Origin of the sequence: Streptococcus cristatus ATCC 51100 (assembly GCF_011612585.1) — a bacterium.
GTDB lineage: Bacteria > Bacillota > Bacilli > Lactobacillales > Streptococcaceae > Streptococcus > Streptococcus cristatus_H.
Window position 1 is genome coordinate 1,964,590 of record NZ_CP050133.1, and the last position, 57,671, is coordinate 2,022,260.

Below are 57,671 nucleotides of genomic sequence, written 5' to 3' on the forward strand. Positions count from 1 at the left end.
CGGAACTGTGAAGTTGACCTTATCCCCTGCTGTGATTTCTCCCGTTTTCACTAACTGAGCATAGGCATAGACATAGTAAACAATCTGAGGCACCAAACGGCCGATATTCATAGAGTTAGCTGATGAAAACTGCAGTTTATGCTCCAAGAGACGAGCCCGCAAGTCTGTGTCGTTGAACATCCGCTTGACATTGGTCTGGGCATCGTCAAAGTTGCCATCAATGGCCACCACATGCGTATTGGCACCTGTCTGCGTCGTCATTTGCAGCTCTTGGACCTTGCTAACACCGTCTTTGGGATAAAAGACGATAATCTCAGTCCCCGGAACGTCCGCAAAACCTGCCATAGCCGCCTTACCTGTATCGCCAGAGGTCGCCGTCAAAATGACAATTTTGTTTTCCAAGCCATGCTTTTTAGCTGCGGTTGTCATCAGGTGAGGCAGGATGGACAAAGCCATGTCCTTGAAGGCAATAGTCGCTCCGTGGAAAAGTTCTAGATTGTACTGACCATCCAGCTTGACCAAGGGAGCAATCGCCGCATCATCAAACTTGCTATCATAGGCATTATTGATACAGTGGTCCAGCTCTGCTTCAGAAAAATCATCCAAAAATGCAGACAAAACCAGCTTGGCTACTTCCTGATAAGAAGCGTCTTTGAGCTTGGCAAAGTCCAAATCGACCTGTGGATAAGTAATGGGCGTAAAAAGACCACCATCTGTAGCCAAACCTTGCAGAATCGCTTGGCTGGCTGTTACTCTATTCTTTTCGTCACGCGTTGATTGATAAACTAAAGTCATTCTCTCTCATCCTTTATCTGTAGTTCGTTTTATTATATCAAAATTTATCAGAAAATTCTCCATTTTTATCAAAATTAAAAAACAAAAAGAGAGTGGGACAGAAATCGGTAATTCGTTAGAATTCGATTTCGTCGTCCCACCTCCGCACAGTTGAGTAGGGCTGTAAAAGCTGATGAAATCAGCGTAGTAGAGCCCACTCAACCACTGCGTCTTGCTCGACAATCCAAAGACAATTGAGAGGCTAGGACTTTTGTCCCAGACTCAATCAAATGTTAAAACTCAGACAAGGCTTTTATTTGCTGGCCCTTTTCATCGAAATTGTCTGGGCTCAGCCATTGCTCCAGACGAGTCTTGACGGCTGGCCAATCGCTGTCAATCATGGAGAGCCAGTCGGTGTCTCGGTTGCGCCCCTTATAGACGACCGCCTGACGAAACCTGCCTTCATAGGTGAAACCAAGCCGCTCTGCTGCCCGTCTTGACGGCTGATTGAGTGCATCGCATTTCCATTCGTAGCGGCGATACTCCAGCTCTTCAAAGACATAGCGTGCCAGTAAGTACTGGGCTTCTGTAGCCAGTCTGGTGCGCTTCAGCTGCGGTGAATAGGTCACAGCGCCTACTTCAATCACACGATTGCCTCGGTCAATTCTCATTAAAGCGAAGGTTCCCAGCGCCTTGCCACTCTCCTTGTCCACAATGGCATAGTGAAAACGGTCCTGTGCTGCCAGCATCCGATCTAGCTTCTGGGACCATTCTGCCTGATTTTGGGCAGGATTTTGAAAGAGATAGGTCCACATATCCGCAGGAGAATCTGGGCCATACACTTCATACAAATCCGCTCCATGCTTGTCTTTGGACAACCGCTCAATGACAACATACTGGCCTTCTATTCGCTCTAGCTTAGGTAAATCCCCCGGCTCAAAATCTGGCAACCCCTCCCCAATAGGCTGGCCTAGTTCATTGATTCGCATATAAAACCTCACAATCTAGCTCTACTGATTTCCAAAAGCTGGATAAAAATGCTTGAAATGATTAGAAGCTACACTTGCCATCAGCTCCTATCTCCCTTGCTTCAGATCCAAACTTGGAACATTACTTGTGTAAATTATATCACTTTTTCTTTCATTCGACGCAAACTTTAGGAAGTACCTCTTCAGAAAAAGGCGGTCATAATATCTGTAAATGTTGAGATTACAGTCTACTCATACTTTAATGGAAAGCCAGATATGACAATTATTGGTTTTGTAAACGCTTTATTTTGGCTAAACTATGTTATAATGAAAATACGTTTTTATTATTTTGACCAAAGAAAGTGACCCATCATGAGACACCAGCAAAATATCTTGGCCATCATCGAAAGCTGTTACGACACTATGACCGATGTCGAAAAGCGGATTGCCGACTATTTTTTGAATCCGACCGATATAGAAGGGGATCTGTCCTCCCTCGAAGTAGCGCAAACCTTGCACATCTCACAGGCGGCCTTGACCCGTTTTGCTAAAAAATGTGGCTTTAAGGGCTATCGGGAGTTCAACTTCCAATATCTCCAACAGCTGAAAATCAGCAAAACGGAGCATACAAATCTGAAAAATGATTCGTCCCGCCAAGTACTACGCAACTATATTCAAATTCGACAACAAACCGAGGACTTGATTGACGAAAAAAGATTGGAGCGCGTAGCCCAGCTGATTGAAAAAGCGGATCGTGTCTATTTTTTTGGCACGGGAAGCTCGGGGCTCGTTGCTCGCGATATGAAACTGCGCTTCATGCGCTTAGGGGTTATTTGTGAAGCCCTGACAGATGCGGATGGCTTTGCTTGGACAACGAGCATTTTAGACAAAAACTGCCTAGTTATCGGCTTTTCTCTTTCAGGTCAAACCCCATCCATTATTGACAGCCTGATTGATGCTAAGGGCATGGGGGCTAAGACCGTATTAATCACTGGCCAGCCTGATTTGATTAAAGAAGACTTTTCAGAAATCATCCCAGTTGCAATGCAAAGTAAACCCCAGTTTATCCAACGCATCTCAGCTCAGTTCCCAATGTTGCTGATGATTGACATACTTTATGCCTTTTTCCTAGAAATCGACCGAGAGAGAAAGGAAAAAATCTTCAATAGTTACTGGGAAAATCACAAACTTAACGGCTATTACCGTAGGCATCAATAAAAGGCTAGGACAAAAATCCTGGCCTTATTTTTAACTCCTTGATGGGTTACTGACTGCTCAACCTCAAAGGGCTGGTACTTCTTAAAAGTCTTGGGCAACCTTTTAAATCTACTCCTAAAGACAAGTAAGCAAAGTTAAATTTTTGAAAATTTAGCTCTATCCACCGAATTTTTCCTGTCATGTCAATTTCTTCTAAAATATCGTCCAGCCATCTACAGAAGCAGTTTTCTAAAAGCAAGAAACCTGAGGGGCCTCAGGTTTACTTGGATTACTGATGTTTATTTTTAAAGTGGTAGTAGGCCCCAAACATGCCCGCCGTATTTTGGTGATAGGCAAAGGCTAGTTTGGTCTTCTCAGCTATGCTGGGCACCAGAGCATCCTTGAGAGCCGCTTGAATACGCGGTCGAAGAATGGCCTCTTGTCCCATGATACCACCGCCCAAGACGACGATTTCCGGATTGACGACATAGCAGATATTGGCAATTCCCTGCCCCAGATAGCCTACCATGCGATCGATGCCCTCAATACAGAGTTTATTGCCTTCGGTCGCTTCTTTGAAAATCCTGCGACCATTCCAGAGAGAGGGATCTTCTCCGTGCAATTCAGCGACATATTGAACCAAGGCTGTGGTCGAAGCTACATCCTGAAAGGCTCCGTCCGGCAGGTGCAGATAGCCTACTTCGCAGGCTGAGTTGCTAAAGCCGTGAAAAACTTGCCCATCCGCTACTAGACAGCCACCAATCCCTGTCCCAATCGTTAGACAGACCGCAATTTTTGCTCCCTTACCATGGCCAGACATGACCTCAGCCAGACCGGCACAATTGACATCATTCTCAATCTCGCAAGGAATGGAAAACTCCTCCTCCAAGACCTTCTTAAATTGCGTCCCAGCATAATTAGGAATCTGAGGACCAGCATAAAAGATCTCTCCCTTGTCTGGATCGACCATACCAGCTGAGGAGATACAAATCCCCTCAATCGAACCAGCCTGCGCATAGTCCGCAACTATCTTTTGAACCTTACGCATAATTTCCGGACCGCCCTTATGGGCTTCCGTTGGTATTTCATGGGCTTCTACTAGCGTTTCTTGGTCGTCTATCAGGCCGTATTTGATATTGGTACCGCCAATGTCAATCGTAACATAATTTCCCATAAGCATCCTTCTTTCTTTTTAGAGGAAGCGCTCCTTAGTTTCTTGGATCAAGGCCGCTGCTGCTTCTACGACTGGACGGTCTGCTTCTACGACTGGTGTCAAAGGAGCACGAACAGAGCCGATAGTCAGGCCTTCGTTAAGCTTGAGAACCTCTTTGATAACAGCATACATATTGCCATGAGCACTGGTTAGCTTGCCGATAATGTCGTTAATGGCAAACTGCAACTCTTTGGCTCTTTCTAGTTCCTTGTCTGCAATCAGTTGATTGAGTTTGAGGAAGAGCTCTGGCATAGCTCCGTATGTACCACCGATACCGGCTGCAGCACCCATAAGACGGCCACCTAAGAATTGCTCATCTGGACCGTTAAAGACCAAATGGTCACTGCCACCAAGTGCTGCAAATGTCTGGATGTCCTGAACTGGCATGGAGGAATTTTTCACCCCAATCACGCGCTCATTTTTCAGCATTTCCTTATAAAGACTCGGAGTCAGGGCTGCGCCAGCCAATTGCGGAATATTATAAATCACAAAATCAGTATGTGGGGCAGCCGCACTGATATCATTCCAGTACTGAGCGACAGAATATTCTGGCAGTCGAAAATAAATTGGCGGAATAGCCGCAATGGCATCAACTCCTAGAGCCTCCGCATGTTTTGCCAACTCGATACTGTCTTTAGTGTTATTGCAGGCCACGTGAGCAATAATAGTCAGTTTGCCCTTAGCAACTTTCATTACTTCTTCTAAAATTACTTTTCTGTCGGCCACGCTCTGGTAGATACATTCGCCTGATGAGCCGTTGACATAGAGACCTTGCACGCCCTTGTCGATGAAATACTCCACCAAAGCGCGAGTCCGCTCCGGGCTGATTTCACCCTCCTCGTCATAACAAGCATAAAAAGCTGGGATGACACCGTGATATTTCTTTAAATCTTTCATTTTCAAATTTTCTCCAAATGTACTAATTCTAGATTATAGACTGCTGTATTTAGCGAAGATTTTTTCCAAAATAGGAAGCTGCAAATAAGCCAGACCTGCAAAGCCGATAAAGGCAAAGAGGGAAAATCCTAACAGCAACACAAAGCCTGAACTATAGATGATGACAAGGATCGCGGCTATAACCGCCATCATAACAAAGAACCAAGGAAAATTCAGACTTACAATCACTAGGCTGGTCTGTAAAAGGTCTCTAAAAGACATGAGAAACTTACCAGCCAAGGGATAGACGCAAAGAGAAAGCAGGATTGTAAAAATAATAATTCCAAAACAAACCGCCTTTAAAACTTGGAAAGGCAGGGCTTCCTGCGTCCGAAAAAGCAGGAGGTCAAAGAGACTGATACAGACTAAAGCCAATTCCAGCAAGCCCAGTTTGAGCCCTTGCTTCCAATTTTCTCGAAAGATTCGAGTGTAAGTTCTGATTACTTTTACCCGACGGTTTCCCTTGATTTCAAAAAGTGTTTGATAGAGGCTGATCTTGGCAATCCCAATGGTCACCAAGGGCAGACAAGACAAGAGAAAGAGAAGATTGACCGTCATCAAATCCAGGATTTTCTCACAGATTTGCATGAAAAAATTATCTGTATCAAATATAGCTCTGATGAGTCCTGTTCCCTTATCTGACATAAGTTTCTCCTTTCTCTACTAGCCTTGCAAACTCAAAAATCTCGCTCAACTAGGGCTAGTCTATTAACACTTTAAAAAGATACTTTCTGACATTTTCTTCCAGACCCGCATAGCCATTCGGCTGATGGGCTTCTCCTGGAAAGAAAATCGCAAAATTATGGTAACCCAACAAGAGAGGATAACGATTTTGACAATGAACAAAGCCGATATCTGCCTCTTCATCAAAAGCTACTGCCTCATCGACCATCTGGCTACCATAGGCCGAATACTCATGCCCTGCTACTAGCAGATGAAAATCTGCATATTTTTTATGATATTCAAATTGATCATTGGCCTCTTGATTGAGCGTGTTTTCCTGAACCAAGAGAAAGACCTTATCTCCATCCACTTCATAGCGTCCCAAGTCAAAGCTGTCTTTGCGGTGCTCATAGAGATAATCAATCGCTTTATCCAGGTTCGGATGAAGGCCCTTGTAACGAGTCACATTTTTTAAATCGTCAAAAATCATAGTTTTATTTCCTCTATTGAGCGCCTTATCCTTTGACAGCTCCCATAGTAATCCCTTGAGTAAAGGATTTTTGGAAGATGAGGAAGACTGCTACGATTGGCACCGCCGCCAAAGCAGCACCGGCCATAATCAGACCGTAGTTGGTTGCCATCTCAGCCTGCATGGTCGCAACCCCTAACGAAATCGTCAGATTGTTCCGCGAGGTCAACATTACGAGCTGCATGAAGTAGTCATTCCAAGTGTTGATAAAGGTAAAGATAGCCAGAGCAGCAAAGCCTGGTTTGACGATAGGAAAAGCTACACTCCAGAAGGTCCGGATTTCACCACAACCGTCGATCTTAGCTGATTCCAGAAGCTCTGTCGGGATATTTTCACTAAACTGCTTCATGAGGAAGACCCCGAACGGCCAGCCAACTAAAGGTAAAATAACTGCCCAAAGGGTATCGTGGATTCCCATGAAATTGACAATCCGCACTAGAGGTACTAGGACAACCTGCTTAGGCAAGGCCATAGCCGCGATAAAGATAGCAAAGAGAATCCGTTGCCCGTAAAAGCGTTTCTTAGCCAAAACGTAACCAGCTAAAGATGACGTCGCACAAACCAAGAACATGGTCGCCAGCGAAATGAAGACACTGTTCCACATCCATTGCAAAGCCGGATTTTGAACGGCTAATTGCTGGAAGTTCTCTGTTGTCGGGTTTTGTGGCCACCATTGAGGCGGAATCATAATTGTATCCGGCTGAGATTTAAAAGCTCCAGTCAGAATCCAGTAGAATGGAAAGACAAAGAGCACGGTCAAAAGTGCTAAAATAACAGATGAGAACACTTTAAATGAATTAAATTTTTTTGGTTTCATATTCCTGCTCCTTTCTTTAATATTCCACATCGTTACCGAGAATCTTGAACTGGGCGAAACTGATAATCGCAATCATAATCGCCAGAAAGACTCCCATGGTGTTTGCATAGCCATATTCAGATAGCTTGAAGGCTTTTTCATATAGATAGTACATAAGCGTACTCGTTGAATAGTTTGGCCCACCTGATGTCAACAGCTGAATCAAGGCGAAACATTGGAATGAGTTAATAGTTGTGATAATAGCGATATAAAGTGTCGTCGGCAAAAGGCTCGGCCATTTGATTTTCCAAAAGACCTGCATCTCTGTTGCCCCATCCACACGCGCAGCCTCCACTAGAGAATTATCGATATTTCCCATAGCTGCGATATAGAGAATGATGGGCTGACCGACAGATGTTGTCAGCAAAATAACAATGATAGCGGCCAATGCCCACTGTTTGTCTCCCAGCCAAGAAATGTTTTGGTTGATGATATGGCCAGATTTCAAAACAAAGTTCAAAATACCAGATAGCGGATCGTAGATCCACTTCCACACGACTGTCACGGCAACACTACCTGTAACAACCGGTAGGAAGAAGACGAAACGGTAAAAGGAGCGAGAAACAGCATTCATCTCATAGGTCTGTGAAGCCACAAACAAAGAGAAGAGCACGACTACTGGCACAGAGCCGATTACAATAATGACTGTATTAATGAGTGACTTAACAAAAACTGGATCATTGAACATCCGAATGTAGTTATCAAACCCAACGAATGTAAATGAGGTCATTGTATAATTAAAGAAACTAGTGATAAATCCCATTATCATAGGCGCCAAAACAAATACTGTAAAGAATATAAGAATTGGAGCTAAAAACGCATATGATATTAGGGTTTCTTTCATTCTGATTTTATTGACTTTCACAATGAGGTACCCCTCTTTCAAGATTTTCTAACAAAATACCCCTTTTTCTATTTTTAGAGACTGACAACAGAAAAAGGGGCGGATTTTAAACTTGCTTATTTTTTAGTAATCGTTTCGTTTGCTTTTTCAGTAAATGTCTTCAAAGCAGGTTCAACTTTTTCATCTCCATTAGATACAGATTGTAACATTGGGAACCAGAGTGTTCTCATTTCTGCAAATCCATCAATGGTGTTGTAGTATGGTGAGTAGTATTTAGTCCAGCCACTGATTGTTTCCATACGCTTGTCATCATAGAGTTTACCAAAGGATGTACGAACTGGGAAAGCACCTGTACGAACAACGTTCTTAGGTCCCCATTCTTTGTCATCAGCGATGAATTTCACAAATTTCTTGGCTGCTTCTACTTTCTTGTCGTCTTTGTTGTTAAAGACTGCAAAACCATTTACAAGATATTCAAGTGCTGGTTTACCTGAGTCTGATGGGAATGGTACTTCTACTACTTCTACTTTACTTGCTTCCAACAATTTAGCTTGGATACCATTTTGTGCTGGTGCCCAAAGAACAGTGTAAGAAGTTTGACCGTTAGCGAAGTTTTGGATGTCTGCTCCACCATCGTATTGAGAACCGTTCATCATGAGGCCATTGTTGATCCAGCTCACTGCTTTTTCAAGACCTTTGACAAATTTCGGATCATCAGTTGTATATTTAGTTACTTTTTCGTCTGTAACGGAGCCGCCATAGAGGTTAGCGATGAAGGCACGAGTTCCTTGGTCACCACCTTGACCGTTACTGAAGAGAGAGCCAGGTGTATAACCTTTGTCTTTAAGCGCTTTCAAAACTTTTTCAAAGTCATCTGTTGTCCAGCCTTCTTTAACTAGGTTGAGGACACCAGCATCTTCCAACATTTTCTTATTCATTGCCATATAGAATGGAGCAGAGCTGATTGGATACATATAAGCTTTGTCTCCAGCCTTGCTGGCTTGGATAATGTTATCGTTGTTAACATCTTTGACGAAATCATCTGTGAAGAGGTCGTTCAAGTCTGCCAACTTACCGTTTTTACCGTATTGAATAATCCGGCCTGGTGCATCGAAGAGCACGTCTGGCGCTGTTCCAGCCTCGATAGCTGTCGTAATTTTTTCTGGACCTGACTTGAAGTCGATTGTTTCCAAATTAACATGAATGTCTGGATTTGCTTTTTCAAATGCTTCAATGATGGATTTTTCATAAGTTCCCACACCATCGCTGGCATTTTCTTGAGTGAAGACCGGGAATGCCCACCAAGTAATCTCTGTCTTACCAGATTTATCACCAGAGCTAGCTGCTTTATCTGAGCTACCACCACCGCTACAAGCTGCTAACGTAAGAACTGCGGCTCCCGCTACCAATGAACAAAGCAATTTCTTCATTTTCATTTGTTTTTCTCCTTTAAAATTAAGATTCCAAGCTGACCTAAACAGCTTTTACCTGCATATTGGAGAGTGGGACGGACCTCTTTCATTAGGCGCCCCAGCCTCGTTTTTCCTGTGTTATTTCTCTGGACAAGCGTCCACCTATATTTTATTAAAATGCTAAACTTTTAAAAGTACAATCACTCCTTCTCTGTGACCTTTCTTTTATCCTAAAATAAAGTCAGTCAGTTCATTTTAGGTTGTTTTACAAAGTAATTCGTTTTTGAGTCTCACTATCAAACAGATGACTCTTAGGTAGTTTGAAGGTAAAGCGAAGCTTCGAACCTGGATCCAGATAATTAGAAGCATCTACCTTGGCTGAAAACTCTTGGCTACCCACCTTACAGTAGAGCACTGAGTCACTACCCAGTAACTCTGACACGACAACCTCCGCATCGACCACATCGCCAGGGAAAGTATCCTCTACAATCAAGTCGGCTGAGATATCCTCTGGTCGGATACCCAAAATAATTTTCTTACCTTGGTAGCCTTTTTCTGTCAAAAGCTTCTCTTGACCACCTGTCAGGGTAAGATTGAGTTGATCACCATCAGTCAGTTGATGACCAGATACCATCACTTCAAAGAAGTTCATAGCTGGACTGCCGATAAAGCCTGCAACAAACTTATTCGCTGGTTCATTGTAAAGCTCTTGCGGAGTTCCGACTTGCTCGATACGACCGATAGTTCCCGTGCCCGCTTCATTTTTCGTCGCTGACATGATAACAATGCGGTCGGCCAAGGTCATTGCCTCGGTTTGGTCGTGGGTAACGTAAATGGTTGTTGCTCCGATACGGCGGTGGATTTTGGCAATCTCAGCACGCATGGACACACGCAGTTTCGCATCCAAGTTTGACAAAGGTTCATCCATCAGGAAGACCTTGGCATCACGCACGATGGCACGACCCATAGCAACACGCTGACGTTGACCACCAGACAAGTCCGCTGGTTTGCGGTCTAGAAACTCTTTCAAACCAAGGATTTCAGCTGCTTCTTGCACCCGTTTGTCGATATCTTCCTTGCTGTACTTGCGCAATTTCAATCCGAACGCCATGTTGTCATAAACTGTCATGTGTGGATAGAGGGCATAGTTCTGGAAAACCATGGCAATATCACGATCCTTGGGAGCAATATCATTGACTAGTGTCTCATCGATATAGAGCTCGCCCTCAGTGATGTCCTCCAGTCCCGCAATCATACGAAGCGTTGTGGATTTCCCACATCCAGAAGGGCCAACAAAGACGATAAATTCTTTGTCTTTGATTTGCAAGTCGAAATTTTCTACAGAGTAGAAATCACTATTAGGATATTTTTTGTAGAGCTTATTTAACTTTAAGGTCGTCATTGCTTTACCTCACTTTATTTTACTGCTGCAACGAAACGCTCGGTGATTTCCTTTGGTCGAGTAATGGCTCCGCCTACTACAATACCGCGAACACCTAAATCATGGATTTGCTTGGCTTGATCTGGATAGTGAATCTTGCCCTCAGCAATCACATCTACTCCCGCATCACAGAGCTTCTTGACCAGTTCAAAATCTGGTCCGTCTACCTTAGGACTGTAGGAAGTGTAGCCTGATAAGGTCGTACCGACAAAGTCAACGCCAGCTGCTACAGCTGCCACGCCTTCCTCAAAGGTACTGATGTCAGCCATCAGCAGTTGCTGCGGATATTTCTCCTTGACTTGGCGGATAAAGTCCTCAACCTTCAAACCATCATAGCGTTCCCGCTGGGTGCAGTCCAGAGCGATGACCTCGATATCAAGGGCAGCCAGCTCATCCACTTCCCGCATGGTCGCAGTGATAAAAGGCTCCTGTGGTGGATAGTCCCGTTTGATAATCCCGATAATCGGGAGCTTGGTTACTTCCTTAATCTCCTTGATGTCTCGCACGCTGTTGGCTCGAATACCAACTGCCCCGCCCTCTTCAGCCGCCTTGACCAAGAGAGGAATGACACCGCCAGCCTCCGTATAGAGGGGCTCATGAGGCAGAGCTTGACAGGAAACGATAATGCCATCTTTGATTTTTGCAATTAATTGATCTTTGCTAATCTGTGACATAAATAATCTCTCCTTTTTCTATGTTTTCTCCGTTCTTTTTATAATGTCATTATATACAAAAAATAAAGCGCTTTCAATAAGTTTTGAGATTTAGATTTTAGTTTCTAAAAACCGACTTCCTTTCTTAAAAGCTGAAACTACTTTCAGGATTAGAAGTGTTTCTACAAAAAAAGTTACTATAGATTTTTGAATATTTATCATAAAAAGCCTGAGATTATGCTAACCTCAGACTTGGTTTCTTTCTTGCTACTATCTATTTTTACCAGTCTTTAAAAGCTTCCAACAAAGAAGGATGGTTAATCTTTGAGCCGCAAAGCCAGTTGAAAACTTTATCATTGACATAGACATTCATGGCTTCATGCTCGTACTCTGGCATGAGATGGTGCTCCTTAGTACACTCCAGCCGGTTGTAAATCGCAAACTGGGTAATCGGATAGCAAACATCGTCAGCAAGTCCTGTTATCATCCGCACGCTCCCTTGAATGCGGTGAGCCATATTTTTCACATCGATATAGGACAAGGTCTGAATAATCTCATCCTCCGTTTCGTGGAAAGGATCGTGGAATTTAAAATACCGAAAAAGCTCATCATAGGCCTCGCTGGTATTGCCAATCTCTAGCACTCGCCGAAAATCTGACAAGAAAGGATAGATAGCCACTGTCTGCTTAATGCGCGGATTGAGAGCCGCTGCCACTAAAGCCAAGGCTCCACCCTGAGAAGCCCCATAACTGGATAGATGCTCCTCGTCCACAAGGTCCAAACTCGCCACAATCTCAATCAAGCTGTAGATATCCAGATAGACATCCTTATAAAAGAGACGCTCTGGTCCATCCACTGCCCCACGGATAATCTGACCCTTGACCGTATTGCCCCTTACAGGCGCCCCTCCATCCAAGGAATAACCTGACTGGCCGCGTACATCCATAGATACAACACCATAGCCAGCAACCGTATAAGCTAGCATATCGGCCCAATCCCAGCCACGCCCCATATAACCGTGGAAATGAAAGATAATCGGAACTTTTTTACTCGATTTAGGAAGGACCATACGGGCATAAGTTCGCCCCTGATTCGTCCCCTCAAACACTAGCTCATAGCAGGTCACCCCAGCGATTTGAAAGTCTTTCTCAATCAGCTGATAGTCTGGCAAGCTACTCAAACTGCTAATCTGACGATCCCAAAAAGCATCAAAATCCGCTGGAACTTCATCCCTGCCTCTGTAATCCTTTGCCTCTGCTAATAAATCTGGATTGCGCATCTCATCCTCCAACACTATTGTTTTTGTAAACCCTTACAGAAATAATAGCACAGCGCCTTCCCTTTTTCAATCCTTTGCAATATTAAGAATTTAATTTCTGTTTTTGCTGTGATTCTTTTTCTTTTTGAAACTAGTTTCAAAAAAGCTTTCTGGCCTATCTTTTCCCTAGTTTTTTAAAAAGTCGTCTATTTCATACATTTTAAAGAAAGAAAAATCCCCCACTTAGTGAGGGATTGATTCTACATTATTTACGACGTCCTGGACGTTCTCCGTAACCATAGTAAGCATCTGCCATGATTTCTTCCATGTCAGCTACCATTGGTAAGCGTGGGTTTGCAGGTGAACATTGGTCTTCATAAGCAAGCAATGCGATTTCATGCAAGCTGTCTTTCCAAACTTTTTCATCGATTCCAAAGCCTTTGAAGTTCATTGTAATTCCAACCGCTTCACCAAGATCGTAAACTGCTTTGGCATAGGCTTCAACTGCTTCTTCTGGAGTTGAGTGAGGCAAGCCAAGCATTTTCGCGATGTCTTGGAATTTCTCATCAGCTTTCCAGTAGTTGTACTTCGGCCATGTAGTTGTCTTAGATGGACGAGTACCATTGTAACGGATGACGTATGGAAGCAAGATTGCGTTTGTACGTCCGTGAACAGTATGGTGAACACCACCGATCTTGTGGGCCATTGAGTGGCTCATACCAAGGAAGGCGTTGGCGAAGGCCATACCAGCCATTGTAGACGCATTATGCATTTTTTCACGTGCTTCTGGGTCAGCTGTCTTAACAGATTTTTCCAGCCATTCAAAGACAAGCTTGATAGTTTGAAGTGCAATACCGTCTGTGTAGTCGTTAGCGAAGTTTGAAGTATAGGCTTCAGTCGCGTGAGTCAAGACGTCCATACCAGTATCAGCAGCGATAAAGTCTGGAACGGACTCAACCAAAGCAGGGTCAACAATCGCAATAGTTGGTGTCAATGAGTAGTCAGCCAATGGGTATTTGCGGTTGTTTTTCTTATCAGAGATAACGGCAAATGGTGTTACTTCTGAACCTGTACCTGAAGTCGTTGGAATACCGATGTACTTCGCTTTCTTACCAAGTGATGGGAAGCGGAAGGCACGTTTACGGATATCCATGAATTTTTGAACCAAGTCACGGAAGTCGATTTCTGGTTGCTCGTAGAAGAGCCACATTACTTTCGCTGCGTCCATTGGAGAACCACCACCAAGAGCGATGATTGTGTCTGGTTCGAATGCTTTCATCACTTCAGCACCACGTTCTACAGTTGTGATGTCTGGATCTGGTTCAACATCTGAGAAGACTTGGATAGTGACACGGTTGCTACGTGCGTTCAATTGATCGATAACACGTTGAACAAAGCCAAGTTTTTCGATAGATTTGTCAGTAACGATCATAACGCGTTCAATATCTTCACATGTTTGAAGGTATTGGATAGAGTTGCGCTCGAAGTAAATTTTTGAAGGAACTTTAAACCATTGCATATTATTTCTACGTTTCCCTACTTTCTTGATGTTTAGAAGGTTAATAGCGCTCACGTTATCACCAACTGAGTTACGTCCGTATGAACCACATCCAAGTGTCAAGGATGGAATGAAGGCATTATATACGTCCCCGATACCACCGAAAGTAGATGGAGAGTTCCAGATGATCCGCATCGCTTTGATTTCAGTACCAAAGCGTTTAGCCAATTCTTCGTCTTTTGTATGGATAGCTGCTGAGTGACCAAGTCCGTTAAATTCAACCATTTGACGAGCTTTTGTAAGGCCGTCTTCTCTATCTTCAGCTTTCAAGACAGCGATAACTGGTGACAATTTTTCGCGAGTCAATGGCTCATTTGGACCTACTTCAGCACATTCTGCAGCCAAAATGTTGGTACCTTCTGGTACTTTAAAGCCTGCTTGTTCTGCAATCCATGTAGCTGGTTTACCAACGATGTTTGCATTCAGTTTAGCACCAGCACAGTTCTTGCTGTTTGCTTTAGCACCAAAGCAGAATTCTTCAAGAAGGGCTTTTTCTTTTTTGTTTACAAAGTAAGTGTGGTATGACTTGAATTCTTCTACAAATTCGTCATAAACTTCCTTGTCAATGATAACCGCTTGCTCAGATGCGCAGACCATACCATTGTCAAATGATTTAGACATCACGATATCATGAGCTGCTTGGCGAAGGTCAGCAGATTTTTCAATGTAAGCTGGTACGTTTCCGGCACCAACCCCAAGAGCTGGTTTCCCGCAAGAGTAGGCAGCCTTAACCATGGCATTACCACCTGTTGCAAGGATAGTTGCAATACCATCGTGGTTCATCAAAGCCGCTGTTGCTTCCATAGATGGCTGAGTAATCCATTGCACACAGTTTTCAGGTGCGCCAGCTGCGATTGCTGCGTCACGAACGATTTGCGCTGCGTGAGCAGAGGACTCTTGAGCAGATGGGTGGAAGGCAAAAACGATTGGGTTACGTGTCTTCAAGGCAATCAATGCTTTAAAAATTGCTGTTGATGTTGGGTTCGTTGTTGGAGTGATACCACAGATAACTCCGACAGGTTCAGCAATCTTTGTCAATCCAGTAACAGGATCATCTTCGATAACACCAACAGTCTTCACACCACGCATGTTGTTGACAACGTGTTCACAGGCAAAGAGGTTTTTCGTTGCCTTGTCTTCAAATACACCACGACCAGTTTCTTCAACCGCGTGTTGAGCAAGGATCCCGTGTGCATCAAGAGCTGCAACTGAAGCTTTTGCTACGATGTAATCTACTTGCTCTTGATTTAGTTTTCTCATTTCTTCAAGAGCTAGGAGACCTTTTTGCACAAGCTCATCAACATGTTTTTCTGCCGCTAGCACTTTATCTTCTTGTTCAACAGTTTTCTTCTTATCAGCCATTATAGTCCTCCAATGGTTTCTGCCAAAAGGTTAGATGAAGATTTTAACCTTTGTTAATTATTTCACAATATAATTATACTCTATTCCTACAAATTTGTAAACACTTTCAACAAAAGTTCACAAACTTTTTATGGATTATTTTTTAAACACTGATATCTCAGGCTTTTTTATAAAAACCTCTATTTATTCTCAAAAATTTCACATACTTTTCCTCAAAAATGTATTAGCGCTTTCTTTTTTGTTATAAAACTAGCTCGGCTAAATAACCGAGCTAGTTTTATGGCTTAACACTGCCATTTGAAGCGGCAGCCAAAGCTTCTTTTATCATGTTAGAGTAGAGTTTACCTCCCTCTGCCATAGACTCTGAATCTGCCCCATAATGGACATAGTCTGTTCCAATCCAAATCTGCGGATTGTTAATCGCTACCTGATACCAGTCTGCTACATATACAAAATCGTATTTCTTAGCAAGTTCAAGTTCGTATTGTCGCATCTTAACAGGAATACTACTTGGATCATTGGCTGTCCGGCCATCATATGGCGTGACTAAAATCAAGCGATGGCCTTTTGGCAAGAGCTCGATATACTGATCCAACAATTCTTCATAATTATCAACTGGATTGGTTCCCAATGCCAAGACGACGTTTTGAAGCAGTGTTTGGTTAGCAATATCGTTCTTGAAAAATTCCAGACCAGACACTAAATTACGACTAACCACTGCATCGACTTGAGCGTCAGGTATAGCCTCTTGGATCCATTCAGCGGAGCGCAAGGTGACCGAATCACCAATAACAGTTGTTCCCTCTGCCACGTTATAATTTGTCGCAGTTTTTTGGTCAGCGTGCTTACGGGTTGTCTGCATTTTCGTATCTGCTTGATTCAAAGCATTGACAATCAGGCTTTCCTCAAAGGCACCCACAGACGGAGCTGTGATGGTGATAATAAGCAAGATAAATGTCAGCGGAATGAAACTGTAGAAAATCGGCTTGGTGATGGATGTTACATTCATATCCTTGCCAAAAATCCGAGGCTTCCGTCCAGCTAAAGTCGGCTCTAAGATATAGAAGGAAAGAGCCGCGAAACCAAAACTCAAGATTGTAGTCAAAAGCACAGCCCAACCATTGCTCATCAACTGAGTAAAAATAATATAGAAAGGCCAATGAAAGAGGTAAACACCATAGCTAGTATCTGCAATAAAGTTGAGAGGACTAGGCTCCTTAATATTTGGCAATTTATCGTGCAAGATGCGAGTTGCTGCTATCATGACACAAGCCAGAAGTGTTGAAATCAAGAAACCAAATAAATAAGTCCACAGGCTGTCAAATTTCAAAATAAAGCTGAGCAAAAGAAGAAGAACAAAACTGCCAGCTAGAGCGATCAAGACTTGCTTGATTTCGACCTTTTCTTCCAGTTTCTTCATCTGAACGCCCACATTTCCGACTCCAGAGAAAGTCGCTAGCACTGTCCCAGCAAAGAAAGGAAAGACATGGGTCAAACTTGAGAAATAAATATTGGAGTAATTCTTGCTGAAAAAGGCTCCGATAAACATAGCCAAGAAACTGAACAGAAACAGAGCAATTGAAGTCAGAGAAATCAGCCCCCGATACTGAGCAACTGACTTGCTAATCTTGCTAATTCCCCAAGCAGCCAAGCCCCAGAGGATATAGTAATGCACTTCCAGTGCCAAACTCCAAGTGTGAATCAGCAAATGTGGCACAAACTGACTTTCATAACTACCACCCGACATCATTTCATAAAAATTGGTCACAAAGCCAAAAGCAGCTGCAATCTGCGTCCCGATACCTGCTACAAAATCCCGACGAATCAATAAAGTAAAGGGCATGATGACCAAAACCATAAAAACGAGCGGAGGAACGATCCGATAAAAGCGTCGTTTCAGAAAGCCCACAATATCAATCGTCCGACTTCTTGTAAACTCATCAATCAATAATGAAGTAATCAAAAATCCTGAAAAAGTGAAAAAGATGTCCACTCCAATAAAACCTCCAGGAAAAACTCCCTGAAAGTAATGATAGAGTAACACCAAGACCAGTCCAGTAATCCGAACCAGTGAAAACCATCTAATGCGCATTTTGATAAATTCCTTGCTTGAACGTTCCTTCATAGACGACATTACTTTCTGTCGTCAGTTTTCCTTTACCATTGGCCTGACCGTTGGCAAACTCACCTTCATATTTCCAACCATCCTTCGATGTAAAAGTACCCTTACCATCAAAAGTACCATTTTTGAAATGCCCTTTATAGCTATCCCCATTTTTAAAAGTCAGGGTACCTTCGCCGTTCATTTTTCCGTGAACTAGACTGCCCTCATATTTTATCTTACCCTGATCCAGCGTTAGCGCACCCTTACTAGGGATATTAGAGGTAAACACTAAAATTGCTGACAAGGCAATCACAGTCACAGCTAAAATTTCTAGATTCTGACGGGTCAGATAGATTTTATATTTATCGTAAAATTCTTTTATTTTATCCATTTTTCATCCATTTAAGCGTTCTAGCCACTTGTGGCAACCAGCCAAAATCAGGTCATAAGTCTCATCGAAATCACCTGTGTACCAAGGATCCGGCACACCGAGATCAGCAAACTGGTAGATTTTATCCTGAAAATCCGCTGGCGCCATTTTCTTCAAATCTCGAATATTGGCTTCATCCATGCCGATGATATAATCAAATTCTGCAAAATCTTGCGCTGAAATCTGCTGAGAAGTCTTTCCTTTGTCATAAGAAATCGCATGTTTCTTAAAAATAGCCTGAGTCCCCTGATGTATAGGGTTTCCATGCTCCCAGCTAGACGTCGCACGACTCTCAATATGTAGGTCATCGGTCAGACTTTTCATAACAAACTCTGCCATCGGACTGCGGCAGATATTTCCTAAACAAACAAATACAATTTTCTTCATAGATCTATTATACCAGAATAAAAAGAAAACTGCGGAGCTTTCTTGATTATTCTGTGACAGCGGAAGCGGGCTCTGAAAAACCGCTAATTATACCGACTTACATAAAAGTGCAGATCATTGAGGCGGTGGCCCACTCAATCTAGCTTGCACCAGATTAAACTTTACTTTTCTTCAGAAAGATATTCAAAACTTAATTGTGGCCATTTAGTCTGCCAATTTTTCTTGCGGATTCTTTCCATATAAAGCTTCTTCCGCTCCGCATCCGCCAAAAAATGTGGTGTTGGTCGAACCTGAAATGCCCGAATATCTGCCAAACCATAGGGAGCAAAGAGCTCTAGCTGATCATCTTCCAGCAATCGCAGACCGATAGCCGTGCAGCACTCAGGATACTTGCTCATGGCATCTTTCGAGCTAGTATAGGGCTGGGTGTTGGGACTATGAATGTGCATATAAACTTGATTTTTCAGCTCCCAAGAATAAGCGGGAAAAGCTTTTCTCAACTCCATCTCCATCTGCAAAGTTTCCTCATAAGACACAGTTTGATCAAAGAATATAACATCCACATCCGTTTCGGCATCAAAGCCCGGCTTGCCAGCCAAGATATTCCAGATAAAATTTCTGACACTACCCGCAGCCAGCCAAGAATCTTTCAATTCTAGACTGCGGATCATCTCCAAAATCGCTCGGATATCCTGATCCTGACTCAGCCTCTCTAAAATCTCTTGATCGGTCATCATTCCTTCATATACTCATATCCTAGATGCTCATAGGCTTTCCTTGTAGCCACGCGCCCAGTCCGTGTCCGCATGACAAAACCTTTCTGAATCAGGTAAGGCTCATACATGTCCTCTACTGTTTCGCGCTCCTCAGCAATATTGACTGAAAGTGTCCCCAGTCCGACTGGACCACCACCATAAACTTCAATCATGGTTCGTAGGATTTTCTGATCCACATAGTCCAGCCCTTCCTGGTCCACATCCAGCATGGAGAGAGCCTGGTCGGTTATCTTATCATCAATCAAGCCATTGCCCATAATCTGCGCGTAGTCCCGCACCCGCTTGAGCAGACGATTGGCAATTCGCGGCGTTCCTCGGCTACGCAGAGCCAGCTCCCGAGCAGCCTCGTGGGTAATATCCATCTCAAAAATCTCTGCCGTCCGCTCGACGATTTCGGTCAGATCGCTGGCTTCATAATACTCCATGTGACCAGTAATCCCAAAGCGAGCCCGCAGAGGATTGGACAGCATGCCCGCCCGAGTAGTCGCCCCAATTAACGTGAAAGGTGGCAATTCCAGATGGACGCTGCGACTGGTTTCACCAGTCCCAATCATAATGTCAATGTAAAAGTCCTCCATGGCGCTATACAGCACTTCCTCCACTGCCATAGGCAAACGGTGAATCTCATCGATAAAGAGGACATCACCTGGTTCCAAATCATTGAGAATGGCCACCAAATCACCAGCCTTTTCAATGACCGGACCAGAAGTCTGCTTGATATTCACACCGAGTTCGTTGGCGATGACAAAGGCCATGGTCGTCTTTCCCAGACCTGGAGGACCAAAAAGCAAAGTATGGTCCAATGCCTCATCCCGCAATTTAGCCGCTTCGATAAAAATCTTCAGCTGATCCTTGACCTTGTCCTGACCGATATATTCTCGTAAATACTGAGGACGGAGGGTACGTTCTACCAGTTCCTCATCCCCCATTAATTCATTATCTAAAATTCTACTCATAGGACTATTATAGCAAAAAATAGGGCAGAGGAAGCAATCCGACCCGCTTCTGAATACAAAAAAAGCCACCGAATTTGGTGGCTCTTATGGGAGATTATTATGAAAAAGTTTTAGGATTTCTATCAAATAAAGTTAGGAGGTCTTCATTTGATGGTATTAGTATAACGTCCTTATCTTAAAATTTGCTTAAAGAAAAAATATTTTTTAAAAATAAAATACTTTTAGATATCTTAGTAAGATGATACAAACTAATATGAATTGTTCAGTCTGATTAAAATAGCCGCTATTTCATTGACTGCCTCAGGAACTCATGATACAATGAAAAAAATCGAAAAGGAGATTTTAGATATGAACAACCTTAAAAAGAAAACTTATCGGAATACACCAGCCTTTATGTTTATGGCTTGGGGCTCATTCGCCTTCTTTGTGACACTTGTTCTCGTCGGCCTCTATACCTTGAAAGAGCCTTTGATGGTTAAAGGATACTATCTCATGGGTTCTGTCGGACTGATTTCTTCTTCATTCACTCTTGCAAAAGTTATCCGTGATAACCAAGAAGACGAAGAACGTTACAATCAATTCTTCCAACCACAAGACTTAGACAACCAATAAAATAAATAGTAAAAACGGCAGAGGGGGATTCTGCCGTTTTCTTGTATCTGAGGCTAGTATCGCCATGTGAGATACACTTCAAATGAAGCAAGTTTGCTGTTTATTTCACACCTGCAAAATAAACGGTGGTGCTGGTAAAGAGGCTTCCTGCCTTGAGAATGACCTGATCTTTCAAGTCACTATGAATCGCATCAGGCAAGGCCTGTGCTTCCAGCGCTATACCATTATGCTGAATCATTGGCTGTCCATTGATGATAACTGACTCATCTACAAAATTTGCCGAATAAGTCACGACACAAGGAGCATCTGTACGGAAAGTCAGGTAGCGACCTGATGCCGCATCATAAAGGCAACTTGCCTCTTCCTGCTCTTTATCCAGAGCAAATGGATGATCCAGCCCTGACACGAGCCGAATCTGCTCATCTGGATCAGCAAAAATTTCTTTCAGCGCCAGACCTGTTTGTAGGCCTTTGACAAAGCCACGATCTGCATCCACTTCTTTTTCTGGCACACCGTCAGGAGCAATCGGATACACCCCTTTGGTATGCAGCTGGAGGACATGCTGATCAATCGGCTGACTAAAATTACCTGACAGATTGAAATAGCTGTGGTTGGTCGGATTAACCAGACTATCCTGATCTGTCTGGACTTGATAGGAAATCTCAATCTCCCCTTTTTCCGATAAGGAATAGGAAATCCAGATTTTCAAATTTCCAGGAAAACCGCCCGTCCCATCTGGTCGCTCTGTGTAAAATGTGACGCCCTCGTTTGTGACTTCCTCTGTCTGAAAAATCACACTGTCCCAGCCAGTAGAACCACTGTGGTTACAATTCTGACCATTATTGACTTCCAGCTGGTAGGACTGCCCATTCAGCTCAAAGCTAGCATTCGCAATCCGCCCCGCAACTGGTCCCACGCTGGCTCCATACTTGGGACTATTGCCAACATAATCCTCAAAACGCTCAAAGCCTAGAATGATATTGGCAAAATCACCATTTTTATCTGGCGTCCGATATTCTAAAATCGTTGCGCCATAGTTCATGACCTTGAAGCGATAACCTAGCCCATTTTCAAAGGTATAGGTTAAGACATCCTGTCCTTTAAAAGTAGCAAAAATAGATTCTTGATAAGATTTCATACAATCTCCCTCTATCTCGAGTCTGGGACAAAAGTCCTAGTCTCTCAATTGTCTTTGGATTGTCGAGCAAGACGCAGTGGTTGAGTGGGCTCTACTATGCTGACTTCATCAGCTTTTACAGCCCTACTCAACTGTGCGGAGGTGGGACGATGAAATCGAATTCTAACGAATGACCGATTTCTGTCCCACTCTCTTTCTTGACTTAGTCAGGGGACAAGGATGGAAGGCCATCCTTTTGATCTGAAAGTCTTTTTAATAACTAGCGTTCCCATGACTAATGTTTGACTTTTCCATATTTAGCTTTCTACTGCTGGAAAGGGTGGATAATAACCCCTTGAACGACTCGATTGACCGTACCTGTCGGAGACGGTGTATCTGGTCGATTTTTCACTTTCAAAGAAGTCAAGAGAGAGAAGAGCTGAGCATAGACGATGTAAGGGAAGGCTCGATAGCTATCTTCCAAGATATCACTTTCAAGAACCACTTGCTCAACATTTTCCAAGTCTTCTCTGCGCTCTGTAAAGAAAACCACCTTGCGAGCAATCTGATCTCCTGCCACTTCACGCACCAAATCCAAGTCGTAACGTTTGGTGTATGCATCCCTTGAGCCAAATACCAGCACAAGCGTCTCTTCGTTAATCAGAGATTTTGGTCCATGGCGGAAGCCAACTGGGCTTTCATACATGGTCGCAACTTTCCCAGCGGTCAACTCCAAAATTTTCAGCTGTGCTTCGTGCGCTAGACCAAAGAATGGCCCTGCTCCGAGATAAATGACCCGGTTAAAGTCTAATTCTGTCAAAGCCTGAACGTCAGCTACATCTGCCAAAACCTTTTGACTCAAGGCAATCAACTCAGCTACTCTTGCTTCTTTTTGAGCCAAATCTGCTGGGTCAAAAACCAAGAGAGCTGTCAACATCATAGAGGTGAAGCTAGAAGTCATGGCAAAGCCAGCATCATTTGATGGAGCTGGTTGCAATAAGAGGAGATTCCGCTCATCGCCATGAGCCTGCTGAGCCAATTTCCCCTCTGCAGCGCAGGTGATAGTCACTTGATAAAGCTCATCAACCAACTGCTTGGCCAAGTCCACTGTCGCAACACTTTCTGGCGAATTACCACTGCGGGCAAAAGAAACGAGAACCGTTGGAATTTCCTTATGCAGATGCACCTCAGGACCCGCCACAATATCAGTCGTCGCAACCGAATTAAAATTCCATTGGCGCTCATTATAAAGCTTTCTGAAATATGGCAATAGCGTATCGCCCACATAAGCCGAAGTTCCCGCACCTGTAAAGATAACTTTTATATAATCATGCTTTTCTTCAATACCCTTTAGAAAAGCAGCGATTTGGTTAGCTTGAGCCTTGTAATGATTAAAAGCTGTCTGCCAAACATTTGGCTGTTGGTAGATTTCACGCGTGGTGATTTCCGCGCCCAATTCAACCAGTTTCTCTTTTGAATAATCTAGCATGGTAGTCCTTTCAAAAATAAACAATGATATATTAGTTATTTGCTTTTAAAAGAGGGAATGGGAAAATTCCCCACTCCCCTTCATTTCTTTTTTCCTTAGAAAACAGTCCTACTCATCCTCATCATCTGATAAGCCTGCTAAAATATCATTGACTTTAACGATATTTTCGACTGCATTTTTCGGATAGTCAACATCAGCTCCTGTCAAAGAAGCATTGAGAAACTCAATCACCATCGGCAGATTCATGCCGGCGTACAAGTCAATATCCTTACCTTCTAAAATAAGGCGGCTGACTACATTACATGGTGTGCCTCCCAAAAGATCTGCAAAGACAACATAGTCTTCAAAATCCTTGACCGTATCTAAAAACTTAGCTGTGAAATCATCTGGTCCCTCCTCTGGCAACAAGGCAACGGCATGAATATCCGCTTGAGGACCCATAATCATCTCAGTGGTTGTTTTCAGCTCTTCACAAAAGCGGCCATGACTAATCAAAATTAATTGTTTGCTCATAATTTACACCATTATGCCATTCCAAAGAAGAAGTGACCAAACGCTGAGAACGCAATCGCTGCAAGAATGATGAGCAAGATAGCTTTTGTAGAGTTCATACCCTTACGTCCAAGCAACCAGAAGATTACACCTGTGATGATAGCTGGTACCAAACGTGGGAAGATGAGGTTAAGCATATCTTGAATTTCAATTGCTTTGTCCCCGATGTGTGGAGCCCAAGAAACTTCAACACCAATCATGCTGGCAATCAGGGCACCAACCATGAAGACACCAAGTACGGATGCAGCATCAATCAAAGCTGTCAAAGTACTTTGCATATTGTTGACGAGGTTAACCCCTTCTTTATAGGCAAATTCCAATTGTTTCCAACGGAAAATATCGTAAGCAACCGCAACAGCGATCCATAGGAAGATACCGGCTGGGTTTCCCGCAACAGCCAAAGTTGCTGCGATTGAACCCATAATAGCTGGTACCAATGATCCAAAGATTGAGTCTCCAAGAGGAGCGAATGGCCCCATGAGACCTGTCTTGATACCATTGACCGCATCTTTTGATTTCACACCATCTTTTTCTTCCAAAGCAAGGTCAAAACCAGTAATAATGGTGTGGAAGAATGGTGAAGTATTGAAGAATTGCGTATGCAATTTCATCATTTCTTTCAGTTCAGGTGTACCGTCTCCATACATTTTGCGCAATTGTGGCAAAATCATGTAAAGGTAACCAGAAGCCTGCATACGCTCATAGTTCCAACCCAATTGGAAGGTAAACAAGCTACGTTTGTTAATCTGTTTAAAATCTTCTTTTGTTAGTTTGTAATTAGAATTCGTCATCTTCAATTTCCCCGCTTTCTGATTCAGTTACTGGAGCAGCTACGACTGTACGTTGGCTGTTTTTGAAGTGTTGTACTGCAAGGAAGACACCGATGATGGCGATACCAATCATAGATACACTCTTGAAGTTGTTAACAAAAGTAATAGCTTGTTCTTTTGGAAGTTTAGAGAACACTTCAGAACCAACAATGCTAGACACTGCAGCACCAAGGCTTTGAACATTACTGTAAAGCACTGTCAACATAGCTGTCAAGCCAAATCCAAGTGCCAAGTAGTGAAGGTTGCGTTTAACTGGGAGATAACGAAGCAAGATTGCAAATCCAAGACCTGGAAGCATTTGACCTGCAAGTTTCAAACCGTTTGCCAACCATTGTACATTACCGAGACCTGTAACAACAGTTTCTACAAAAGCTCCACCAAAGGCAAGGGCAAAGAAGACTGGGAGGGCACGAGAAAGAGCCCAAGGAATCGCACCAAGGAGGTAGTTGCGTTCGATGCCTTTGTAGTCAAAGCGTTCAATCGCAGCATCCACACGGTGAGCGAAGTAAGTTGTCGTCATACGACCAAGAATATCAAAGTATGTTAACAAAGTTGCTACCGGCACAGCGATTGTAGCAATAGCAAGCTCAGGATCAAGCCCTTGTGCTACTGAGAAAGCAGTCGCAAGAACCGCACCAGAGGTAGCATCAATACGAGAAGCACCACCGAAGGTACCAACACCAAGTACCACCAATTGAAGGTTGGCACCAATCAATAAACCTGTAGGTAAATCTCCCATGATGAGACCCGTGATAAATCCAGCAAATACAGGTGAACCCGCTGAAGAAACGATCGTCAACTCATCGCAGATTTGATAAGCTGAGTACAGAGTGAGTAGTAAAATTTGCCACCATTGTATCATGACAATGACCTCCTAAAAATTTTTCCTTATTTTAACAAATTCATAAAATCCGCGACCGGATCATTTGGAACCATCTGAGCTGTCAGCTTCACTCCTTTTTCATGCAGCTTGTGGAAAGCTTCCACATCTGCATCTACCACATTGATAGAGCGAGTGATGGGACGAGTTTCGTCTGACTGAGACATATTGCCGACGTTCAGTGTTTCCAGTGGAACACCAGCCTCTACCAAACGAAGGAAACGGTCTGGTTTACGAGCAACGATAAAGAGTCGTTGTGAGTCATATTTACCAGCCAAGATGTTTTCTGCTGCTTTAGCAATTGGCAAAATGCTGAGCTTCACTCCTGGCGGCGTTGCCAACTTGAGTCCGCTCTTTTCGATAGCATTTTCAGCTACCTCATCGTCAATCACCATAATGCGTGAAATATTGAGCTTGGTAGTCCAGAGATTGGCTACCTGTCCATGGATCAAACGTCCATCGATACGTGCACCTACGATTGTCATAAATTTTCCCCCTTTATTGTTTTAAATGTAGGTTGGTTAACTAAGTTAATTGATTCTTCATATTCCCCTTCCGTTTCAAAAATGATGATACGGTTATGTCCTTCTTTCAGAAGGCTATGCGGAATATAGAGCGATAAGGTTGGTCCGATATTCCAGAAACGACCGATGTTGACGCCATTTACAAAGGCAAGGCCCTTTCCAAAACCAGACAAGTCTAAATAAGTATCTTTAAGCGCTTTCATTTCAAAGTCAAAAGCGTAGAAAGCTGGTTGCTCTGGCTGCCATCCTTTTGAAAAATCGATGTTTTCTGTGTTTTCAAAAGAAAGTGGATACTGCTGCCAATTCAGCAAGAAGTGCAAATCCTTACAAACGCCCGTCCGAATACCTTTTCGCTGGGTATCTGCCAAGAATTTATGCCCGTAGTTGACCCGCCCCATGTTTTCCATCAGGATGTCAATACGGTGGGTGGCTTTCTTTTCTCCAGCAACAAAGATATCTTGACCAATCTCTGCTTGATACTGGGTTGCCATAAGCTTGCCGTCCACAAAGAGCTGCATCCGGTCGCGCCCGTCAATCACCCGAATTTTTTCCTCATCCGCATCCCAGCTAGCTTCGGTACGGTAAAGCAAGTAGCCATAGCTCTGCCCCAAATCCTCCATTTTGACAGGATAGAGACTCTCTACTGGCTGGGCCAAATCAGCTAATGTCTCAAACAAACTCACCTTCTCACTCAGAGCAATGTCTCTCAATTCAAAAGATTCTTTTGTGAGCGGTTTCATTTGTGGGTACTCAGGATAGTAGGTCTCCATCATTTTTTGCACTGCAAAATATTTCGGAGTTGGATTTCCCTGTTCATCGAGCAGGGCATCATAATCATATGAAGTCACCTGTGGTAAATCCGTCACACCTCTGGCCGAGCAGCCATTCATGAAGCCAAAATTGGTACCGCCATGAAACATATAGAGGTTGATAGAGCCTTGTTTCAGAACCTCATGGACAGCTTGAGCCAATTCCTCAGGATCCCTTTTGATAATTGGCTCTTTCCAACGATTGAACCAACCATCCCAAAACTCCATACACATGAGTGGCCATTTTTTGCCATGCTCATCAAAGAATTCCTGCATCTGAGCAAAATTATAATCTGCCTTGGAGCCGAAATTTCCTGTAACAAATAAATCTTCCTCAATCAGCGTGCCAGCTTTCAGCGTTGCCCGCCAAGGACCATCCGATGTGAAGAGCGGGCAATCAAGGCCTCGATCCAACATCATCTGCCGAATCGCTCTCAGGTAGTCTTTATCCTCCCCGTAAGAGCCATATTCATTTTCCACTTGCATCATGAGGATATTCCCACCCTTGTCCAAGAGCCTTGGAACCAAGCGAGGAAGCAACTCATCATAGTAGTCTGCAACAGCCTGAAGATAGGAAGCATCAGAAGAACGGATTCTCATATCCTCAGTTAAAAGCCAGGCTGGCATGCCGCCAAATTCCCACTCCGCACAGATAAAGGGCGAAGGGCGAACGATGGCATATAATCCTAAATCTTGAGCAATCTGAAGAAATTTCTCAATATCCAAAATCCCCTGAAAGTCAAACTGGCCTTTCTTTGGCTCGTGCATGTTCCAAGGAACATAGGTCTCAACTGTATTGAAGCCTAAGGCTTTAAGATTGTAAAGCGAGTGATACCAGTCTTCCGGCTGAATCCGAAAATAGTGAATCGCTCCTGATAAAATCTTAAACTCCTGACCATCCAAGTAGAAAGAAGAGCCTATTTCAAATCTCTTCATCTCCCCATTCCTCCTAGATTTAAAACGCTTTCATTTCTTATTAATATTAATATAATAAACTTTTGCATAAATGTCAACATTTTTTTTAAAAATATGTTAAAATCAATATAGAGAGGGATAAAAAAAGAGAGGTGAGCACAATGGCTATTCCTAAATATCAACAAATCAAAGATGATTTGAAACAACAAATCATTTCTGGTAACTTTGAAAACGGTGATAGATTCTACACAGAAGCTGAATTAATCAAGATGTTCAATGTTAGTTCCATCACCGTTGTCCGCGCTTTGAACGAACTTGCGAATGATGGCTACATCATCCGTCAGCAAGGGAAGGGAACATTTGTTTCACGCGCAAGAAAACACAAGCGTGTGGAATTCTCTGATATCGAAACTTTCCCTATCCAAAAGGATAAGGTGACTGTTCTGTCCATCGAACGTGGAAATGAATTGAGAATCTTGGAAAAACTAGAACTAACTCCATCCCAGTTCTACTACAAGATTGACCGTATCAGAAGGACAGGCGATAAAGTCTATATCTATCACCAAACCTACATTCCTGAGCAGTACATCAATCCAAACTATCCAGATTTGGACTACTACAGCTCGATCTACAATCGCTTCAAGACGGATTATCACATCCACATGAATGATGAGTATTTCGAAGAAACCAACGAAATCGTCTTTCCAACGCCAAAAGACATTGCCAAAACCTTAGAAATTGATCCAAACTTCCCAACTGTGCATCAAGTCAAGATCACAAAACTGGAAAATACCGGACAAATCCTAGAGTACAGCGAAACCTACAAGCGTGGCGATTTCTTCAAAATCAAATTTATTTCTTCTAGTCGCGATCATTAAGCTGAAAAACGATGGTTCTCATGAACTGTCGTTTTTCATTTCCTAACCAACTAGCCTATCTTTATTATAAACCTATCTATACCAATTTGCAAGACATTTGAACGATTTTTGTTTAATAAAGATCAAAAAATGACAGAAAATAAACAGAATTTTTTAATTTCGTATATTTTTTTAGTATTCTAGAACTGAAAACCAACAAAAACAAAACTTTTATAATACATTCGAGAATAATAAAAATGAGAGTGGGACAGAAATCGGTAATTCGTTAGAATTCGATTTCGTCGTCCCACCTCCGCACAGTTGAGTAGGGCTGTAAAAGCTGATGAAGTCAGCGTAGTAGAGCCCACTCAACCACTGCGTCTTGCTCGACAATCCAAAGACAATTGAGAGGCTAGGACTTTTGTCCCAGCCTCCATCTTTTTATGTTTAATCCAGCCCCACGCGCTTGAAGATTTCATCCACGCGCTTAGTGTAGTAAGTAGGATTGAAGATCTCATCAATTTCTTCTTGAGTCAGACGGGAAGTGACTTCTGGGTCCGCTTCGAGCAAAGGCTTGAAGTCTACTTGATTGTCCCAAGACTGGGCGGTCTTTGGCTGCACCAAGTCATAAGCCTGCTCCCGTGTCATGCCTTTTTCGATCAAGGTCAACATAGCCCGCTGGCTGAAGATAAGACCAAAGGTTGAGTTCATGTTGCGCTTCATGTTTTCTGGGAAGACGGTCAGATTCTTGACGATATTACCAAAGCGGTTGAGCATGTAGTCAATGAGAATAGTCGTGTCCGGTGCGATAATCCGCTCAGCAGATGAATGGGAAATATCGCGCTCATGCCAGAGAGAGACATTCTCAAAGGCTGTCACCATGTGCCCACGAATGACACGCGCCAGACCAGTCATATTTTCAGAGCCGATTGGATTGCGCTTGTGAGGCATGGCAGAGCTGCCCTTTTGACCCTTGGCAAAGAACTCTTCGACCTCGCGCTGCTCAGACTTTTGCAGACCGCGAATCTCGGTCGCCATGCGCTCTATAGATGTCGCAATCAAGGCTAGAGCTGAGAAGTATTCAGCGTGGAGGTCACGTGGCAGAACTTGAGTCGAAATCTCCTGCGGACGGATACCTAATTTCTCACAGACATAACTTTCCACAAATGGCGGAATGTTGGCAAAGTTCCCAACCGCACCAGAAATTTTCCCAGCTTCCACACCCGCCGCCGCAATCTCGAAACGCTCGATGTTGCGCTTCATTTCGCTGTACCAAGTCGCGAGCTTGAGACCGAAAGTCGTCGGCTCCGCATGCACCCCGTGAGTCCGCCCCATCATGATGGTGAACTTGTGCTCCCGCGCCCGCTCTGCAATGATGTCGGTGAAGCGACGCAGATCCTCACGAATGATGTCATTGGCCTGCTTGTAAAGGTAACCGTAAGCCGTATCCACCACATCGGTCGAGGTCAGGCCATAGTGCACCCACTTGCGCTCCTCACCCAGCGTCTCAGAAACCGCCCGAGTAAAGGCCACCACATCGTGGCGCGTCTCCTGCTCAATCTCCAAGATGCGGTCGATGTCAAACCCAGCCTTCTCACGAATCAAGGCCACATCTTCCTTGGGAATCTCACCCAGCTCAGCCCAGGCCTCATCAGCCAGAATCTCTACCTCCAGCCAAGCCTTGTACTTATTTTCCTCAGTCCAAATGTTCGCCATTTCGGGGCGAGAATAACGTTTGATCATGTTTTCTTGTCTCCTTTTAAGTAATGCTTAGAGTCCGCACCAATATAAAGTCTATCTCGTATTTCATGCATCAATGCCAATACTAACTGCTTATACCTATCAAACACTTGTTGTGTAACTTTATCAATTGAACTAATATCTCCCCCATGTGCCACACCATTTCTATAATCCAAAAATGTGTTCATCTCTTCTTTCAAAGTAGGATTTGGATAATTATAGTCGTCCCCCCATCTCTCTGGGAACTCTTCCAATGAAAATTGATTCATAATCTTATTCAACACATCAAAACTAACATTGCTTTCTGTATTAATTGACGTATCCAATAAAATTCGATCACTTTGATAGTGACTTTGTAAGTCTGATAAAAATTTAATTCTTTTACTCAATTTTTCAGGGTATTCTCTAAACTGTTTAAATTTTGACTCCATTTGAAAAACTATAATACTATTTTGATAGTCTTGAAATGGAATATTTAACTTATTCAAAGTTGACAAATAATCACTAAATGTTTTTTGAATAAATCCTTCCCAAATTGAATAAATCATAGCAATAGTTTGGACAGAAAAAATAGCTAAATGCTCTGTATCCAAATGATATCTTCCTGTGAAAATTACTCTCTCAATTTCATTAAGTGTATGTTCAGATTCCTCTATTCGTAAATCTAATTCATCAAAAAAATTTTGCAATTCAATTTCCATAACTAAAAATCTCTTGAGCTCGTTGTAAACGCTTCTTGATCCTACTCCTACTATTTGATGCTGACCCAGATAGACGTTTAAACTCGTCATCTACTCGTAATTGACGAATTTTCTCTCGTAATTCGTCTTTATGATTTGTGTAATAAGCTAAGTTTTCAGATGTTCCAATCATAACACCTTCAAACACAGCCGGCACAAAAAGATTCTGTTCATTTCTAAAGATAGTATTGTCTCCTATCTCCGTTAATAACGCTATCGTTGAATTAAAAACCCTCTTATACATTTCGCTATCAAGATTACCTGTACTAGTAGTTTCCTCCATAAATTTATCCAAAAAACTTTGTGTGCTCAGATTGATGTTTGAAACATTTTGATAAAATGCCACAAAACGTAAAATTAATTCCTGATCATATAATTCTCGAATTTTTGTTTCACTTAAATTGGTCAAATCTTTAAAGCTACTGTTCTGACTTAACTCTGTTATTAATTCGTTTAAAATCGGATTAATTCCTCTATATACAGCATTCCTAATTTCCTGAGGAGTTAACTTTGTCCCACCTGAGTTAAGTCTCTTAAATAATTCATACTTTAACGATGTATTGCTTTCGCCTCTCAAAATTTCAACACGACAAACAGCTCGCTTAATATTAAGTTTATATTTTTGAGGTAACGTGTTAGCATCAAACCCCTCTAAATCCTTAATGATATCTCCCGCTTCTAGCTCCCAATTATTTGAATTGGAAACCAAATCCTCTACAACATCTGATACTTCATGTTTTTGTACTAAATCCGACTTTAACTTACCAAAAAAACTTATTATTGTTGAGACTCTCTGAAGTCCATCTACCAACTCCCATATTCCATCTTCATCTTCAGCAACAAATATAGGAGGAATCGGTATTCCCATTAGAATGGATTCTATTAATAAGGTTTTCTGTGTGTTAGTCCACCTAAATAACCGTTGATACTCTGGTCTAATAATCAATTCAGACTGCTCATAAAGGTTCATAATCTCCCCAAAAGAGATATCCATTCTATCTGCTGAAAGCTTCTGTCTTTCATCTGAAATTTGTTGCTCTAATAATTTGGCTTTTTCATCAAAATTAACCATTTAATTACACTCCTTTTTCATAATCATTTCTATTCTTTACTCAAACTCCTCTTTCCCAATAAACACGGATGGGTAGTGAGATAATTCATTGAGATCGGTATCCAATGGTAAATCATAAATTGCTAAATAGTTTTCAGGGTATTGAGCAACTAGCTCTTCATACTTAGCCTTCACTTTTTCGTGATTGCTGCTAGCAAACAAGACTTCAACAACTGCTCCAGCCTTATTCTTTTCAATAAAAGCATTCACGATAATTTGAATCATAGATTTCTCCTAAAAATCAATCCCTTCCCCAAACTCCTCTACCTCATCTGGCACATCACTAAACAAAGTCACATGTCCCATCTTGCGGTTGTGCTTCGCTTCTATTTTACCATACATGTGGAGGTGGGCGCTTGGATTTTCTGTGACATATTTCTCAGCGACTTCGACATGCTGGCCGAGGACGTTGAGCATAACAGCAGGCGCATGCAGTTTGATAGCTGGTAATGGTGCTCCAAGAACACCAAGAATATGGGTATCAAACTGGGAGAAGTCGCAGGCTTCGATTGAGTAGTGGCCTGAGTTGTGTGGACGTGGCGCAATTTCGTTGACAATAATGTCATCAGCCGTCGCAAACATCTCCACACAAAGGGTTCCAGACAGCTTGAGCTGTTCTGCGATTCGCACTGCCATTGCCTTGGCCTTTTCTGCTAGACTTTCTGAAATGCGAGCAGGCACAATGGTTTTAGAGAGGATGTTGTTACGGTGGATATTTTCCTGAACTGGGAAAACCGTCACATCCTTGCCATTCCCTGATACAATGACAGAAATTTCAATGTCAAAGTTGACAAATTTTTCCAAAACGCAGTCTGCTGAGTCAGCTAGTGTATAGGCCTCTTCCAAGTCTGCTTCTGAGCGAATGACCTTTTGCCCATGTCCATCGTAACCGCCTGTAGCAGTCTTGAGGACATAGTTTTTCGATAGGTCAATATCCGCCAAGTCTTGGCTAGAAGTCACGACTTTGTAGGGTGCTACGGTGACTTGGGCCTTGTTTGAGAGGAAGTCCTTTTCAAAGATACGATTTTGAGAAACTCGGAGCAGATCTGTCCCTTGAGGGAGCTGACTATCCTTAATAACAGCATCCAAACCGTCAGCATCGACATTTTCAAACTCATAGGTCAGGACATCGCAACGCTCGGCCAGCTGACGGAGGGCGTCCACATCATTATAAGGAGCTACGATGATTTCTGCCACACGAGAGGCTGGGCAGTCCGCCGCAGGATCCAGCGCTATGACCTTGTGTCCCATGTAGATAGCAGAAATGGCCATCATCTGACCCAGCTGACCGCCACCGATGATTCCGATTGTTTTAGATGAGCTCATTCGTAGACTCCTCTGCGATTTTTCCTTGTTCTTCTGCAAAATCCGCTAGCGCTGTTGCTAGGTCTTGGTCTTCAATGGCCAAGATCCGAAGGGCAGTTAGGGCAGCATTGGTCGCTCCTGCTTCCCCAATGGCCATAGTTGCCACAGGTACACCACCCGGCATCTGAACAATCGAATAAAGCGAGTCCAGACCGCTGAGCGCCCGTGATTTGACAGGTACGCCGATAACAGGCAGAGTGGTTTTAGCTGCTACCATTCCTGGCAAATGGGCGGCACCACCAGCACCTGCAATGATGACCTTTATGCCACGACTGCGGGCTTCTTCGGCATGCTGAAACATGAGGTCAGGCGTGCGATGAGCAGAGACGACTTTCTTTTCATAGGCTACACCAAAGCGATCTAGCACTTCGGCAGTTTTTTGCATGGTGGCCCAGTCGGATTTGGAACCCATGATGATGGAAATAATTGGTTTCATTGTTAATATCCTTTTTCTTTTTGATAATGGTCTTAGGTGGTGGGTCGGAAGCAAACCTTCGGTTTCATTCCTAAAATTTGAGCCTGAAGTCTCAAATTTTCCCTAGACCAGAACATTCATTGTTCTGGTCTTTTCACCACGGCGACCATTATCGTATTTGGCGACTTCGTCGCGTTATTCTTATATCTTTACTTAATTGCCTTGCTTCCGATATCTGTTCGGTAGAAGAGGCCTGTAGTGTCTTGTTTTTTTAGTTGGTCGTAGATTTTTTCCTGCGCAGCTGAGACGGTATCTGCTGTGGTGACCAGCATATACACTCGTCCGCCATTTGATAGCAGTGCTCTGCTATTTTCCGAAAACTTAGCCCCAGCATAGTAGGTGATGATATCGCCATCTGTCTTAGCTGGCAACTTGACACCTTTTTCATAGTCTAGCGGGTAGCCTTCTGATGCGACAACCACACCCAGAGTCACGCCCTTGTCGGTCCAAGTGATGTTCGGCTCCTTACCATCGAGAATATCAGTGATATTTTGTGCAAAGTCAGAAGTCAGGCGGGGCAGGATAATCTGAGTTTCAGGATCTCCAGAGCGAGCGTTGAACTCAATGACCTTAGGCCCGTCTGCTGTCAAGATAAGCCCTGCATAAAGAACACCAAGATACGGGCGACCTTCCTGGATCATGCCCTCAAGGACTGGCTTGATAATAGTGTCAACCGCTGTGTCAACCACACTCTGTGACAAGTGAGGGACTGGCGCATAGGCACCCATCCCACCAGTATTAGGACCCTTGTCGCCATCATAGGCCCTCTTGTGGTCCTGAGCCGTCGGCATGATGTAAAACTTATCGCCATTGACAAAGGCAAAGAGAGAAAATTCCTCCCCGTCTAGGAACTCTTCGATAACCACACGCGCACCACTGTCACCGAATTTATTGTCCAAGAGCATCTCGTGAGCGGCTTCGACTGCTTGCTCCACCGTCTCAGCAACGACGACACCCTTCCCGAGCGCCAAGCCATCCGCCTTGACGACGATAGGAGCGCCTTTCTCCTCAATATAGGCCTTGGCCTCCTCGAAATCTGAAAATGTGCCATAGGCTGCTGTCGGAACGCCGTATTTGACCATGATTTCCTTGGCAAAATCCTTGGACCATTCCAGCTCAGCCGCAGCCTTGGTCGGACCAAAAGCCTTGAGCCCAGCTTGGTTAAAATCATCTACAATCCCAGCTGCCAGGGCATCATCCGGACCGATAAAGGTCCAAGCGATATCGTTGGTCTTTGCAAATTCAATCAACTTAGAATGTTCGGAAATAGAGATATTCACCAATTCCAACCCATCCAAAGTCATCCCGTCATTTCCAGGAGCTACAAAGACCTGCTCCACATCCTGAGACTCCAACAACTTCTTGGCAATCGCATGCTCACGACCACCCGAACCAACAACTAAAAGCTTCATAGCTAAGATACCTCAATGTCCAATATCATAGGTGCTTACGCACCAAGCTAACACATCACGTAAAAATTTCCGTATTTTTTACGAATTATTTATCTAAATTATATCACAATCGTTCGTTTTATTCCATGATAAGCAGGAAAAGAAGAGAAATAATCTACTTTTGTTAGGAATATCCATCTCTGAAAAATAAAATCTACCTATATTATTTTTGATATTTTGACTAATTCATCCCTTTATTTCAAGCAGCAAAGATTTGATGAAATCAAAATAAATTAGAAATTCAACTATCATCATCTTTTAAAATTTTTCTTTTTTTATATTTTTTCCCGAATAATCTAAATGGAATCATCCAAATTACTTATTCAAAGGAGATTTATGAAGAAATATCAGAAGCTGTTTTTATTATCCGGAGCAGTCCTTGGGCTGTTTGCAAGTCATTCCACGGCTCAAGCTGTTACATCGACTAAAACTGGAAACAAAGTCCTAGGCCCCACTGATCGTGCTAGCAATGTGACCGTCAATGTCACTGGGGATACAGCACAGATTCATTATGCCCGCTCCAAGGCTCAGGTTCCCTATACCATTTCCCACGCAGTCTGGTCCGACGAAAACGGACAGGATGATTTGAAATGGTACACCACGCCTCAAACATCCAGCACAGCCATTGACCTCCGGCAGCACGCTGGCTATGGCACTTTCCATGTTCATACTTACATTAATATCAACGGGAAAATGATTGGCTTGAATGGTACGACCTTTACTGTTAATAAGCCTGCGGTTAAGGTTTCTACTAATATTGTCGGACAAACTGGTCAAATTCACTTTAAGCGCAATAAAGACCAGATAAACTCTCGTATTTTACATGCGGTCTGGTCTGATGAAAATGGACAAGATGACTTAAAATGGTATAATGCCGGACAAGATATCACCGAATTTACACTTTCTAATCACAAGGGTTATGGAAAATATTTCGTAGATACTTATGAAAATAAAAATGGCAAAATGATTTACCAATCAGGCACCACTTTCCATCTAGAAAAGCCTAATCCTATCATTCAGACAAGTTTCCCTGAACCTGGCATTATGGAAATCCTTATCAAAAATCTTCCTGAATCCATGTATAAGGTCACTGTCCCAACCTGGTCTGAAAATAAGGGGCAAGATGATTTACAGTGGTATCAAGCAAAGAAAAATCCTGATGGCAGTTACAGCGTCAGAGTCGAACTAAAAAAACACAATTACGATACAGGAACCTACCATATCCATCTCTATGGAGAAAGCTATGTTAAGCCTGAGTTAACAGGATTAGCAGGAACAAGTGTTACACTGGATGCTGGTAAGATGCCTTCTCAAAAAGACCAAAAACCGCTTTTCTCTGTTGAAAATATCAATCAGGAAGAGGGAACCTACACTGTAAAAGTAACCGAAACTGCAGCATCTAAGCCAATTCAATCCGTCCGCGTCCCTATTTGGAGTACCCAGAATCAAAGCAATATCAAGTGGTATGAGGCAAGCAACAATGGAGATGGGACTTTTTCTGCACAATTCAATATCCGTAACCACCAAGCCTTATCTGGAAGCTACACTAATCATATCTACGTTAAGTACAAAGATGGTAGCGAGCATAACTATGCAACAGACAGCGTCACCCTATCCGCTGAAAATATCAAAGCCAAGGTCTCTATCAATAAAATTTCTACCTACAATTACGAAGTGACCGTTTCCGATGCTTTCGGACCAGGAACTATTTCTCTACCGACTTGGTCAGAAGTCAACGGCCAGGATGACATCAAATGGTACACTGCTAACAAAGTGGGCAATGGCTTGTATAAATTTACCATCAATACGCAACAGCACGCTGGAAATGGACTCTTCCATACCCATGTTTACCGTAATCTCAATGGACAGATGACTGGACTTACAGGTACTAGCTATCAGGTTGATAAACCAACCACACCTGAGCCAACCCTCTACACACCTGATTATGCGGGAGCCTCCTCTTATCCTCATGGTCAGTGTACTTGGGGAGCAAAAGTACTGGCTCCTTGGGCTGGTCCTTACTGGGGCAACGGTGGCCAATGGGCAGCTAGCGCACGCGCAGCTGGTTTCCGAACAGGAAGCACCCCACAAGTCGGAGCCATCATCTGCTGGACCGATGGCGGCTATGGGCATGTTGGTGTTGTCACTCATGTCGAATCCAATACCCGCATCCAAATCAAAGAATCCAACTATGCAGGTAAACAGTATATTGGCAACTTCCGTGGCTGGTTCAATCCTTATGCCGCCGGTCAAGGAGCTGTCAGCTATATTTATCCAAAATAAATTTACCAAAAAAACCTTGGTTTTATCAACCAAGGTTTTTCATCTGTTCAAATCGAAGTCACATTCTTACTTCGCTAGTTTCTTTTCCAAATAGGCGACAATATCTGCGACATTTTCAAAGCGATCAACATCCTCATCTGAAATTTCAATCGCAAACTCATCCTCTAAAGTCAGGATGAATTCCATTAAGTCAACAGAATCAGCGCCTAAATCATCTTTTAAGCCCAAAGTTGGCTGGACAACAAAGTCCTTTCCTTGACGTTCTTGGATAATTTCTGTTACTTTTTGAAAAATTTGTTCTTGATTCATTCTGTATCCACCTCTTTTGAAAATTCCACCACAGATTTTCCGACAACATCTGTCTCCAGCATGGCTCGGATCTGACGAATGGTGCTATAAACAGCCTTGGCATCGCTTGAACCGTGTGTCTTGACCACTGGCGCCTTGAGTCCAAAGAGAACGGCCCCACCGGCACTGGAATAGTCCAGACTCTTGCGCATTTCCTGTAGGCTGTTTTTGAGCAACAAAGCTCCTAGCTTAGCCTTGAGACCACCGCCTAGCACAGCCTTTTTGAGCTGGCCTAGGATGCTAATGGCAGTTCCTTCGATAGACTTGAGCACAGCATTGCCCGTAAAGCCATCTGCTACGACAACGTCTGCCACTCCATCCATAAGGTCACGCGCCTCCACATTGCCGATGAAGTTCAGTTTGTCATCCTCCGACAACAGTGCATAAGTTTCCTTACGCAAAGGATCTCCCTTGCTGGCTTCAGTGCCATTATTGAGCAAGCCAACCCGTGGCTGCTTAATGCCACGAACATTTTCCGCATAAAAAGAACCTAGAATAGCATATTGATGCAAATGGTGAGGGGTATTTTCAGCATTTGCCCCCAGATCCAGCATATCAAAACCGCGACCATCCACAGTCGGTAAAGTGGATAAAAGCCCTGGTCGGTCAATATTTTTGATCCGTCCGACGATAAAGAAGCCCGCCGCCAAAAGCGCTCCTGTATTACCGGCAGACAGAACCGCATCTGCTTCTCCATCCTTGACTGCCTTGGCTGCCAAAACCATGCTAGCCTGCTTCTTCTTGCGAATAGCCTTGGTCGGCTCATCATCCGAGTCAATCTTTTCATCCGTATGAACGATGCTGACGCGCTCTGTCGCTGTCAACAGAGGTTTAATCTTGGCTTCATCCCCATAGAGAACAATCTCAATATCCGAGAAGTCTCTCAGAGCCTGATTAGCACCTTCGACCAAAGCCTGAGGGGCATTGTCTCCGCCCATGGCATCAATAGCTATTTTTTTCATGCTGTTCTTCCTCATGTTTGTCTTGTAAAATACTGCCCCAGTCGCCCAGAGAGTCGATAAATTTCTTTGATTTGAGATGAATACCCACGTATTCATCATAAAGTTGATCTATAAAGTCCCTGATCTGTCGCTTGATTTCCGGCTTAAGCGAAATCGTCTCCAGCTCACTAAACTGAACCGCCTGAAACTGATTGAGCAAAAAAGGAATATTGGGATTAAGATGACTGCGATGAGCATCCTTGTGATAATGCTCTGAACAGAGCACCCCGCCATATTGAAAGGAAAAATCAAAAGGCAGACCTGTCCGATGGCAAAAAACACAGTCATGGAAATTCAGAGAAAGGCCAAAGCGAGATAAAATCTGAATTTCAAAAATATTTGTCAAAACCTCATGATCCAGCCCTTGATTCATCAAATCCAGTGTCTTTTGCAGGAAGGCAAAGAGGGCTGGATCTGGCTGATTGTCTTGAATACTAGCATCTGCTAGAGCCGCCACATAGCTGGCATAAGCCATGACAAAGAGATCGCCCTTGATTTGCCCGTAACTTTCCACAGCTTGGTAATCTTCGATATAGCTGAGTCCATCATCATTGATTTTCATCAAGAGTTCTGCTGCCGTCAGAGGCTGGATGACTGGTGCCAGCTTAGACTTTCCAGCATGTTTCACGAAAAACATTCGCTTGCCAGCCTGTTCCGTAAAGATCTTGACCAGCTTATCATCTTCCCGGAAATTCCGATTATAGAGAATCAAACTCTTGCTCGTTAACGGTCTAAGCATGCTCTTCCATGTACTCCTTGAGCCGTTTCAGAGCTTCCTTGATGGTTTCCATACTAGCTGCATAAGACAGGCGAATATAGCCTTCTCCGTACTGGCCGAAGGCCGCCCCTGGGATAAAAGCCACAGCCTTCTTCTCAGCAAAATCCTGCAAAAAGGCAAAAGAATCTTGGTTGTAGCCTGCTGGAATCTTGGCAAAAATATAGAAAGCACCGTCTGGCTTGATAATCTGATAACCCAGCTCCGTCATCTGTTCGATAATATAATCCCGCCGCTGGACGTATTCCGCCTTCATCGGTTGGGCATCATCCTTACCAGCTGTCAAAGCCTCAATAGCTGCATATTGAGCCATGGTATTGGCTGCCGTCACCAGATACTGATGGCTCTTGATCAATTGAGCCGTAAAAGCAGCTGGAGCAAAGATAAAACCTAGTCGCCAGCCCGTCATAGCATGAGACTTGGATAAGCCATTGATGACGATGGTCTGCTCGGGCAAATATTCTGCCAGAGAAACGTGCCCCTGCTCCGTATAAGTCAACTCAGAGTATACCTCATCACAAACGACAAAAACTTCATACTTGCTCAATACAGCTGCCAAAGCCTCCATCTGCGCCCGCGAATAGGTCACGCCAGTCGGATTGGCCGGATAGTTGAGAATAACTGCCTTGAGCTTGTCACCTTGCGCCAAGATAGCCTGCTCCAGCATTTCAGGAGTCAAAACGAAGTCGTTTTCTGTCGTATCAATCTCGACAATCTCCGCCCCGACCAAATTCACAATCGGCTCATAGCCTGGATAAGCCGGCGCTGGTAGCAAGACCTTGTCGCCCTCTTCCAGAATAGCCGTCAGAGTCGCAGACAGGGCTTCAGTTGCCCCAATAGTGACTAAGACTTCATCTTCTGGACGATAGTTCAGATGGTACTTCTCCTTGACAAAATCAGCCGCAGCCTGCCGCAGCTCCAAAAGCCCACTCATTCCTGTATAGTGGCTCTGGTTGGCATCAATGGCTACCTTGGCCGCCTCCTTGATATGATCCGGTGTCAGAAAGTCTGGCTCCCCCAAGGTCAGCCGCAAAACACCTGGAATCGTAGAAATAGACTGGTCAAACTGACGAATCAGAGACACTTCAATTTTATCTAAATTCTTGTTAAACTTCTTAGTCAAATCCATAGCCGCCTCCGATAATCTAATAGAACTATTATACTATAAATGCAGCACCTGCGCAAAAATCCATCTGATTTATAGATAGAAAAACAAAAAAATCAGGAAAAATCCTGATTTTTATTCACGAGTTGCTTTATAAGTAAGCTCATTCCCATGCTTGGCTAGGAAATCCTGTAGTTCAGAGTCTGGAATTTGACGTAGATAGAGGTTAGAACGAATCGTCTCATCCTCTTCACGACAAGTTGACAGAACAACGTACTTATCGCTCGCTTTAATCTTGATATTTGAATCTTTGGTACGAGCAGCTTCATAGATATTCTTGAGCTGAGTTTCAAAATCCTTATCATCATCAAACTTAATCCGATAAAAAGCAGTCTCTTCTGGAACGATCACCAAGCCCATTACCTGATAGTAAAGCTTACGCTCTGGCGTTTCAATGACAACATACTTATGCTTATCTAAGTATTCCTGTTTATCATAATAGTTCACATCATTAAACATGCGGTGGTCACCAACCTGACTTCCACGAGCATGCCCAAAGAGCCAAGTCAAACGGTCACTAAAGTCTTTTTTGTTTTCAGTGTCCATGAAAACAGTACCCAGATAAGGTTCGTTTCCACCTTCAAAGGTCTTATCCAAATAAGTTGAGTTATCACCGGTCTGTACAACTGGCTCGTCCAATTCTGTACCAGGAGCATAGACATAGGCCACCGCTTCAGGATTGATCGCTTTCAAGCCATTAAAACGATTAGTCAGATATTCCTTTTCTTCCTTACTTGGTGTATAAGTTACCTTACCTACCTGACTAGTGGATGATTTAGCAGCAGAATTTGAAGAGTTTGCCTGTTGGAGGAGAAAAATCCCTGCTAAAATAGCAATAAATAAAGCTCCTAAACCACCAAAAATCTTCCAATTTTTCTGCTGTTGTTTTTGTCTTCTTCTTCTCATAGATAAAAATCCTATAAAATCTTTCTAAAAAATATCACTGAACCAGAGGTCCAGTGATATAAATTGCATTAGTACAATTGTTTAAAACAAATTATTTAACTGCAGATGTTTTTGGAAGAGCTTTACCAGCTGCTTTTTGTCCAGCTTTAGCATCTTTACCAGCTTTAGATTCAGTCTTAGCTGCTTCTTCTTTAGATGCAGGTGTAGTACCTTTGTCTCCTGCTTTATCTGCTGCTTTGCTTCCAGGTTGGTTGTTTGCTGCACCAACACGTTTCAAGTAACGATTATTTTTATCAGTTTCGCTTTCACCCTTGATGTATGTTTTGCCTTCTTGTTCTGTAGCATTGTTGTATGTACCTTGGAATTGTTTTACATACTTGTTACGTACAGTGTTGAATGCATCGTTGTAAGCTGATTCATAAGCTGCTTTTTTCTCACCGTAAAGGTGTGAACCACCTTCAACAGCATCAAGTTCTTTTTTAGCAGCTACTACTGCTGGATCTTGAGCAGCTTCTGCTCCGATTTCACCAGAATGTCCAGCCAAGTATTCATTAGCTTTATCAGCATTTGTGAACTCAGTTTGAAGGTAATATTCTGGATCACCTTGACGAGCTGCATTAGTTGCTTCATCAGCTGCGAATGCAGGTACTGCTAGTGCGAACAATGAAAGAGCTACTACGCTAGAAAGTACAACTTTTTTCATTTGTTTTCTCCTTTTTTTTATAAAAAACATTTTTTATTTGGTAACTATCGTTACTATGTATAGTATATGAAATATTCTTTAAATTGTCAAGTCTTTTGCTAAAAAAAATCTTGATAAACGCACTTTTAAGCCTTTTTTGCTACTTCAAAAAGAGGGGAAAGCGGACGTTTTTCATGGATCCGAACGATGGCTTCTGCCAAGAGATGAGCGATAGAAATCTGCTCAATCTTATCGATTAATCTGTCCTCTGAAAGGTAGATGGTATCTAAAACCACTAGTTTTTTGATAGCGGATTTTTGGATATTTTCCATAGCTGGTCCTGACAAGACTGGGTGAGTACAGCTCGCATAGACTTCCACAGCACCTGACTCTGCCAAAGCGTCTGCCGCATGACAAATAGTCCCCGCCGTATCAATCATATCATCTATCAGAATACAGGTCTTACCTTCTACCTTACCAATGATATTCATAACTTCACTGGTATTCATCTTGTCAACGCTGCGACGTTTGTCGATAATTGCAATTGAAGTCTTGAGAAATTCTGCCAACTTACGAGCGCGGCTGACACCACCGTGGTCTGGACTGACTACCACATAATCGCTACCCACCATGCCTCGACGCTCAAAATAATCAGCAATCAAAGGCGCTCCCATCAAATGGTCGACAGGAATGTCAAAGAAACCTTGGATCTGAGCAGCATGCAAATCAATGGTCAATAGGCGATCTACTCCAGCAATCTCCATTAGATTAGCCACTAATTTAGATGTAATTGGCTCACGAGCACGAGCTTTTCGGTCCTGTCTAGCATAGCCATAGTAAGGCATCACTACATTGATAGACTCCGCACTAGCCCGCTTCAAGGCATCCACCATGATCAAAATTTCCATTAGATTGTCATTGACAGGTGAGCTAGTTGACTGCAAGATAAAAACGTGCTTACCACGGATCGATTCTTCGATGTTTACTTGAATTTCCCCGTCAGAAAATTGACGAACCGTTGACTTCCCAAGCGGCATCCCAATCTCCTTTGCGACACGCTGCGCTAATTCTTGATTAGAAGAAAGAGCAAAGAGCTTTAAATCAGAAAAAGACATGATTCCCTCCAGATTCTAAATCGTCTTTTATTGTAACCAATTACATTTTTCCTACCTACCATTGTAACGCTTTTCCAGCAATTTTTCAATAAAAAATAAAAGGGAGAACGAAAAGTCGTTCTCCTTCATATTTCATTAGTTTGGATAGATGTATGTTACATACCCTTGTGCATTTGTTGGGTCAAACCATCCACGGTGATTACCGAGTGATTGGTTACCAGCATAGTTTGCTTCTGATACTTGAATGTTGTTAGCAGATTGCACTGCTGTTACAACTGCAACGTGTCCGTAGCCACCGTCGTTCCAACATGCGATCGCTCCAACTTGTGGTTGTGATCCTGTACGGAAGCCTGCTGCTGCCGCACTAGCTGCCCATTGGCCACCATTACCCCAGTAGTCGCCAGCCCATGGTGCCAAAGTCTTAGCACCCCAAGTACATTGACCTACAGGATAAGTTGATGCTGAAAGGCTATATGATGGAGTTGCAACAACTCCTGATGTAGCAACTGCTGCTTCTGCTGCAGGAGTTCCACCTGTATTATTTACAGCTTGAACTTGTGCTGCAAAGCTTGTATTTCCTGAAGCAAGGATCGCTTGTTGTTGCGCTTGTTGCTGGTTCTTATATGCTGCTTCTGCCGCTGCTGCCTCAGCTGCCGCTTTTTCAGCTGCCGCTTTTTGCTCTAAGAGACTATTTTTCTCATTTTCAGCAGTTGCTTTTTCAGCTGCAAGGTTCAGTTGAGCAACCTTGAGTTCAGCCTGCTTAGTTGTCAACGTTTGAGCATCGTCTGCAAGTTTTTGTTGGTTCGCAATGACTGTATTGATAGCTTCATTGTTAGCAACTTGTTTTTCAGCAATCTTTTCTTTATCTTCTTTTTGTTGTTCCAGCATTTTGTTGTTAGCCGAAACGATTTCGCTCATCGCTGCTACACGAGAGATAGCCTCAGTGATTGAAGCAGAGTTGATGATTGTGTTGATATAGCTTGTTGCTGTACCATTTGTTTGAGCACTACGCGCTTGATTTGCAAGAGACTCATTACGAGCAACAATATTCTTTGATAACTCTTCAATTTCAGCAGTAAGTTTCGCAGATTCAGCATTCAATTTTTCATTTTCTGCTTGAAGCACTTCTTGTTGCTTTTGAATAGCTGAAACTTGTTTTTGAATTTCATCAACTTGTGCCTGTGCCGCTTTTTGTTGATTTGTTAAACTATCAATTTTACTATTTTGAGCTGCAATTTTATCATCTGTACTATCAGCTTTAACATTAACTAGCGCAGCACCTTGAGAAAGGATCACCGCACTCAATAAAACTGATGTAAGTAGCTTTTTCTTCATAAAAATATTAACACTCCTTCTTACTAAGACATTATATAGTATATCAAAAAAATTCTGGCTATATATTACGCATTCGTTACATTTCTATTTCTAATTCATCATAAATAGACTTTTTCAAACAAAGGCTGTAACAATAGGAAAAGAAAGGCATTAAATACTAAAGTTGGCACCAAAGCATAGATAATAAAATCAGGGAATGTAAAGCTTGCTAGGTGCAAGAAAAATGCAGAAACAAAGCTGATCATTTCAAAAAAGAAAACAATCGTAATAATGGCTAAAACGCGTGTCCAACGATTTAGCAAAAATACAGAAAGAAAATGATAGATGGCAACTGTCAATAGAGGCAAGATGAAGGTGAAAAGCCCAATCACATGTAGATAATAAACATCGTAAAAAAGGCCGAGAGTGAAGAAGAGGAAAAAAATATATTCCTTTGAAAAGTTTAAAAATAAGAAAACCGTAAAGAACAATAAAATATGACTTGCCGGATGCCACTTCTCAGCAAAAAGATCTACAAGACTTCTTGATAATTGACCATCAATGAAGAAGATCAGGAATAAAAACAAAGTTGTAAAAAAAGTTCCTCTTAGAATTTTCATACTAATTTCTCACCAACAGAACCGCTTGAATATCAGACAAATCTGCAGCAGGCTTCACCAAAACTTCTTTGTTTAATTGGTCCTTGCCAGCTGATATTGATAAAACCTGACCAACCAAGACATTCTCAGCATTATAAGAGCCGAGACCACTTGTCGTCACAGTTGCCCCTTCTTCAATTCCATCCACCGTATTTAGCTGGCTGACGATAAAAGCTGACTTTTCAGTGTCAAAACCAACAATGATGCCATAGGCAAAACCAGTTTTTGTCTGAATTTTAATGGCAATAGAACTATCATTCTTTTCATTTGTAAGTAGACTAACAACACTTGAAGAGTCGGAAACACTGCTAACTGCTCCAATCAAACCACCGTTAGAAATAGCCAGCATAGAGGTTGACACATCGCTTGACTGCCCCTTATCAAGAGTTAATTCACTCTTCCAAGTAGATGGAGAGCGAGAGATAACTTCTCCAGTAATCTTGACAACACTTTGATCATTATTACGTAACTCTAAGAGAGAACGCAACTTCTCATTCTCTAATTTTAAGGCATCAGAAATATTCGCCTGCTCTTCAAGATTGTAAATCGTTCCCTTTAGCGTCTCATTTTCTTGGTAGGTATCTATTAAATGAACAACTTTTTTCTTTTCCTTAGCAAGATAGTTAAAAGGAATGGCCACCACCCGATCAACACTAGACAAAAAGTCACCAGTTACAGAAACAATCCATGTTGAAAGAGGGGAAAGCATCAAGCTTATCATAACAATTCCCAATAGCAAAATAGAAATCAAAAATTTAGACATCTTTAATTTATTCATTCCAATCTCCGCAACCAATAAATCCTAAAAAACGCTTATATAAATACAGATTAGAGCAGAACAACTTAACAAAACAAGTTCAAACAAACAACAAGAAATAATTCTTCAACAGAAAAACATTATAAAACAAGAAAAGGAGATAGCAAATGCTAAACTCCCTTATTTACGGAGAATGGGGGATTCGAACCCCCGCGCCAGTTACCCGACCTAACGATTTAGCAAACCGTCCTCTTCAGCCTCTTGAGTAATTCTCCAATATACTTAATGGGCACGAGTGGACTCGAACCACCGACCTCACGCTTATCAGGCGTGCGCTCTAACCACCTGAGCTACGCGCCCAAGTTATAAAAACTTGGTATGAACTTCTGTTCAAAGCGGGTGACGAGAATCGAACTCGCGACAACAGCTTGGAAGGCTGTAGTTTTACCACTAAACTACACCCGCATATTAAATACTGTATGGCGCGAGACGGAATCGAACCGCCGACACATGGAGCTTCAATCCATTGCTCTACCAACTGAGCTACCGAGCCAAATTGCGGGAGCAGGATTTGAACCTACGACCTTCGGGTTATGAGCCCGACGAGCTACCTAGCTGCTCCATCCCGCGATATTCTAATCTAAGGAGGATGTGGGATTCGAACCCACGCACGCTTTTACACGCCTGACGGTTTTCAAGACCGTTCCCTTCAGCCGGACTTGGGTAATCCTCCAAGATATTTAATATGGACCTTGTAGGACTTGAACCTACGACCACTCGGTTATGAGCCGAGAGCTCTAACCAGCTGAGCTAAAGGTCCAACAAGATCGTTATAGCGGCGAAGGGGATCGAACCCCCGACCTCCCGGGTATGAACCGGACGCTCTAGCCAGCTGAGCTACACCGCCAGATATCGGGAAGACAGGATTCGAACCTGCGACACCTTGGTCCCAAACCAAGTACTCTACCAAGCTGAGCTACTTCCCGATCATAAGTAAAAACGGAGTCATATGACCTCGTTTCCCTTCATGCACCCTAGAGGAGTCGAACCTCTAACCGCCTGATTCGTAGTCAGGTACTCTATCCAGTTGAGCTAAGGGTGCTCTATATCACGATAATCAATTATAACAAAAACACATAAAAAAGTCAAAACTTTCTTATGCACCCTAGAGGAGTCGAACCTCTAACCGCCTGATTCGTAGTCAGGTACTCTATCCAGTTGAGCTAAGGGTGCCCTGTCGCATATCCGCTATGCCGAGGACCGGAATCGAACCGGTACGATCGTTACCAATCGCAGGATTTTAAGTCCTGTGCGTCTGCCAGTTCCGCCACCCCGGCCTCAAAGCGAACGACGGGATTCGAACCCGCGACCCCCACCTTGGCAAGGTGGTGTTCTACCACTGAACTACGTTCGCATCTCTATCCAAAAAAAATGCCGGCTACATGACTTGAACACGCGACCCTCTGATTACAAATCAGATGCTCTACCAACTGAGCTAAGCCGGCTCATTTATATTTCTATGCGGGTTAAGGGACTTGAACCCCCACGCCCTAAAGCGCCAGATCCTAAATCTGGTGCGTCTGCCAATTCCGCCAAACCCGCGCTTATGACCCGTACTGGGCTCGAACCAGTGACCCTTTGATTAAAAGTCAAATGCTCTACCAACTGAGCTAACGAGTCTTTCTTCTTGAAACTGTCTAACAATTCCAACGGTCCCGACGGGAATCGAACCCGCGATCTTCGCCGTGACAGGGCGACGTGATAACCGCTACACTACGGGACCTATATGGGAGTTAACGGGATCGAACCGCTGACCCTCTGCTTGTAAGGCAGATGCTCTCCCAGCTGAGCTAAACTCCCAAAAAGGAAGTACTCCGACTTCCTATCCTGCTAAGCGACTACCATATCTCACAGGGGGCAACCCCCAACTACTTCCGGCGTTCTAGGGCTTAACTTCTGTGTTCGGCATGGGTACAGGTGTATCTCCTAGGCTATCGTCACTTAACTTGCTGAATTAACTTGCAATATCTTATTGCCTTGTCAACTCAAAATTGAATAACTACTCAAAGCTCACAATACTTGCCAAAAGCTGCGCTCAATGAAAATTGGATAAGTCCTCGAGCTATTAGTATTAGTCCGCTACATGTGTCGCCACACTTCCACTCCTAACCTATCTACCTGATCTTCTCTCAGGGCTCTTACTAACTTGCGTTATGGGAAATCTCATCTTGAGGTGGGTTTCACACTTAGATGCTTTCAGCGTTTATCCCTTCCCTACATAGCTACCCAGCGATGCCTCTGGCGAGACAACTGGTACACCAGCGGTAAGTCCACTCTGGTCCTCTCGTACTAGGAGCAGATCCTCTCAAATTTCCTACGCCCGCGACGGATAGGGACCGAACTGTCTCACGACGTTCTGAACCCAGCTCGCGTGCCGCTTTAATGGGCGAACAGCCCAACCCTTGGGACCGACTACAGCCCCAGGATGCGACGAGCCGACATCGAGGTGCCAAACCTCCCCGTCGATGTGAACTCTTGGGGGAGATAAGCCTGTTATCCCCAGGGTAGCTTTTATCCGTTGAGCGATGGCCCTTCCATGCGGAACCACCGGATCACTAAGCCCGACTTTCGTCCCTGCTCGAGTTGTAGCTCTCGCAGTCAAGCTCCCTTATACCTTTACACTCTGCGACTGATTTCCAACCAGTCTGAGGGAACCTTTGGGCGCCTCCGTTACCTTTTAGGAGGCGACCGCCCCAGTCAAACTGCCCGTCAGACACTGTCTCCGATAGGGATCACCTATCCGGGTTAGAGTGGCCATAACACAAGGGTAGTATCCCAACAACGCCTCCATCGAAACTGGCGTCCCGATCTCATAGGCTCCTACCTATCCTGTACATGTGGCACAGACACTCAATATCAAACTGCAGTAAAGCTCCATGGGGTCTTTCCGTCCTGTCGCGGGTAACCTGCATCTTCACAGGTACTAAAATTTCACCGAGTCTCTCGTTGAGACAGTGCCCAAATCATTACGCCTTTCGTGCGGGTCGGAACTTACCCGACAAGGAATTTCGCTACCTTAGGACCGTTATAGTTACGGCCGCCGTTTACTGGGGCTTCAATTCATACCTTCGCGTTACCGCTAAGCACTCCTCTTAACCTTCCAGCACCGGGCAGGCGTCACCCCCTATACATCATCTTACGATTTAGCAGAGAGCTGTGTTTTTGATAAACAGTTGCTTGGGCCTATTCACTGCGGCTGACCAAAGTCAGCACCCCTTCTCCCGAAGTTACGGGGTCATTTTGCCGAGTTCCTTAACGAGAGTTCTCTCGCTCACCTGAGGCTACTCGCCTCGACTACCTGTGTCGGTTTGCGGTACGGGTAGAGTATGATACAACGCTAGAAGCTTTTCTTGGCAGTGTGACATCACTCACTCGCTACTAAACTTCGCTCCCCATCACAGCTCAACGTTACAGGTATAAGCATTTGACTCATACCACGCCTCACTGCTTAGACGTACATCCATTCGTACGCACGAGTTAGCCTACTGCGTCCCTCCATCACTTCATACTCTAGTACAGGAATATCAACCTGTTGTCCATCGGATACACCTTTCGGTCTCTCCTTAGGTCCCGACTAACCCAGGGCGGACGAGCCTTCCCCTGGAAACCTTAGTCTTACGGTGGATGGGATTCTCACCCATCTTTCGCTACTCATACCGGCATTCTCACTTCTATGCGTTCCAGCGCTCCTCACGGTACACCTTCGCCACACATAGAACGCTCTCCTACCATACCTATAAAGGTATCCACAGCTTCGGTAAATTGTTTTAGCCCCGGTACATTTTCGGCGCAGGGTCACTCGACTAGTGAGCTATTACGCACTCTTTGAATGAATAGCTGCTTCTAAGCTAACATCCTAGTTGTCTGTGCAACCCCACATCCTTTTCCACTTAACAATTATTTTGGGACCTTAGCTGGTGGTCTGGGCTGTTTCCCTTTCGACTACGGATCTTAGCACTCGCAGTCTGACTGCCGACCATAATTCATTGGCATTCGGAGTTTATCTGAGATTGGTAATCCGGGATGGACCCCTCACCCAAACAGTGCTCTACCTCCAAGAATCTTTATGTCGACGCTAGCCCTAAAGCTATTTCGGAGAGAACCAGCTATCTCCAAGTTCGTTTGGAATTTCTCCGCTACCCACAAGTCATCCAAGCACTTTTCAACGTGCCCTGGTTCGGTCCTCCAGTGCGTTTTACCGCACCTTCAACCTGCTCATGGGTAGGTCACATGGTTTCGGGTCTACATCATGATACTAATTCGCCCTATTCAGACTCGGTTTCCCTACGGCTCCGTCTCTTCAACTTAACCTCGCATCATAACGTAACTCGCCGGTTCATTCTACAAAAGGCACGCTCTCACCCATTAACGGGCTCGAACTTGTTGTAGGCACACGGTTTCAGGTTCTATTTCACTCCCCTTCCGGGGTACTTTTCACCTTTCCCTCACGGTACTGGTTCACTATCGGTCACTAGGGAGTATTTAGGGTTGGGAGATGGTCCTCCCAGATTCCGACGGGATTTCGCGTGTCCCGCCGTACTCAGGATTCTGCTAGGTACAGATTCTATTTAAAATACGAGGCTCTTACTCTCTTTGGCTGACCTTCCCATGTCATTCTTCTATAAAATCTGAGTCCACATTGCAGTCCTACAACCCCGAAGAGTAAACTCTTCGGTTTGCCCTCCTGCCGTTTCGCTCGCCGCTACTAAGGCAATCGCTTTTGCTTTCTCTTCCTGCAGCTACTTAGATGTTTCAGTTCACTGCGTCTTCCTCCTCATCTCCTTAACAGAGATGGGTAACAGGTAGTACCTGTTGGGTTCCCCCATTCGGACATCCCCGGATCTGCGCTTACTTACAGCTCCCCGAGGCATTTCGTCGTTTGTCACGTCCTTCTTCGGCTCCTAGTGCCAAGGCATCCACCGTGCGCCCTTACTAACTTAACCTTATTTTTGACCTTTCAGTCTTAAACTCATTAATATTCACAGCGTTTCGGTTTATTTTCTTGTTACTATTTGATATAGTTATTCAATTTTCAATGGACAAGTTTAGAATAGTCATCACTATCCTAATGGAGCCTAGCGGGATCGAACCGCTGACCTCCTGCGTGCAAAGCAGGCGCTCTCCCAGCTGAGCTAAGGCCCCACAAGACCTCTCAAAACTAAACATGACGACCAATGGCTTCCGTTTTTCCTTAGAAAGGAGGTGATCCAGCCGCACCTTCCGATACGGCTACCTTGTTACGACTTCACCCCAATCATCTATCCCACCTTAGGCGGCTGGCTCCTAAAAGGTTACCTCACCGACTTCGGGTGTTACAAACTCTCGTGGTGTGACGGGCGGTGTGTACAAGGCCCGGGAACGTATTCACCGCGGCGTGCTGATCCGCGATTACTAGCGATTCCGACTTCATGTAGGCGAGTTGCAGCCTACAATCCGAACTGAGACTGGCTTTAAGAGATTAGCTTGCCGTCACCGACTTGCGACTCGTTGTACCAGCCATTGTAGCACGTGTGTAGCCCAGGTCATAAGGGGCATGATGATTTGACGTCATCCCCACCTTCCTCCGGTTTATTACCGGCAGTCTCGCTAGAGTGCCCAACTGAATGATGGCAACTAACAATAAGGGTTGCGCTCGTTGCGGGACTTAACCCAACATCTCACGACACGAGCTGACGACAACCATGCACCACCTGTCACCGGTGTGCCGAAGCAAAATCCTATCTCTAGGACGGGCACCGGGATGTCAAGACCTGGTAAGGTTCTTCGCGTTGCTTCGAATTAAACCACATGCTCCACCGCTTGTGCGGGCCCCCGTCAATTCCTTTGAGTTTCAACCTTGCGGTCGTACTCCCCAGGCGGAGTGCTTAATGCGTTAGCTGCGGCACTGAGTCCCGGAAAGGACCCAACACCTAGCACTCATCGTTTACGGCGTGGACTACCAGGGTATCTAATCCTGTTTGCTCCCCACGCTTTCGAGCCTCAGCGTCAGTTACAGACCAGAGAGCCGCTTTCGCCACCGGTGTTCCTCCATATATCTACGCATTTCACCGCTACACATGGAATTCCACTCTCCCCTTCTGCACTCAAGTTAAACAGTTTCCAAAGCGTACTATGGTTAAGCCACAGCCTTTAACTTCAGACTTATCTAACCGCCTGCGCTCGCTTTACGCCCAATAAATCCGGACAACGCTCGGGACCTACGTATTACCGCGGCTGCTGGCACGTAGTTAGCCGTCCCTTTCTGGTAAGATACCGTCACAGTGTGAACTTTCCACTCTCACACTCGTTCTTCTCTTACAACAGAGCTTTACGATCCGAAAACCTTCTTCACTCACGCGGCGTTGCTCGGTCAGACTTCCGTCCATTGCCGAAGATTCCCTACTGCTGCCTCCCGTAGGAGTCTGGGCCGTGTCTCAGTCCCAGTGTGGCCGATCACCCTCTCAGGTCGGCTATGTATCGTCGCCTTGGTGAGCCGTTACCCCACCAACTAGCTAATACAACGCAGGTCCATCTGGTAGTGGTGCAATTGCACCTTTTAATTGACTATCATGCAATAGTCAATGTTATGCGGTATTAGCTATCGTTTCCAATAGTTATCCCCCGCTACCAGGCAGGTTACCTACGCGTTACTCACCCGTTCGCAACTCATCCAGAAGAGCAAGCTCCTCCTTCAGCGTTCTACTTGCATGTATTAGGCACGCCGCCAGCGTTCGTCCTGAGCCAGGATCAAACTCTCATTAAAAGTTTGAGTTCTCACTCATTTCTGTCACTGACAGATTTATTGTTTTTTCTTTGTTCAGTACTACAACATATGTTGTAGCGCCCTGCACATTGGTTCGTCTTGTTCAGTTTTCAAAGGTCTTTATCGCTCTCTCAAGCGACAACTATATCAGTATATCACCTATCTATCCCCTTGTCAACACTTTTTTGAAATTTTTTTATCTTTTTTTCATCTTTTCTTCCTAACACCTCTATAACTACCTATAACTCAATAAATTAAAAGGGAAAGCCAACCTCTCCCTCTTACCTCTCCCCTATCCACTATATCACCGTGCTGCTAAAGTCTATTAAATATTCCTCTAACTCTCGCAACAGTCTTTTACGCCCCTTAAACCGTTCGTCACCTAGTAAGCGGTGGTATAACTCTAGTTGTTCTTTGTCTAACTTGGAAGTGTAGGCTGCTAACGAACTTCGAAGAGCGACTAAATCATCTAAAGCTAGTTCGCGCTTGCTCAGTCTATGACTAATGGTTCCAACTTCTTCATAAGACTGACGATCGAAGCGGCGTTTTTGGCTCTCTTGCTTGCGAAGTATGTCATGAATATGATTCCGAAATTTTGTCTTGAAGTAGCGATAGAGGCGGCTTTCATCTTGACTGATATCTGGATGACTTTCTTCCAGCTGGTGATAAACCAGCATACCTTCTTGTTCCCAGTCACTACTCTCCCATAAATGTACATAATAATCCCGTGCGCAGCGCCGGACGATCCACTGCACTTTCTCATAGCGTTCCTTGAAGTTCATGTTATCTCCTTTTTCTTTGATAATATGATTCTACAAGAAAAACTCTTCCCTCAGGCCTCCTGTCCCTATCCTGTCTATTTTATACCCTAACTGGTACTTAATGTAAGAAATTTCGGCATCTCAGGGACTTTTTATGACATGTTAGGCTTTAAAGAATAAAAAAATAGCTTGATTACACAATTAGTAATCAAGCTATTTAATAAGAAAAGCATCTCTTAATTTTCTTCCATTTTAGATTTTATTTCATCATAGGAAAGGGCATGTGCTTCTCGTTCCAAGTCTTTTTCAGACTCTTCTGGCATATGACCTGTTTCATAGAGAGATTTAATTTGGGTGCTATCAAGCGTTTCATATTTAAGTAATGCTTCTGCAATCAATTTATGGGTTTCACGATTTGCTTGAATAATCTCAGCTGCTTTGTTTCGTGCTTCATTTAGTAATGAACGAACTTCCTCATCAATCTCATAGGCTGTTTGTTCTGAAATTGATTTTTGAGGACTTTGTGCACCAAACATAGCATGATTACCTTCGTATTGGACTGGGCCAAGTTTTTCACTCATACCGTACTCAGTGACCATTGCACGCGCCATCTGTGTAGCTTGTTCAAAGTCATTTGAAGCCCCTGTAGTTTGGACATTAAAGATAATCTCTTCAGCTACACGACCACCCATGAGACCAGCCAATTGCTCTTTCATGTCTTCTTTAGACAGAAGCATTTGGTCTTCTTTAGGCAGGGCAATCATATATCCACCAGCACGACCACGAGGCACAATGGTTACCTTGTGTACGACACGCGCATTGGACAAAACAAGTCCGACAATCGTATGCCCCGCTTCATGGTAAGCGACAATCTGACGATCACGCTCTGAAACGATTTTATCTTTCTTAGATGGTCCTGCGATTACTCTGTCTTCAGCTTCATCAATATCATCGGCATCGATGACTTTTTTGTTACGACGAGCTGCAACTAGAGCTGCTTCATTCAAGACATTTTCCAAATCAGCACCAACAAAACCTGGTGTCTGCTGAGCAACTAGTTTCAAATCAACATTTTTAGCCAGCGGTTTATTCTTAGCATGAACGCGAAGAATAGCTTCCCGACCCTTCACGTCAGGACGGCCAACCAAAACTTTTCTGTCAAAACGACCTGGACGTAGAAGAGCTGGATCAAGAACATCCGAACGGTTAGTAGCCGCAATAATAATGATTCCTTCATTGCCTTCAAAACCATCCATTTCAATCAAGAGCTGATTAAGAGTTTGTTCACGCTCATCATTACCACCGCCAAGGCCAATACCACGCTGACGACCGACGGCATCAATTTCATCGATGAAGATAATGGCAGGGGCCGCTTTTTTCGCATCTTCAAATAGAGAACGAACACGGCTTGCTCCGACACCGACAAACATTTCAACAAAGTCAGAACCTGAGATGCTGAAGAAAGGAACACCTGCTTCACCAGCAACTGCCTTGGCAAGCAAGGTCTTACCAGTCCCCGGAGGACCTTCCAAAAGAACACCTGCCGGAATACGAGCACCCAGCTTAGTATAACGTTTTGGATCTTTCAGGAATTCAACAACTTCAACAAGTTCTTGTTTTTCCTCTTCTGCACCAGCGACATCTGAAAAGCGCACTTTGATATCTTCTTTATTGGCCGCACGAGCTTTGTTACGTCCAAAATTCATGGCACCACGAGCACCGCCACCACCTTGATTCATCATAGACATAAAGATGAAGGCGATGATGATAAATGGAACCAAGGAGATCAAAAGATTAATCCACATTCCACTGGAGCTTTCACGCTTAATAGTCACTTCTGTCCCATGCTCAGCAGCTAGCTTTTGCAAATCAGAAACTGTTGTATCTGATGGCAAAACAACACTAGTAAATCTGCTAACTTTTGAGATTTCCGGACTGAAAAACAGGATTCCTGTCGTATCTTTTGATTCTTTAGGTTTTTTATAAGTACCTGATACCTCGATAATACTACCATTTGGCTGGTAGCTCATCTCTGTAACATTATTATTTTGGATTTCTTTTACTAATTGGCTGTAGTTAATTTGCTGGCTACGGCCTGTCGCATTTCCTGTAAAGAAATACTGAAAACCTGTAACAAAGACTACAATAATTAGAATATAGAGAAAAGGATTTTTTATAAAACCATTATTTTGTTTATTTTTCATTTATATCTAGTAAACCTTTATTTTGTATAAACTTCTTCTTTCAAGACACCTACATAAGGAAGATTGCGATAATACTCATCATAATCTAGTCCGTAACCTACTACAAATTCATTGGGAATTGTAAAGCAGGTATAGTCTGCCTCAATATCAACAATGCGTCCTTCTGGCTTATCCAACAACGTAGCAATTTTTACAGAAGCTGCATTTCTTTCTTTGAATAAATTACACAAATTCTTCAAAGTTTGGCCGGTATCGATAATATCTTCGACAAAAAGAATATCACGACCGGTAATATCTTGATCAATATCTTTGATAATATTAATCACGCCACTACTAGTTGTACCGCCATGATAACTAGACACCAGCATAAAATCTAATTCAATATCTGTATCCACATGTTTGATTAATTCGGCCATAAAAGGAACCGAACCCTTCAAAATTCCTACAAAAATAGGCTTTTTACCTTGATAGTCTACTGTCAGCTGTTGGCCCAATTTTTTTGCTGCTGCTACGATTTCCTCATGAGAAACCAATACTTTTTTAATATCTTGTTCTAGCATAATTTTACCTATCTAATTTTCTGAATATAAAGTACAGTACTCATTATATCACTTTTTAATTCCTTACTCAAATCACTGATAGCGATATTTACAATTGCCAAGATCTGCTGATTTTGCTCAACAATAATCGCTTTTTCTCGTTCTTCAAATGGAATTTTTTGATCAATGAATAGTCGACGAAGTTTTTTGTGATGCCCCTTCAAACGAAGACAATCACCTGTTTTTCTGTGACGTAAAAGAAGTGGTGTTTCACATGAAACAGAAATCGCTTGAACATTTTCACCCTCCAAAGGAGAGCCAAATGAGAATTGATACTCTCCAAATTGAAGTAGATTACCACATTCTAACAGAATTGACTCCACTTTCAAATCAGACCTACGACTGATTTTTCTGATTTCAAAATGCTTATAATCTTTCACCAACTCATATTCATCCTTTAAAGGGTGGATGTAATTAGCCTTGGTTCGTAAGATTCCTAAGATTTCTTCAAATTGCTTTTTATTTATATTTAATGAAGGAAATTTCTTTAAATATTCCTGCAGAAGGAAATTTTGA

The 57,671-nt window shown here is 43.4% G+C and carries 50 protein-coding genes, 19 tRNA genes and 3 rRNA genes (2 of these 72 only partly in view); 4 read left to right on the forward strand and 68 right to left on the reverse strand.

The window, feature by feature from the left end:
- On the reverse strand, window positions 1–795 hold the 5' portion of the coding sequence (thrC, locus tag HBA50_RS09745) for a threonine synthase (RefSeq protein ID WP_045498273.1). The gene continues 690 nt to the left of window position 1, outside the view; the window shows 795 of its 1,485 coding nt (coding positions 1–795); the start codon lies at window positions 793–795; its stop codon lies off the left edge, out of view.
- 272 nt (window positions 796–1,067) lie between these two features.
- Entirely contained in the window at window positions 1,068–1,763 is a 696-nt protein-coding gene (locus HBA50_RS09750; protein ID WP_045498275.1) for a GNAT family N-acetyltransferase, read from the reverse strand.
- 351 nt (window positions 1,764–2,114) lie between these two features.
- Here HBA50_RS09750 and HBA50_RS09755 point away from each other — a divergent pair, with 351 nt between their 5' ends.
- Window positions 2,115–2,960, forward strand: a complete 846-nt coding sequence (locus HBA50_RS09755; protein ID WP_045498277.1) for a MurR/RpiR family transcriptional regulator — start codon at window positions 2,115–2,117, stop codon at window positions 2,958–2,960.
- Between the two features lie 268 nt (window positions 2,961–3,228).
- Here the strand turns inward: HBA50_RS09755 and HBA50_RS09760 are convergent, their stop codons facing one another.
- The 16 genes from HBA50_RS09760 to ruvB all read right to left on the reverse strand — a co-directional run bounded on the left by HBA50_RS09760 (window position 3,229) and on the right by ruvB (window position 20,317).
- Window positions 3,229–4,113, reverse strand: a complete 885-nt coding sequence (locus tag HBA50_RS09760; protein WP_045498279.1) for an ROK family protein — start codon at window positions 4,111–4,113, stop codon at window positions 3,229–3,231.
- A gap of 18 nt (window positions 4,114–4,131) precedes the next feature.
- Entirely contained in the window at window positions 4,132–5,049 is a 918-nt protein-coding gene (locus HBA50_RS09765; protein ID WP_045498282.1) for a dihydrodipicolinate synthase family protein, read from the reverse strand.
- 33 nt (window positions 5,050–5,082) lie between these two features.
- The gene (locus HBA50_RS09770; protein ID WP_045498284.1) at window positions 5,083–5,733 is read right to left on the reverse strand and encodes a DUF624 domain-containing protein; all 651 of its coding nucleotides are present in this window, start codon (window positions 5,731–5,733) and stop codon (window positions 5,083–5,085) included.
- 55 nt (window positions 5,734–5,788) lie between these two features.
- Window positions 5,789–6,241 (reverse strand): NanQ anomerase/TabA/YiaL family protein, encoded by a 453-nt coding sequence (locus HBA50_RS09775; protein WP_045498286.1) that lies wholly within the window; start codon window positions 6,239–6,241, stop codon window positions 5,789–5,791.
- A gap of 25 nt (window positions 6,242–6,266) precedes the next feature.
- Window positions 6,267–7,097 carry a carbohydrate ABC transporter permease gene (locus HBA50_RS09780; RefSeq protein ID WP_045498288.1) on the reverse strand — a complete coding sequence of 277 codons (831 nt, stop codon included), beginning with the start codon at window positions 7,095–7,097 and terminating at the stop codon, window positions 6,267–6,269.
- A 16-nt stretch (window positions 7,098–7,113) separates the two neighbouring features.
- A complete protein-coding gene (locus HBA50_RS09785) occupies window positions 7,114–8,001 on the reverse strand; it encodes a carbohydrate ABC transporter permease (RefSeq protein WP_045498290.1) in 888 nt (295 codons plus the stop codon).
- Window positions 8,002–8,096: 95 nt separating this feature from the next.
- Window positions 8,097–9,416, reverse strand: a complete 1,320-nt coding sequence (locus HBA50_RS09790) for an ABC transporter substrate-binding protein (protein ID WP_045498292.1) — start codon at window positions 9,414–9,416, stop codon at window positions 8,097–8,099.
- Window positions 9,417–9,657: 241 nt separating this feature from the next.
- Window positions 9,658–10,794, reverse strand: coding sequence for an ABC transporter ATP-binding protein (locus HBA50_RS09795; protein WP_045498294.1), 1,137 nt, complete (start codon window positions 10,792–10,794; stop codon window positions 9,658–9,660).
- Between the two features lie 14 nt (window positions 10,795–10,808).
- On the reverse strand, window positions 10,809–11,507 hold the full coding sequence (locus tag HBA50_RS09800; protein WP_045498297.1) for an N-acetylmannosamine-6-phosphate 2-epimerase: 699 nt from the start codon (window positions 11,505–11,507) through the stop codon (window positions 10,809–10,811).
- A gap of 259 nt (window positions 11,508–11,766) precedes the next feature.
- Window positions 11,767–12,765 (reverse strand): acetylxylan esterase, encoded by a 999-nt coding sequence (locus HBA50_RS09805; RefSeq protein ID WP_045498300.1) that lies wholly within the window; start codon window positions 12,763–12,765, stop codon window positions 11,767–11,769.
- Window positions 12,766–13,009: 244 nt separating this feature from the next.
- Window positions 13,010–15,664: a bifunctional acetaldehyde-CoA/alcohol dehydrogenase gene (gene adhE / locus HBA50_RS09810; protein ID WP_045498304.1), complete on the reverse strand. Its 2,655-nt coding sequence runs from the start codon at window positions 15,662–15,664 to the stop codon at window positions 13,010–13,012.
- A gap of 277 nt (window positions 15,665–15,941) precedes the next feature.
- On the reverse strand, window positions 15,942–17,756 hold the full coding sequence (locus tag HBA50_RS09815) for an acyltransferase family protein (protein ID WP_045498307.1): 1,815 nt from the start codon (window positions 17,754–17,756) through the stop codon (window positions 15,942–15,944).
- On the reverse strand, window positions 17,746–18,159 hold the full coding sequence (locus tag HBA50_RS09820; RefSeq protein WP_045498310.1) for an MORN repeat-containing protein: 414 nt from the start codon (window positions 18,157–18,159) through the stop codon (window positions 17,746–17,748). Before HBA50_RS09820 ends, HBA50_RS09815 begins: the two co-directional genes overlap by 11 nt.
- Before the next feature lie 3 nt (window positions 18,160–18,162).
- Entirely contained in the window at window positions 18,163–18,585 is a 423-nt protein-coding gene (locus tag HBA50_RS09825) for a low molecular weight protein-tyrosine-phosphatase (RefSeq protein ID WP_045498313.1), read from the reverse strand.
- Window positions 18,586–18,746: 161 nt separating this feature from the next.
- Window positions 18,747–19,322, reverse strand: a complete 576-nt coding sequence (locus HBA50_RS09830; protein ID WP_045498316.1) for a nucleotidyltransferase family protein — start codon at window positions 19,320–19,322, stop codon at window positions 18,747–18,749.
- Window positions 19,319–20,317, reverse strand: a complete 999-nt coding sequence (gene ruvB, locus HBA50_RS09835; protein WP_045498319.1) for a Holliday junction branch migration DNA helicase RuvB — start codon at window positions 20,315–20,317, stop codon at window positions 19,319–19,321. The genes HBA50_RS09830 and ruvB overlap by 4 nt, the downstream gene beginning before the upstream one ends.
- Before the next feature lie 348 nt (window positions 20,318–20,665).
- Here ruvB and HBA50_RS09840 point away from each other — a divergent pair, with 348 nt between their 5' ends.
- Window positions 20,666–20,929 carry a YiaA/YiaB family inner membrane protein gene (locus HBA50_RS09840; RefSeq protein WP_179856134.1) on the forward strand — a complete coding sequence of 88 codons (264 nt, stop codon included), beginning with the start codon at window positions 20,666–20,668 and terminating at the stop codon, window positions 20,927–20,929.
- Window positions 20,930–21,029: 100 nt separating this feature from the next.
- Here the strand turns inward: HBA50_RS09840 and HBA50_RS09845 are convergent, their stop codons facing one another.
- The 7 genes from HBA50_RS09845 to HBA50_RS09880 form a co-directional block, all read right to left on the reverse strand.
- On the reverse strand, window positions 21,030–22,067 hold the full coding sequence (locus tag HBA50_RS09845; protein ID WP_045498324.1) for an aldose epimerase family protein: 1,038 nt from the start codon (window positions 22,065–22,067) through the stop codon (window positions 21,030–21,032).
- A gap of 304 nt (window positions 22,068–22,371) precedes the next feature.
- Window positions 22,372–23,535: an SIS domain-containing protein gene (locus tag HBA50_RS09855; protein ID WP_045498326.1), complete on the reverse strand. Its 1,164-nt coding sequence runs from the start codon at window positions 23,533–23,535 to the stop codon at window positions 22,372–22,374.
- Window positions 23,536–23,643: 108 nt separating this feature from the next.
- Window positions 23,644–24,048 (reverse strand): PTS sugar transporter subunit IIA, encoded by a 405-nt coding sequence (locus tag HBA50_RS09860; protein ID WP_045498328.1) that lies wholly within the window; start codon window positions 24,046–24,048, stop codon window positions 23,644–23,646.
- A gap of 11 nt (window positions 24,049–24,059) precedes the next feature.
- Entirely contained in the window at window positions 24,060–24,878 is an 819-nt protein-coding gene (locus tag HBA50_RS09865) for a PTS system mannose/fructose/sorbose family transporter subunit IID (protein WP_045498330.1), read from the reverse strand.
- Window positions 24,865–25,779: a PTS mannose/fructose/sorbose/N-acetylgalactosamine transporter subunit IIC gene (locus HBA50_RS09870; RefSeq protein ID WP_045498332.1), complete on the reverse strand. Its 915-nt coding sequence runs from the start codon at window positions 25,777–25,779 to the stop codon at window positions 24,865–24,867. Before HBA50_RS09870 ends, HBA50_RS09865 begins: the two co-directional genes overlap by 14 nt.
- A 26-nt stretch (window positions 25,780–25,805) precedes the next feature.
- Entirely contained in the window at window positions 25,806–26,282 is a 477-nt protein-coding gene (locus HBA50_RS09875) for a PTS sugar transporter subunit IIB (protein ID WP_045498334.1), read from the reverse strand.
- A complete protein-coding gene (locus HBA50_RS09880; RefSeq protein WP_045498336.1) occupies window positions 26,279–28,066 on the reverse strand; it encodes a glycoside hydrolase family 35 protein in 1,788 nt (595 codons plus the stop codon). The genes HBA50_RS09875 and HBA50_RS09880 overlap by 4 nt, the downstream gene beginning before the upstream one ends.
- 140 nt (window positions 28,067–28,206) lie before the next feature.
- Here HBA50_RS09880 and HBA50_RS09885 point away from each other — a divergent pair, with 140 nt between their 5' ends.
- Window positions 28,207–28,923 carry a GntR family transcriptional regulator gene (locus tag HBA50_RS09885; RefSeq protein WP_005591344.1) on the forward strand — a complete coding sequence of 239 codons (717 nt, stop codon included), beginning with the start codon at window positions 28,207–28,209 and terminating at the stop codon, window positions 28,921–28,923.
- Between the two features lie 426 nt (window positions 28,924–29,349).
- Here HBA50_RS09885 and purB read toward each other — a convergent pair whose 3' ends face one another.
- From purB to purD, 7 genes are all read right to left on the reverse strand, one after another.
- Window positions 29,350–30,645, reverse strand: coding sequence for an adenylosuccinate lyase (purB, locus tag HBA50_RS09895; protein ID WP_045498338.1), 1,296 nt, complete (start codon window positions 30,643–30,645; stop codon window positions 29,350–29,352).
- Complete coding sequence (locus HBA50_RS09900) at window positions 30,642–31,343, reverse strand: MAE_28990/MAE_18760 family HEPN-like nuclease (protein WP_045498340.1); 702 nt, start codon at window positions 31,341–31,343, stop codon at window positions 30,642–30,644. Before HBA50_RS09900 ends, purB begins: the two co-directional genes overlap by 4 nt.
- Window positions 31,333–32,454: a DUF262 domain-containing protein gene (locus HBA50_RS09905; RefSeq protein WP_045498343.1), complete on the reverse strand. Its 1,122-nt coding sequence runs from the start codon at window positions 32,452–32,454 to the stop codon at window positions 31,333–31,335. Before HBA50_RS09905 ends, HBA50_RS09900 begins: the two co-directional genes overlap by 11 nt.
- A gap of 36 nt (window positions 32,455–32,490) precedes the next feature.
- Window positions 32,491–32,718 carry a hypothetical protein gene (locus HBA50_RS09910; RefSeq protein WP_045498347.1) on the reverse strand — a complete coding sequence of 76 codons (228 nt, stop codon included), beginning with the start codon at window positions 32,716–32,718 and terminating at the stop codon, window positions 32,491–32,493.
- Between the two features lie 9 nt (window positions 32,719–32,727).
- Entirely contained in the window at window positions 32,728–33,819 is a 1,092-nt protein-coding gene (gene purK, locus HBA50_RS09915; protein WP_045498350.1) for a 5-(carboxyamino)imidazole ribonucleotide synthase, read from the reverse strand.
- Window positions 33,806–34,294, reverse strand: a complete 489-nt coding sequence (gene purE / locus HBA50_RS09920; protein WP_045498353.1) for a 5-(carboxyamino)imidazole ribonucleotide mutase — start codon at window positions 34,292–34,294, stop codon at window positions 33,806–33,808. The genes purK and purE overlap by 14 nt, the downstream gene beginning before the upstream one ends.
- A 188-nt stretch (window positions 34,295–34,482) precedes the next feature.
- Complete coding sequence (gene purD / locus HBA50_RS09925) at window positions 34,483–35,745, reverse strand: phosphoribosylamine--glycine ligase (RefSeq protein ID WP_045498364.1); 1,263 nt, start codon at window positions 35,743–35,745, stop codon at window positions 34,483–34,485.
- A 375-nt stretch (window positions 35,746–36,120) separates the two neighbouring features.
- Between purD and HBA50_RS09930 the strand changes: the two genes are divergently transcribed.
- Complete coding sequence (locus HBA50_RS09930; protein ID WP_045498366.1) at window positions 36,121–38,067, forward strand: GBS Bsp-like repeat-containing protein; 1,947 nt, start codon at window positions 36,121–36,123, stop codon at window positions 38,065–38,067.
- A 66-nt stretch (window positions 38,068–38,133) separates the two neighbouring features.
- Here the strand turns inward: HBA50_RS09930 and HBA50_RS09935 are convergent, their stop codons facing one another.
- The 36 genes from HBA50_RS09935 to tilS all read right to left on the reverse strand — a co-directional run.
- Window positions 38,134–38,376, reverse strand: coding sequence for an acyl carrier protein (locus tag HBA50_RS09935; RefSeq protein WP_005591354.1), 243 nt, complete (start codon window positions 38,374–38,376; stop codon window positions 38,134–38,136).
- Window positions 38,373–39,377, reverse strand: coding sequence for a phosphate acyltransferase PlsX (gene plsX, locus HBA50_RS09940; protein WP_045498369.1), 1,005 nt, complete (start codon window positions 39,375–39,377; stop codon window positions 38,373–38,375). The genes HBA50_RS09935 and plsX overlap by 4 nt, the downstream gene beginning before the upstream one ends.
- Complete coding sequence (gene recO, locus HBA50_RS09945) at window positions 39,358–40,155, reverse strand: DNA repair protein RecO (protein WP_045498372.1); 798 nt, start codon at window positions 40,153–40,155, stop codon at window positions 39,358–39,360. Before recO ends, plsX begins: the two co-directional genes overlap by 20 nt.
- Window positions 40,148–41,320 (reverse strand): pyridoxal phosphate-dependent aminotransferase, encoded by a 1,173-nt coding sequence (locus HBA50_RS09950; protein ID WP_045498375.1) that lies wholly within the window; start codon window positions 41,318–41,320, stop codon window positions 40,148–40,150. Before HBA50_RS09950 ends, recO begins: the two co-directional genes overlap by 8 nt.
- 111 nt (window positions 41,321–41,431) lie before the next feature.
- On the reverse strand, window positions 41,432–42,262 hold the full coding sequence (gene srtB, locus HBA50_RS09955; RefSeq protein WP_045498378.1) for a class B sortase, LPKTxAVK-specific: 831 nt from the start codon (window positions 42,260–42,262) through the stop codon (window positions 41,432–41,434).
- A 91-nt stretch (window positions 42,263–42,353) separates the two neighbouring features.
- Window positions 42,354–42,965, reverse strand: a complete 612-nt coding sequence (abpA, locus tag HBA50_RS09960; protein WP_045498381.1) for an amylase-binding adhesin AbpA — start codon at window positions 42,963–42,965, stop codon at window positions 42,354–42,356.
- A 125-nt stretch (window positions 42,966–43,090) separates the two neighbouring features.
- Window positions 43,091–44,059, reverse strand: a complete 969-nt coding sequence (locus HBA50_RS09965) for a ribose-phosphate diphosphokinase (RefSeq protein WP_045498384.1) — start codon at window positions 44,057–44,059, stop codon at window positions 43,091–43,093.
- A 135-nt stretch (window positions 44,060–44,194) separates the two neighbouring features.
- Entirely contained in the window at window positions 44,195–45,394 is a 1,200-nt protein-coding gene (gene pcsB / locus HBA50_RS09970) for a peptidoglycan hydrolase PcsB (RefSeq protein ID WP_045498387.1), read from the reverse strand.
- A 98-nt stretch (window positions 45,395–45,492) separates the two neighbouring features.
- Window positions 45,493–45,993 carry a rod shape-determining protein MreD gene (mreD, locus tag HBA50_RS09975; protein WP_045498390.1) on the reverse strand — a complete coding sequence of 167 codons (501 nt, stop codon included), beginning with the start codon at window positions 45,991–45,993 and terminating at the stop codon, window positions 45,493–45,495.
- Window position 45,994: 1 nt separating this feature from the next.
- Window positions 45,995–46,810 carry a rod shape-determining protein MreC gene (mreC, locus tag HBA50_RS09980; RefSeq protein WP_045498393.1) on the reverse strand — a complete coding sequence of 272 codons (816 nt, stop codon included), beginning with the start codon at window positions 46,808–46,810 and terminating at the stop codon, window positions 45,995–45,997.
- 166 nt (window positions 46,811–46,976) lie between these two features.
- Window positions 46,977–47,064, reverse strand: a tRNA-Ser gene (locus HBA50_RS09985).
- A gap of 11 nt (window positions 47,065–47,075) precedes the next feature.
- Window positions 47,076–47,149: transfer RNA gene (locus HBA50_RS09990), tRNA-Ile, on the reverse strand.
- Between the two features lie 34 nt (window positions 47,150–47,183).
- Window positions 47,184–47,254, reverse strand: a tRNA-Gly gene (locus HBA50_RS09995).
- Window positions 47,255–47,269: 15 nt separating this feature from the next.
- Window positions 47,270–47,342: transfer RNA gene (locus HBA50_RS10000), tRNA-Phe, on the reverse strand.
- Between the two features lie 3 nt (window positions 47,343–47,345).
- Window positions 47,346–47,419 (reverse strand) — tRNA-Met (locus tag HBA50_RS10005).
- 13 nt (window positions 47,420–47,432) lie between these two features.
- Window positions 47,433–47,522 (reverse strand) — tRNA-Ser (locus tag HBA50_RS10010).
- A gap of 13 nt (window positions 47,523–47,535) precedes the next feature.
- A tRNA-Ile gene (locus HBA50_RS10015) sits at window positions 47,536–47,609 on the reverse strand.
- Between the two features lie 13 nt (window positions 47,610–47,622).
- Window positions 47,623–47,696, reverse strand: a tRNA-Met gene (locus HBA50_RS10020).
- A 5-nt stretch (window positions 47,697–47,701) separates the two neighbouring features.
- Window positions 47,702–47,775, reverse strand: a tRNA-Pro gene (locus HBA50_RS10025).
- A 42-nt stretch (window positions 47,776–47,817) separates the two neighbouring features.
- Window positions 47,818–47,891, reverse strand: a tRNA-Arg gene (locus HBA50_RS10030).
- Between the two features lie 57 nt (window positions 47,892–47,948).
- Window positions 47,949–48,022 (reverse strand) — tRNA-Arg (locus HBA50_RS10035).
- 18 nt (window positions 48,023–48,040) lie between these two features.
- A tRNA-Leu gene (locus tag HBA50_RS10040) sits at window positions 48,041–48,126 on the reverse strand.
- 5 nt (window positions 48,127–48,131) lie between these two features.
- Window positions 48,132–48,203, reverse strand: a tRNA-Gly gene (locus tag HBA50_RS10045).
- An 18-nt stretch (window positions 48,204–48,221) separates the two neighbouring features.
- Window positions 48,222–48,294: transfer RNA gene (locus HBA50_RS10050), tRNA-Thr, on the reverse strand.
- Between the two features lie 15 nt (window positions 48,295–48,309).
- A tRNA-Leu gene (locus HBA50_RS10055) sits at window positions 48,310–48,391 on the reverse strand.
- A 5-nt stretch (window positions 48,392–48,396) separates the two neighbouring features.
- A tRNA-Lys gene (locus tag HBA50_RS10060) sits at window positions 48,397–48,469 on the reverse strand.
- A 30-nt stretch (window positions 48,470–48,499) separates the two neighbouring features.
- Window positions 48,500–48,572 (reverse strand) — tRNA-Asp (locus HBA50_RS10065).
- Between the two features lie 4 nt (window positions 48,573–48,576).
- Window positions 48,577–48,649: transfer RNA gene (locus tag HBA50_RS10070), tRNA-Val, on the reverse strand.
- A 29-nt stretch (window positions 48,650–48,678) separates the two neighbouring features.
- Window positions 48,679–48,794, reverse strand: a 5S ribosomal RNA gene (rrf, locus tag HBA50_RS10075).
- Window positions 48,795–48,894: 100 nt separating this feature from the next.
- Window positions 48,895–51,792 (reverse strand): 23S ribosomal RNA (locus HBA50_RS10080).
- Between the two features lie 126 nt (window positions 51,793–51,918).
- Window positions 51,919–51,991, reverse strand: a tRNA-Ala gene (locus HBA50_RS10085).
- 53 nt (window positions 51,992–52,044) lie between these two features.
- Window positions 52,045–53,591, reverse strand: a 16S ribosomal RNA gene (locus HBA50_RS10090).
- Together the 16S, 23S and 5S rRNA genes with 19 tRNA genes alongside form the textbook arrangement of a ribosomal RNA operon.
- Window positions 53,592–53,890: 299 nt before the next feature.
- On the reverse strand, window positions 53,891–54,373 hold the full coding sequence (locus HBA50_RS10095; RefSeq protein WP_045497765.1) for a sigma-70 RNA polymerase sigma factor region 4 domain-containing protein: 483 nt from the start codon (window positions 54,371–54,373) through the stop codon (window positions 53,891–53,893).
- A 215-nt stretch (window positions 54,374–54,588) separates the two neighbouring features.
- Window positions 54,589–56,556 carry an ATP-dependent zinc metalloprotease FtsH gene (ftsH, locus tag HBA50_RS10100; RefSeq protein WP_045499856.1) on the reverse strand — a complete coding sequence of 656 codons (1,968 nt, stop codon included), beginning with the start codon at window positions 56,554–56,556 and terminating at the stop codon, window positions 54,589–54,591.
- Between the two features lie 17 nt (window positions 56,557–56,573).
- Entirely contained in the window at window positions 56,574–57,116 is a 543-nt protein-coding gene (hpt, locus tag HBA50_RS10105; protein ID WP_045499858.1) for a hypoxanthine phosphoribosyltransferase, read from the reverse strand.
- A gap of 8 nt (window positions 57,117–57,124) precedes the next feature.
- Window positions 57,125–57,671: the end of a tRNA lysidine(34) synthetase TilS gene (tilS, locus tag HBA50_RS10110; protein ID WP_045499861.1), read on the reverse strand. It continues 728 nt past the right edge of the window; only the last 547 of its 1,275 coding nucleotides appear in the window; the start codon falls outside the window, past its right edge — the gene reads right to left on this strand; it ends in the stop codon at window positions 57,125–57,127.

Excerpts from the sequence above, each read along its gene's own strand:
- HBA50_RS09750 (WP_045498275.1), bottom strand. The coding sequence starts at position 1,763 with ATGCGAATCAATGAACTAGGCCAGCCTATTGGGGAGGGGTTGCCAGAT.
- HBA50_RS09755 (WP_045498277.1), top strand. The coding sequence starts at position 2,115 with ATGAGACACCAGCAAAATATCTTGGCCATCATCGAAAGCTGTTACGAC.
- HBA50_RS09760 (WP_045498279.1), bottom strand. The coding sequence starts at position 4,113 with ATGGGAAATTATGTTACGATTGACATTGGCGGTACCAATATCAAATAC.
- HBA50_RS09765 (WP_045498282.1), bottom strand. The coding sequence starts at position 5,049 with ATGAAAGATTTAAAGAAATATCACGGTGTCATCCCAGCTTTTTATGCT.
- HBA50_RS09770 (WP_045498284.1), bottom strand. The coding sequence starts at position 5,733 with ATGTCAGATAAGGGAACAGGACTCATCAGAGCTATATTTGATACAGAT.
- HBA50_RS09775 (WP_045498286.1), bottom strand. The coding sequence starts at position 6,241 with ATGATTTTTGACGATTTAAAAAATGTGACTCGTTACAAGGGCCTTCAT.
- HBA50_RS09780 (WP_045498288.1), bottom strand. The coding sequence starts at position 7,097 with ATGAAACCAAAAAAATTTAATTCATTTAAAGTGTTCTCATCTGTTATT.
- HBA50_RS09790 (WP_045498292.1), bottom strand. The coding sequence starts at position 9,416 with ATGAAAATGAAGAAATTGCTTTGTTCATTGGTAGCGGGAGCCGCAGTT.
- HBA50_RS09795 (WP_045498294.1), bottom strand. The coding sequence starts at position 10,794 with ATGACGACCTTAAAGTTAAATAAGCTCTACAAAAAATATCCTAATAGT.
- HBA50_RS09800 (WP_045498297.1), bottom strand. The coding sequence starts at position 11,507 with ATGTCACAGATTAGCAAAGATCAATTAATTGCAAAAATCAAAGATGGC.
- HBA50_RS09805 (WP_045498300.1), bottom strand. The coding sequence starts at position 12,765 with ATGCGCAATCCAGATTTATTAGCAGAGGCAAAGGATTACAGAGGCAGG.
- adhE (WP_045498304.1), bottom strand. The coding sequence starts at position 15,664 with ATGGCTGATAAGAAGAAAACTGTTGAACAAGAAGATAAAGTGCTAGCG.
- HBA50_RS09815 (WP_045498307.1), bottom strand. The coding sequence starts at position 17,756 with ATGCGCATTAGATGGTTTTCACTGGTTCGGATTACTGGACTGGTCTTG.
- HBA50_RS09820 (WP_045498310.1), bottom strand. The coding sequence starts at position 18,159 with ATGGATAAAATAAAAGAATTTTACGATAAATATAAAATCTATCTGACC.
- HBA50_RS09825 (WP_045498313.1), bottom strand. The coding sequence starts at position 18,585 with ATGAAGAAAATTGTATTTGTTTGTTTAGGAAATATCTGCCGCAGTCCG.
- HBA50_RS09830 (WP_045498316.1), bottom strand. The coding sequence starts at position 19,322 with ATGATGACCGATCAAGAGATTTTAGAGAGGCTGAGTCAGGATCAGGAT.
- ruvB (WP_045498319.1), bottom strand. The coding sequence starts at position 20,317 with ATGAGTAGAATTTTAGATAATGAATTAATGGGGGATGAGGAACTGGTA.
- HBA50_RS09840 (WP_179856134.1), top strand. The coding sequence starts at position 20,666 with ATGAACAACCTTAAAAAGAAAACTTATCGGAATACACCAGCCTTTATG.
- HBA50_RS09845 (WP_045498324.1), bottom strand. The coding sequence starts at position 22,067 with ATGAAATCTTATCAAGAATCTATTTTTGCTACTTTTAAAGGACAGGAT.
- HBA50_RS09855 (WP_045498326.1), bottom strand. The coding sequence starts at position 23,535 with ATGCTAGATTATTCAAAAGAGAAACTGGTTGAATTGGGCGCGGAAATC.
- HBA50_RS09860 (WP_045498328.1), bottom strand. The coding sequence starts at position 24,048 with ATGAGCAAACAATTAATTTTGATTAGTCATGGCCGCTTTTGTGAAGAG.
- HBA50_RS09865 (WP_045498330.1), bottom strand. The coding sequence starts at position 24,878 with ATGACGAATTCTAATTACAAACTAACAAAAGAAGATTTTAAACAGATT.
- HBA50_RS09870 (WP_045498332.1), bottom strand. The coding sequence starts at position 25,779 with ATGATACAATGGTGGCAAATTTTACTACTCACTCTGTACTCAGCTTAT.
- HBA50_RS09875 (WP_045498334.1), bottom strand. The coding sequence starts at position 26,282 with ATGACAATCGTAGGTGCACGTATCGATGGACGTTTGATCCATGGACAG.
- HBA50_RS09880 (WP_045498336.1), bottom strand. The coding sequence starts at position 28,066 with ATGAAGAGATTTGAAATAGGCTCTTCTTTCTACTTGGATGGTCAGGAG.
- HBA50_RS09885 (WP_005591344.1), top strand. The coding sequence starts at position 28,207 with ATGGCTATTCCTAAATATCAACAAATCAAAGATGATTTGAAACAACAA.
- purB (WP_045498338.1), bottom strand. The coding sequence starts at position 30,645 with ATGATCAAACGTTATTCTCGCCCCGAAATGGCGAACATTTGGACTGAG.
- HBA50_RS09900 (WP_045498340.1), bottom strand. The coding sequence starts at position 31,343 with ATGGAAATTGAATTGCAAAATTTTTTTGATGAATTAGATTTACGAATA.
- HBA50_RS09905 (WP_045498343.1), bottom strand. The coding sequence starts at position 32,454 with ATGGTTAATTTTGATGAAAAAGCCAAATTATTAGAGCAACAAATTTCA.
- HBA50_RS09910 (WP_045498347.1), bottom strand. The coding sequence starts at position 32,718 with ATGATTCAAATTATCGTGAATGCTTTTATTGAAAAGAATAAGGCTGGA.
- purK (WP_045498350.1), bottom strand. The coding sequence starts at position 33,819 with ATGAGCTCATCTAAAACAATCGGAATCATCGGTGGCGGTCAGCTGGGT.
- purE (WP_045498353.1), bottom strand. The coding sequence starts at position 34,294 with ATGAAACCAATTATTTCCATCATCATGGGTTCCAAATCCGACTGGGCC.
- purD (WP_045498364.1), bottom strand. The coding sequence starts at position 35,745 with ATGAAGCTTTTAGTTGTTGGTTCGGGTGGTCGTGAGCATGCGATTGCC.
- HBA50_RS09930 (WP_045498366.1), top strand. The coding sequence starts at position 36,121 with ATGAAGAAATATCAGAAGCTGTTTTTATTATCCGGAGCAGTCCTTGGG.
- HBA50_RS09935 (WP_005591354.1), bottom strand. The coding sequence starts at position 38,376 with ATGAATCAAGAACAAATTTTTCAAAAAGTAACAGAAATTATCCAAGAA.
- plsX (WP_045498369.1), bottom strand. The coding sequence starts at position 39,377 with ATGAAAAAAATAGCTATTGATGCCATGGGCGGAGACAATGCCCCTCAG.
- recO (WP_045498372.1), bottom strand. The coding sequence starts at position 40,155 with ATGCTTAGACCGTTAACGAGCAAGAGTTTGATTCTCTATAATCGGAAT.
- HBA50_RS09950 (WP_045498375.1), bottom strand. The coding sequence starts at position 41,320 with ATGGATTTGACTAAGAAGTTTAACAAGAATTTAGATAAAATTGAAGTG.
- srtB (WP_045498378.1), bottom strand. The coding sequence starts at position 42,262 with ATGAGAAGAAGAAGACAAAAACAACAGCAGAAAAATTGGAAGATTTTT.
- abpA (WP_045498381.1), bottom strand. The coding sequence starts at position 42,965 with ATGAAAAAAGTTGTACTTTCTAGCGTAGTAGCTCTTTCATTGTTCGCA.
- HBA50_RS09965 (WP_045498384.1), bottom strand. The coding sequence starts at position 44,059 with ATGTCTTTTTCTGATTTAAAGCTCTTTGCTCTTTCTTCTAATCAAGAA.
- pcsB (WP_045498387.1), bottom strand. The coding sequence starts at position 45,394 with ATGAAGAAAAAGCTACTTACATCAGTTTTATTGAGTGCGGTGATCCTT.
- mreD (WP_045498390.1), bottom strand. The coding sequence starts at position 45,993 with ATGAAAATTCTAAGAGGAACTTTTTTTACAACTTTGTTTTTATTCCTG.
- mreC (WP_045498393.1), bottom strand. The coding sequence starts at position 46,810 with ATGAATAAATTAAAGATGTCTAAATTTTTGATTTCTATTTTGCTATTG.
- HBA50_RS10095 (WP_045497765.1), bottom strand. The coding sequence starts at position 54,373 with ATGAACTTCAAGGAACGCTATGAGAAAGTGCAGTGGATCGTCCGGCGC.
- ftsH (WP_045499856.1), bottom strand. The coding sequence starts at position 56,556 with ATGAAAAATAAACAAAATAATGGTTTTATAAAAAATCCTTTTCTCTAT.
- hpt (WP_045499858.1), bottom strand. The coding sequence starts at position 57,116 with ATGCTAGAACAAGATATTAAAAAAGTATTGGTTTCTCATGAGGAAATC.